58 protein-coding genes and 1 pseudogene (1 of these 59 only partly in view) are annotated in these 54,465 nt (G+C 70.9%); 29 read left to right on the forward strand and 30 right to left on the reverse strand.

Features of this window, described 5'->3' with window-relative positions:
- Positions 1–302: 302 nt before the first annotated feature.
- Complete coding sequence (locus tag L8951_RS04520) at positions 303–734, reverse strand: CBS domain-containing protein (RefSeq protein ID WP_244381812.1); 432 nt, start codon at positions 732–734, stop codon at positions 303–305.
- A gap of 150 nt (positions 735–884) precedes the next feature.
- Here L8951_RS04520 and L8951_RS04525 point away from each other — a divergent pair, with 150 nt between their 5' ends.
- The 15 genes from L8951_RS04525 to L8951_RS04595 all read left to right on the forward strand — a co-directional run bounded on the left by L8951_RS04525 (position 885) and on the right by L8951_RS04595 (position 13,286).
- Positions 885–1,172 (forward strand): hypothetical protein, encoded by a 288-nt coding sequence (locus L8951_RS04525; RefSeq protein ID WP_244381813.1) that lies wholly within the window; start codon positions 885–887, stop codon positions 1,170–1,172.
- The gene (locus L8951_RS04530) at positions 1,169–1,552 is read left to right on the forward strand and encodes an acyl-CoA thioesterase (protein WP_244381814.1); all 384 of its coding nucleotides are present in this window, start codon (positions 1,169–1,171) and stop codon (positions 1,550–1,552) included. Before L8951_RS04525 ends, L8951_RS04530 begins: the two co-directional genes overlap by 4 nt.
- Before the next feature lie 138 nt (positions 1,553–1,690).
- Positions 1,691–2,497 (forward strand): type II secretion system protein N, encoded by an 807-nt coding sequence (locus tag L8951_RS04535; RefSeq protein ID WP_244381815.1) that lies wholly within the window; start codon positions 1,691–1,693, stop codon positions 2,495–2,497.
- Between the two features lie 15 nt (positions 2,498–2,512).
- A complete protein-coding gene (gene gspD, locus L8951_RS04540; protein WP_244381816.1) occupies positions 2,513–4,660 on the forward strand; it encodes a type II secretion system secretin GspD in 2,148 nt (715 codons plus the stop codon).
- Positions 4,657–6,219: a type II secretion system ATPase GspE gene (gene gspE / locus L8951_RS04545; RefSeq protein WP_407696371.1), complete on the forward strand. Its 1,563-nt coding sequence runs from the start codon at positions 4,657–4,659 to the stop codon at positions 6,217–6,219. The genes gspD and gspE overlap by 4 nt, the downstream gene beginning before the upstream one ends.
- Positions 6,219–7,451 (forward strand): type II secretion system inner membrane protein GspF, encoded by a 1,233-nt coding sequence (gene gspF, locus L8951_RS04550; protein ID WP_244381817.1) that lies wholly within the window; start codon positions 6,219–6,221, stop codon positions 7,449–7,451. The genes gspE and gspF overlap by 1 nt, the downstream gene beginning before the upstream one ends.
- 3 nt (positions 7,452–7,454) lie before the next feature.
- Complete coding sequence (gene gspG / locus L8951_RS04555) at positions 7,455–7,892, forward strand: type II secretion system major pseudopilin GspG (protein WP_244381818.1); 438 nt, start codon at positions 7,455–7,457, stop codon at positions 7,890–7,892.
- Positions 7,870–8,334 (forward strand): GspH/FimT family protein, encoded by a 465-nt coding sequence (locus L8951_RS04560; protein ID WP_244381819.1) that lies wholly within the window; start codon positions 7,870–7,872, stop codon positions 8,332–8,334. The genes gspG and L8951_RS04560 overlap by 23 nt, the downstream gene beginning before the upstream one ends.
- A gap of 2 nt (positions 8,335–8,336) precedes the next feature.
- Positions 8,337–8,699, forward strand: a complete 363-nt coding sequence (gene gspI, locus L8951_RS04565) for a type II secretion system minor pseudopilin GspI (protein ID WP_244381820.1) — start codon at positions 8,337–8,339, stop codon at positions 8,697–8,699.
- Positions 8,696–9,307, forward strand: coding sequence for a type II secretion system minor pseudopilin GspJ (gene gspJ, locus L8951_RS04570; RefSeq protein WP_244381821.1), 612 nt, complete (start codon positions 8,696–8,698; stop codon positions 9,305–9,307). Before gspI ends, gspJ begins: the two co-directional genes overlap by 4 nt.
- A complete protein-coding gene (gspK, locus tag L8951_RS04575) occupies positions 9,304–10,266 on the forward strand; it encodes a type II secretion system minor pseudopilin GspK (protein ID WP_244381822.1) in 963 nt (320 codons plus the stop codon). The genes gspJ and gspK overlap by 4 nt, the downstream gene beginning before the upstream one ends.
- Entirely contained in the window at positions 10,263–11,357 is a 1,095-nt protein-coding gene (gene gspL, locus L8951_RS04580) for a type II secretion system protein GspL (protein WP_244381823.1), read from the forward strand. The genes gspK and gspL overlap by 4 nt, the downstream gene beginning before the upstream one ends.
- Positions 11,354–11,836 (forward strand): type II secretion system protein GspM, encoded by a 483-nt coding sequence (gspM, locus tag L8951_RS04585; protein ID WP_244381824.1) that lies wholly within the window; start codon positions 11,354–11,356, stop codon positions 11,834–11,836. The genes gspL and gspM overlap by 4 nt, the downstream gene beginning before the upstream one ends.
- Positions 11,833–12,540 carry a type II secretion system protein N gene (gspN, locus tag L8951_RS04590; RefSeq protein WP_244381825.1) on the forward strand — a complete coding sequence of 236 codons (708 nt, stop codon included), beginning with the start codon at positions 11,833–11,835 and terminating at the stop codon, positions 12,538–12,540. The genes gspM and gspN overlap by 4 nt, the downstream gene beginning before the upstream one ends.
- A gap of 2 nt (positions 12,541–12,542) precedes the next feature.
- Positions 12,543–13,286, forward strand: coding sequence for a prepilin peptidase (locus tag L8951_RS04595; RefSeq protein ID WP_244381826.1), 744 nt, complete (start codon positions 12,543–12,545; stop codon positions 13,284–13,286).
- On the opposite strand, the gene L8951_RS04600 is transcribed toward L8951_RS04595, so the two are convergent.
- From L8951_RS04600 to hisS, 4 genes are all read right to left on the reverse strand, one after another.
- Positions 13,283–13,810, reverse strand: a complete 528-nt coding sequence (locus tag L8951_RS04600) for a DUF4167 domain-containing protein (RefSeq protein ID WP_244381827.1) — start codon at positions 13,808–13,810, stop codon at positions 13,283–13,285. The two genes, L8951_RS04595 and L8951_RS04600, sit on opposite strands and share 4 nt — an antisense overlap.
- A gap of 251 nt (positions 13,811–14,061) precedes the next feature.
- Positions 14,062–14,871, reverse strand: a complete 810-nt coding sequence (gene prmC / locus L8951_RS04605; protein ID WP_244381828.1) for a peptide chain release factor N(5)-glutamine methyltransferase — start codon at positions 14,869–14,871, stop codon at positions 14,062–14,064.
- Positions 14,868–15,944 (reverse strand): peptide chain release factor 1, encoded by a 1,077-nt coding sequence (prfA, locus tag L8951_RS04610; protein WP_244381829.1) that lies wholly within the window; start codon positions 15,942–15,944, stop codon positions 14,868–14,870. The genes prmC and prfA overlap by 4 nt, the downstream gene beginning before the upstream one ends.
- Entirely contained in the window at positions 15,944–17,221 is a 1,278-nt protein-coding gene (gene hisS / locus L8951_RS04615; protein WP_244381830.1) for a histidine--tRNA ligase, read from the reverse strand. Before hisS ends, prfA begins: the two co-directional genes overlap by 1 nt.
- Before the next feature lie 105 nt (positions 17,222–17,326).
- On the opposite strand from hisS, the gene ppa reads away from it, so the two are divergent.
- A complete protein-coding gene (gene ppa, locus L8951_RS04620) occupies positions 17,327–17,857 on the forward strand; it encodes an inorganic diphosphatase (protein ID WP_244381831.1) in 531 nt (176 codons plus the stop codon).
- A gap of 3 nt (positions 17,858–17,860) precedes the next feature.
- On the opposite strand, the gene L8951_RS04625 is transcribed toward ppa, so the two are convergent.
- The 5 genes from L8951_RS04625 to ispG form a co-directional block, all read right to left on the reverse strand.
- Positions 17,861–20,509, reverse strand: a complete 2,649-nt coding sequence (locus L8951_RS04625) for a TonB-dependent receptor (protein ID WP_244381832.1) — start codon at positions 20,507–20,509, stop codon at positions 17,861–17,863.
- Positions 20,510–20,624: 115 nt separating this feature from the next.
- On the reverse strand, positions 20,625–21,530 hold the full coding sequence (locus tag L8951_RS11615) for a DMT family transporter (protein WP_244381833.1): 906 nt from the start codon (positions 21,528–21,530) through the stop codon (positions 20,625–20,627).
- A gap of 39 nt (positions 21,531–21,569) precedes the next feature.
- Complete coding sequence (locus L8951_RS04635; RefSeq protein ID WP_244381834.1) at positions 21,570–22,100, reverse strand: retropepsin-like aspartic protease family protein; 531 nt, start codon at positions 22,098–22,100, stop codon at positions 21,570–21,572.
- A 23-nt stretch (positions 22,101–22,123) separates the two neighbouring features.
- Positions 22,124–23,026 carry a histone deacetylase family protein gene (locus tag L8951_RS04640; protein ID WP_244383187.1) on the reverse strand — a complete coding sequence of 301 codons (903 nt, stop codon included), beginning with the start codon at positions 23,024–23,026 and terminating at the stop codon, positions 22,124–22,126.
- Between the two features lie 29 nt (positions 23,027–23,055).
- A complete protein-coding gene (ispG, locus tag L8951_RS04645; RefSeq protein WP_244381835.1) occupies positions 23,056–24,183 on the reverse strand; it encodes a flavodoxin-dependent (E)-4-hydroxy-3-methylbut-2-enyl-diphosphate synthase in 1,128 nt (375 codons plus the stop codon).
- Positions 24,184–24,269: 86 nt separating this feature from the next.
- On the opposite strand from ispG, the gene L8951_RS04650 reads away from it, so the two are divergent.
- From L8951_RS04650 to L8951_RS04660, 3 genes are read left to right on the forward strand one after another with little or no spacing between them, the layout of a single operon-like run.
- On the forward strand, positions 24,270–24,935 hold the full coding sequence (locus L8951_RS04650; protein WP_244381836.1) for an SDR family oxidoreductase: 666 nt from the start codon (positions 24,270–24,272) through the stop codon (positions 24,933–24,935).
- Positions 24,936–24,969: 34 nt separating this feature from the next.
- A complete protein-coding gene (locus tag L8951_RS04655) occupies positions 24,970–26,019 on the forward strand; it encodes an isoaspartyl peptidase/L-asparaginase family protein (RefSeq protein WP_244381837.1) in 1,050 nt (349 codons plus the stop codon).
- Complete coding sequence (locus L8951_RS04660; protein WP_244381838.1) at positions 26,016–26,897, forward strand: S1/P1 nuclease; 882 nt, start codon at positions 26,016–26,018, stop codon at positions 26,895–26,897. Before L8951_RS04655 ends, L8951_RS04660 begins: the two co-directional genes overlap by 4 nt.
- Here the strand turns inward: L8951_RS04660 and L8951_RS04665 are convergent.
- The 4 genes from L8951_RS04665 to L8951_RS04680 all read right to left on the reverse strand — a co-directional run bounded on the left by L8951_RS04665 (position 26,894) and on the right by L8951_RS04680 (position 29,384).
- Positions 26,894–27,871, reverse strand: a complete 978-nt coding sequence (locus L8951_RS04665) for a serine aminopeptidase domain-containing protein (RefSeq protein WP_244381839.1) — start codon at positions 27,869–27,871, stop codon at positions 26,894–26,896. The two genes, L8951_RS04660 and L8951_RS04665, sit on opposite strands and share 4 nt — an antisense overlap.
- A 12-nt stretch (positions 27,872–27,883) precedes the next feature.
- On the reverse strand, positions 27,884–28,153 hold the full coding sequence (locus L8951_RS04670; protein ID WP_244381840.1) for a hypothetical protein: 270 nt from the start codon (positions 28,151–28,153) through the stop codon (positions 27,884–27,886).
- Positions 28,154–28,262: 109 nt separating this feature from the next.
- Positions 28,263–28,463, reverse strand: a complete 201-nt coding sequence (locus L8951_RS04675; protein WP_244381841.1) for a type II toxin-antitoxin system antitoxin — start codon at positions 28,461–28,463, stop codon at positions 28,263–28,265.
- A 21-nt stretch (positions 28,464–28,484) separates the two neighbouring features.
- A complete protein-coding gene (locus L8951_RS04680) occupies positions 28,485–29,384 on the reverse strand; it encodes an SPFH domain-containing protein (RefSeq protein WP_244381842.1) in 900 nt (299 codons plus the stop codon).
- Between the two features lie 96 nt (positions 29,385–29,480).
- Here L8951_RS04680 and L8951_RS04685 point away from each other — a divergent pair, with 96 nt between their 5' ends.
- On the forward strand, positions 29,481–30,395 hold the full coding sequence (locus tag L8951_RS04685) for an isoaspartyl peptidase/L-asparaginase family protein (RefSeq protein ID WP_244381843.1): 915 nt from the start codon (positions 29,481–29,483) through the stop codon (positions 30,393–30,395).
- 3 nt (positions 30,396–30,398) lie between these two features.
- Here L8951_RS04685 and L8951_RS04690 read toward each other — a convergent pair whose 3' ends face one another.
- Genes L8951_RS04690 through L8951_RS04715 form a run of 6 tightly spaced genes read right to left on the reverse strand, consistent with a single transcriptional unit; the run spans position 30,399 to position 34,345 of the window.
- On the reverse strand, positions 30,399–31,526 hold the full coding sequence (locus L8951_RS04690) for a GNAT family N-acetyltransferase (protein WP_244381844.1): 1,128 nt from the start codon (positions 31,524–31,526) through the stop codon (positions 30,399–30,401).
- Entirely contained in the window at positions 31,507–32,229 is a 723-nt protein-coding gene (locus L8951_RS04695) for a glycerophosphodiester phosphodiesterase family protein (RefSeq protein WP_244381845.1), read from the reverse strand. The genes L8951_RS04690 and L8951_RS04695 overlap by 20 nt, the downstream gene beginning before the upstream one ends.
- Positions 32,204–32,665, reverse strand: coding sequence for a RidA family protein (locus tag L8951_RS04700; RefSeq protein ID WP_244381846.1), 462 nt, complete (start codon positions 32,663–32,665; stop codon positions 32,204–32,206). The genes L8951_RS04695 and L8951_RS04700 overlap by 26 nt, the downstream gene beginning before the upstream one ends.
- A 32-nt stretch (positions 32,666–32,697) precedes the next feature.
- Entirely contained in the window at positions 32,698–33,447 is a 750-nt protein-coding gene (locus L8951_RS04705; protein WP_244381847.1) for an SDR family NAD(P)-dependent oxidoreductase, read from the reverse strand.
- A complete protein-coding gene (locus L8951_RS04710; protein WP_244381848.1) occupies positions 33,444–34,079 on the reverse strand; it encodes an HAD family hydrolase in 636 nt (211 codons plus the stop codon). Before L8951_RS04710 ends, L8951_RS04705 begins: the two co-directional genes overlap by 4 nt.
- 2 nt (positions 34,080–34,081) lie before the next feature.
- On the reverse strand, positions 34,082–34,345 hold the full coding sequence (locus tag L8951_RS04715) for a DUF3572 family protein (protein ID WP_244381849.1): 264 nt from the start codon (positions 34,343–34,345) through the stop codon (positions 34,082–34,084).
- A 53-nt stretch (positions 34,346–34,398) separates the two neighbouring features.
- Here L8951_RS04715 and L8951_RS04720 point away from each other — a divergent pair.
- Positions 34,399–34,758 (forward strand): annotated as a pseudogene (locus tag L8951_RS04720) (response regulator); the annotation flags it as partial.
- A gap of 167 nt (positions 34,759–34,925) precedes the next feature.
- Here L8951_RS04720 and rpmG read toward each other — a convergent pair.
- Positions 34,926–35,093 (reverse strand): 50S ribosomal protein L33, encoded by a 168-nt coding sequence (gene rpmG, locus L8951_RS04725; RefSeq protein ID WP_244381850.1) that lies wholly within the window; start codon positions 35,091–35,093, stop codon positions 34,926–34,928.
- A gap of 192 nt (positions 35,094–35,285) precedes the next feature.
- Between rpmG and L8951_RS04730 the strand changes: the two genes are divergently transcribed.
- Positions 35,286–35,777 (forward strand): Dps family protein, encoded by a 492-nt coding sequence (locus L8951_RS04730; RefSeq protein ID WP_244381851.1) that lies wholly within the window; start codon positions 35,286–35,288, stop codon positions 35,775–35,777.
- A gap of 51 nt (positions 35,778–35,828) precedes the next feature.
- Positions 35,829–37,415: a cisplatin damage response ATP-dependent DNA ligase gene (locus tag L8951_RS04735; protein ID WP_244381852.1), complete on the forward strand. Its 1,587-nt coding sequence runs from the start codon at positions 35,829–35,831 to the stop codon at positions 37,413–37,415.
- A gap of 21 nt (positions 37,416–37,436) precedes the next feature.
- Here L8951_RS04735 and L8951_RS04740 read toward each other — a convergent pair whose 3' ends face one another.
- Both L8951_RS04740 and L8951_RS11510 read right to left on the reverse strand, forming a co-directional pair.
- A complete protein-coding gene (locus tag L8951_RS04740) occupies positions 37,437–37,787 on the reverse strand; it encodes a hypothetical protein (RefSeq protein ID WP_244381853.1) in 351 nt (116 codons plus the stop codon).
- Positions 37,788–37,977: 190 nt separating this feature from the next.
- Complete coding sequence (locus L8951_RS11510; protein WP_279614722.1) at positions 37,978–38,802, reverse strand: cold-shock protein; 825 nt, start codon at positions 38,800–38,802, stop codon at positions 37,978–37,980.
- Positions 38,803–39,044: 242 nt separating this feature from the next.
- Here L8951_RS11510 and L8951_RS04755 point away from each other — a divergent pair, with 242 nt between their 5' ends.
- Genes L8951_RS04755 through rpoN form a run of 5 tightly spaced genes read left to right on the forward strand, consistent with a single transcriptional unit; the run spans position 39,045 to position 43,074 of the window.
- Positions 39,045–39,665: a ribonuclease D gene (locus L8951_RS04755; protein WP_244381854.1), complete on the forward strand. Its 621-nt coding sequence runs from the start codon at positions 39,045–39,047 to the stop codon at positions 39,663–39,665.
- Between the two features lie 3 nt (positions 39,666–39,668).
- Entirely contained in the window at positions 39,669–40,307 is a 639-nt protein-coding gene (locus tag L8951_RS04760; protein ID WP_244381855.1) for an LPS export ABC transporter periplasmic protein LptC, read from the forward strand.
- On the forward strand, positions 40,304–40,834 hold the full coding sequence (locus L8951_RS04765; protein ID WP_244381856.1) for an LptA/OstA family protein: 531 nt from the start codon (positions 40,304–40,306) through the stop codon (positions 40,832–40,834). The genes L8951_RS04760 and L8951_RS04765 overlap by 4 nt, the downstream gene beginning before the upstream one ends.
- 10 nt (positions 40,835–40,844) lie before the next feature.
- On the forward strand, positions 40,845–41,627 hold the full coding sequence (lptB, locus tag L8951_RS04770) for an LPS export ABC transporter ATP-binding protein (protein ID WP_244381858.1): 783 nt from the start codon (positions 40,845–40,847) through the stop codon (positions 41,625–41,627).
- Positions 41,628–41,637: 10 nt separating this feature from the next.
- Positions 41,638–43,074, forward strand: coding sequence for an RNA polymerase factor sigma-54 (gene rpoN, locus L8951_RS04775; protein WP_244381861.1), 1,437 nt, complete (start codon positions 41,638–41,640; stop codon positions 43,072–43,074).
- Here the strand turns inward: rpoN and L8951_RS04780 are convergent.
- From L8951_RS04780 to L8951_RS04790, 3 genes are all read right to left on the reverse strand, one after another.
- Entirely contained in the window at positions 43,071–43,853 is a 783-nt protein-coding gene (locus tag L8951_RS04780) for an endonuclease/exonuclease/phosphatase family protein (RefSeq protein ID WP_244381862.1), read from the reverse strand. The two genes, rpoN and L8951_RS04780, sit on opposite strands and share 4 nt — an antisense overlap.
- Positions 43,854–43,889: 36 nt before the next feature.
- Complete coding sequence (gyrB, locus tag L8951_RS04785) at positions 43,890–46,313, reverse strand: DNA topoisomerase (ATP-hydrolyzing) subunit B (RefSeq protein ID WP_244381866.1); 2,424 nt, start codon at positions 46,311–46,313, stop codon at positions 43,890–43,892.
- A gap of 157 nt (positions 46,314–46,470) precedes the next feature.
- Complete coding sequence (locus tag L8951_RS04790) at positions 46,471–47,913, reverse strand: S41 family peptidase (protein ID WP_244381867.1); 1,443 nt, start codon at positions 47,911–47,913, stop codon at positions 46,471–46,473.
- Between the two features lie 116 nt (positions 47,914–48,029).
- Here L8951_RS04790 and L8951_RS04795 point away from each other — a divergent pair, with 116 nt between their 5' ends.
- Positions 48,030–49,331, forward strand: a complete 1,302-nt coding sequence (locus L8951_RS04795) for a DUF2254 domain-containing protein (protein WP_244381868.1) — start codon at positions 48,030–48,032, stop codon at positions 49,329–49,331.
- Here L8951_RS04795 and recF read toward each other — a convergent pair.
- The 4 genes from recF to L8951_RS04815 form a co-directional block, all read right to left on the reverse strand.
- Positions 49,328–50,389, reverse strand: a complete 1,062-nt coding sequence (gene recF, locus L8951_RS04800; protein ID WP_244381869.1) for a DNA replication/repair protein RecF — start codon at positions 50,387–50,389, stop codon at positions 49,328–49,330. The two genes, L8951_RS04795 and recF, sit on opposite strands and share 4 nt — an antisense overlap.
- Entirely contained in the window at positions 50,386–50,808 is a 423-nt protein-coding gene (locus L8951_RS04805) for a hypothetical protein (protein WP_244381871.1), read from the reverse strand. Before L8951_RS04805 ends, recF begins: the two co-directional genes overlap by 4 nt.
- A 181-nt stretch (positions 50,809–50,989) precedes the next feature.
- Positions 50,990–52,090 carry a DNA polymerase III subunit beta gene (gene dnaN / locus L8951_RS04810; protein WP_244381875.1) on the reverse strand — a complete coding sequence of 367 codons (1,101 nt, stop codon included), beginning with the start codon at positions 52,088–52,090 and terminating at the stop codon, positions 50,990–50,992.
- A gap of 236 nt (positions 52,091–52,326) precedes the next feature.
- Positions 52,327–54,465: the 3' portion of an ATP-binding protein gene (locus L8951_RS04815; protein ID WP_244381876.1), read on the reverse strand. It continues 966 nt past the right edge of the window; 2,139 of the gene's 3,105 nt are visible here — the last part of the coding sequence; its start codon lies beyond the right edge, outside the window — the gene reads right to left on this strand; it ends in the stop codon at positions 52,327–52,329.

The following is a 54,465-nucleotide window of genomic DNA, read 5'->3' on the forward strand; positions in this document are numbered from 1 at the left end:
TTGTTTACCGACAGACCCGAACCTAGTGTTCCGGATGCCGGGCCGCCGCCCGCATGTCCCTTCATTCTAACCGACAATGTCAAAGAGCCGACGCCACCTCATCCCCGTCCTGATCGTTCGGGGCGTCGTGTTACCGACAGCTGAAGAAGCGTCGCAAGCAAGCGGAACCGGTGGGCGCCGCCGCTGCTGTGAGGAGGCATATATGGACGCCTCGGCCTTGGGTCAATGGCTTTTTTCAAATCCGTGACCCAAAAGTGCCAGCGCCCGCATGCCGACGAAGACTTCCCTAGCAATTCAGCGATTTACGCTTCCTGAATATAGTCGCGCATCATCGCCGCCTCGGCCGCCAGCTGGTCGATCTGATACTTCACCAGGTCGCCGATCGAGACGATTCCCACCATCGCCCCCGATTCCACCACCGGCAAATGCCGAATCCGCCGCCGCGTCATCAACCCCAACACCACCTCCACGCGCTCGTCTCGCCCGACCGTGGTGGCGGGCGCGGTCATGATCCGTTCGACCGGCCAGCCGAGCAGCGCCTCGCCGGCCACCCCCAGGTTGGTCACCACGTCGCGCTCCGAGCAGATCCCGGCGATCTCTCCCGCCGCGTCGAGCACCACCAGCGCGCCGATCCGGCGCTCGCCGAGCAACCGCGCGGCCGCTTCCACCGGGGTATCGGCAGTGACCGTGACCACGTCGGCTCCCTTGGCCTCGAGGATGGCGGCGATCGTCATGCTCTGTCTCCCGGGCCGCAGCCGCGACCCCATAGCCCACAGCCCCCTATATAATAATGTAGGGAGCCAGGCCAGCGCGGCGGCCGCGCGCGCGGCCACGCGGCGCCGAAGGGCTTGCGTATCGGCGCGCCCCGGCCCATCTGCCGATCCATGCCGAGGATGGAACCCGAGCTCAAGGCCGCCGCGCTGGCGCGGCTGCGCGTCACCTTGCGGCGGCTGGCGCTGTTTTCGCTGGCCTGCGCGCTCGTCGCGGTGGCGGTGACCTTTCGCAACAGCGAGGCGCCGACGATCCACCTCCTCCTCGCGGTCGCGATCCTGGCGGGGGGCAGCGTGCTCGTCGCCACCTTCCTGATGGCGCTGATCTTCTACAGCGCGCGCAGCGGCCACGACGCCGAAGCCCATGATGCCCACCCCCTCAACGACGAGGATGAACAATGAATCGTGACGGTCTCCAGGCCATCCTGCGCGTGGTCCCGCGCCCCGCCGACATCAATGCCAACGGGCACATCTTCGGCGGGTGGGTGCTCAGCCAGATGGATATCGCGGGCGGGATCGTGGCGGCGCGCCGGGCGCGCGGCCAAGTCGCCACCGTGGCGATCGACCGGATGGAGTTCATCGCGCCGATCCTCCTGCACGACCTCATCAGCGTCTACGCCGATGTCGAGAAGGTCGGGCGCACCTCGATGAGCATCCGGATCGAGGTCGTCGCCACCCGCGATGGCGGCGCGCGCGAGGTCAAGGTGACCGAGGCGCTCTTCACCTTCGTGGCGATCGACGCCAACGCGCGCCCGCGCCCGGTCGACGCCGATCCCGCCTGAACCGGGCGCGGCGCGCCGGTCGAAAGCCATCGCCCCCCTTGCCCGAGGGGGCATTAGTTGTCGCAATTCGATCCGAAACATGTCTTGATAGAGTCATCGAGGCCTCCCACGCTGGGAGGGACGGTGGGTGAGACCAGCATGTTGGGTTCGATCTTGAGACTACGCCCCGGGCGCCGCGACCGGCTGGCCTTCGCCGAGCTGCACCTGCTGGCCCGCGCCGTGCTGCTCGCCATCCTCGCCGCGCTGCTCTCGCGGCTGTTCTGGGTGCTGGTCACCCCGGTCGGGCCGCTCGGGGCCTGGCAGGCGGCCGAGCCGCGGCTGCTCTCGCCCGAGGCGCAGACCGCGCTGCTGACCGGCTACGACCCCTTCCCCGCCCCCGCCGCGACGCTCGCCGCCGGGGGCGAGGGGGTCACCGACCTCGACCTTGAACTGTTCGGCACCCTCCTCAACCGCGGCGCCGGGACCGGCAGCGCGATCATCGCCGGCGACGACGGCGAGCAGCAGAGCTATGCGGTCGGCGACGAGGTGTCCCCCGGGGTCCGGCTCGCCGAGGTCGCCTTCGACCATGTCGTGCTCGACCGCGGCGGAGTGCGCGAACGGCTCTATCTCGACGGCTCGGTTCCGGCGGAGGACGCCGCGCCCGCCGCCGCCGCGGCGGGCGCGGGGAGCGAAGCCACCGCCCGCGCGAGCATCCCCGACTATCAGTTCGAACCGCGTCGCAGCGGCAGCCGCATCACCGGCATCCGCCTCCCCGTCACCACCGACCCGGCGCTGCTCTCGGTCATCGGCCTGCGCCCGGGCGACGTCATCGTCGGGGTCAATGGCGTGCCGGTGCGCAGCCAGGCCGACATCGACCAGTTCAAGGCCAGCCTCAAACCCGCCGCGCGGCTCAGCCTCGATGTCGAACGCGGCGCGACCACCGTGCCGATCGCGGTCAACCTGTAGACAAGGCTAGTTCCCATGAAGCGCATCGTCCTCCTCACCGCCGCTTGTCTCATGGCCGCCGCGCCCACGGTGGCGAGCGCGCAATATATGCTCAACTTCCGCGAGGCCGACGTGCGCGCCTTCGTCGACGATGCCGCACGGGTCACGGGGCTGACCTTCGTCGTCGACAGCCGCGTCAACCAGACGATCAGCGTCGTCACCAACCGCTCGCTCTCGCGCTCCGAATATTTCGAGGTCTTCCTCGCCACGCTGCGCGCCAACGGGCTGGTCGCCATCCCCATCCCCGGCGGCTACCGGATCCAGCCGGTGCAGGGCGCGGCGACCCAGCCGACGGGCGGGCTGCGCGGGGCAGCGCGCAACCAGTTCGTCACCGAGATCTTCCGGCTCCAGTCGATCGAGGCGGCGGGCGCGATCGAGAGCCTGCGCCCGCTCGTCAGCTCGGACGGCTCGATCACCGCCAACCGCAACGCCAATTCGATCATCGTCGCCGACTATGCCGACAATGTCGCGCGCATCCGCGGGCTGCTCGGGCGGATCGACACCGACACCAGCGCCACCGACATCGTCTACCTGCAAAATGCCGGCGCGCGCGAGGTCGCCGAGGCGCTCGCGGGGCTCGGCGAGGGGGGCGAGGGGCTCGCTCCCCCGGTCCAGGTCAGCGCGATCGACAGCGCCAACGGGCTCGCGCTGCGCGGGCCCGCCGAGAGCGTCGCGCGCTTCGCCGCGCTCGCGCGCGAACTCGACGCGCAGGCGGCCGGCGGCTCCGACATCCGCATCTACTGGCTCGAGCATGCCGATGCCGAACAGCTGCTCCCCGTGCTCCAGCAACTGCTCGGCCAGCCCGTGAGCGCGGCCGCGAGCGAGCCCGGGTTCCTGCGCGGGCAGGCGGGCGAGGGCACCGGGGCGGGGCCCGCGCAGCCGCCCGCCCCGCCGCCCCCGGTCACCACCGCGGCGACCCGCGACAACGGCATCGCCCGCTACGGCCCCGCGGTGGTCACCCGCTATTCGGGCACCAACGCGATCATCATCGCCGCCAACCCCACCGTGCAGCGGCAGATCGGCGAGATCGTGCGCCAGCTCGACACCCGCCGCGAACAGGTGCTGGTCGAGGCGATCATCGTCGAGATCGGCGACAATGCCGCGCGCCAGCTCGGGGTCCAGTTCCTGCTCGCGGGGGAGAATTCGCCCTTTCTCGCCGCCAACTATTCGAACGCCCAGCCCAACATCCTCGCGATCGGCGGCGCGGTCGCCAATTACGAGCTCGGGCGCGAGACCAGCGTCAATGCCGACGGGGTGGTCACCTCGACCTTCGACAATCCGCTCGGCGAGGCGGTCAACGAGGCCGCCGCCGCCTCGGTGCTGAGCGCCACCGGCGGCTTTGCCGGCGGGGTCGTCGACCTGGCGGGCAACGCGCTGTTCGGCGCGATCGTCAACGCGGTCGAATCGGATACCGATTCGAACATCCTCTCGACCCCCTCGATCCTCACGCTCGACAACCAGGAGGCGCGCCTCCTCGTGGGCCAGGAAGTACCGGTCACCACCGGCGAGGCGCTGTCGACCAACTTCGACAACGCCTTCCGCACCGTCGAGCGGCAGAATGTCGGCATCCAGCTCGACGTCAAGCCGCAGGTCAATTCCTCGGGCTCGATCAAGCTGTTCATCCGGCAGGAGGTCTCGTCGGTCGCGGGACCGGTCTCGCAGGGCTCGGCCGACCTCGTCATCAACAAGCGCGAGTTCAAGACCGTGCTCACCGTCGACGACGGCGAGATCCTCGCGATCGGCGGGCTGCTCGACGAGAACGAACGCAACACGATCGAGAAGATCCCGCTGCTCGGCGACATCCCGCTGCTCGGCGAGCTGTTCAAGTCGCGTTCGCGCGCGCGCGCCAAGACCAACCTCATGGTGTTCATTCGCCCGACCATCATCCGCGATGCGGGCGAGGCGCGGCGCATGACCGCGCGGCGTTACGACTATATGCGTAGCGCGCAATGGTATGCCGATCCGGGCCGCGAGCCCGCGCTCGACACGCTGGTTCGCGACTATCTCGGCGCCGCCCCGCCGCAGCCCGCCCCACTGGGCCCCGGCGACCGCTTCTATCGTCCCCCCGCCGTCGTCGACGTGCCCCCGTCCGCCTCCGCCGAGCCCGACCAGGACGCGCCGTGAGCAGCCGCCCCGGCGATCGCGGCCCGGGCGACGAGCCGGGCCTCGCGCCCCCGGGCGAGGGCGGCGACCTTGCGCCCGCCGCGCCGGCGCCCGACCTGCCCTACGCCTTCGCGCGCGAACGCGGCGTGGTAATCCGCGAGGACGCCGGCGAGCTGCGCGTCGCGCTGCGCGAGGGCGCCGATCCGGCGGCGCTAATCGAGGTCCGCCGCTTTCTCGCGCAGCCCTTCGCCGTCGAGCACGTCACCGAGCGCGACTTCGACCGCCTCCTCCACGGCCGCTATGCCGGGGGGGCCGCCGAGGGGCTCGGCGATTTCTCGGGCGGCGACGAACTCGACGCGCTGGCGAGCGGCATCCCCAGCGCGGAGGACCTGCTCGACAGCTCGGACGACGCGCCCGCGATCCGGCTGATCAACGGGATCATCGCCGAGGCGGTGCGGCTCGGCGTGTCGGATATCCATATCGAACCCTATGAGAGCGGGCTGGTCGTCCGGCTGCGCCGCGACGGCGTCCTCAAGGAGCACCTGCGCATGCCTGCGCATGCCGCCCCGGTGGTGGTCAGCCGCATCAAGGTCATGGCCCGGCTCGACATCGCCGAGCGCCGCGTGCCGCAGGACGGGCGCATCGCGCTCAAGCTCGGCGGGCGCCAGCTCGACGTGCGCGTCTCCACGCTGCCCAGCCGCGCGGGCGAGCGCGTGGTCATGCGCATCCTCGACAAGGACAATGCGGGGCTCAGCCTCGACCTGCTCGGCATCGCCGACGGCGCCGACGAGATCCTGCGCGAAGCGCTGTCCGAACCCAACGGCATCATCCTCGTCACCGGTCCCACCGGGTCGGGCAAGACGACCACCCTCTATGCCTGCCTCGCCCACCTCAACGACGGCCAGCGCAACATCCTCACCGTCGAGGACCCGGTCGAATATTCGATCGACGGCATCGGCCAGACGCAGGTCGACGCGAAGGTCGGGATGAGCTTTGCCGCGGGGCTGCGCGCCATCCTGCGGCAGGACCCCGACATCGTCATGGTCGGCGAGATCCGCGATCGCGAGACCGCCGACATCGCGGTCCAGGCCAGCCTGACCGGGCACCTCGTCCTGTCGACCGTCCACACCAACGACGCGGTCGGCGCGATCACCCGGTTGCGCGACATGCGGATCGAACCCTTCCTGATCGCCTCGACGCTGCGCGCGGTGGTCGCGCAGCGGCTCGTGCGCCGGCTCTGCCCGAGCTGCCGCGAACCGGTCGCCGCCGACCGCTCGATCGCTGCGCTGCTCGGCTTCGACGAGGGCGAGATCGTCTATCGCGCGCGGGGCTGCGAGGACTGTTCGCAGACCGGCTTCAAGGGCCGGGTCGGGGTGTTCGAGGCGGTGCGCGTCGATCCCACCATCCGCCGCCTCATCGCCGACGGCGGCGACGAGGCGGTCATCGCGCGCCACGCCTTCCTCCATGCCCCCAACCTCGGCCAGGCGGCGCGCAAGCTGGTGCGCGCCGGCGACACCACCCCCGAGGAAGCGATCCGCGTCGCGCGCGGCCACGACGAGGGGCAGGACGAGCCCGCCTGATGCCCGCGCGCTTCGCCTATCTGGCGGTCGACGCCAAGGGCCGCGAGAAGCGCGGCCGGATCGATGCCGCGAGCGAGGCCGAGGCGCGCGCCATGCTCGAGAAACGCCGCCTCCTGCCCGTTCGCCTCAGCGCCGCCGAGAAGGACGCGCCCGCACCCGGCGGGTCGCCCGCCGGGCTCGGCATCGGTCGCGGCCGCGCGTTCAACGCCAAGGCGCGCGTGCTCTTCACTCGCCAGCTCGCCACCCTGATCAAGGTCTCGCCGCTCGAGGAGGCGCTGCGGACCATCGCGCGCCAGTCCGAAAGGCCCGAGCATCGCGCGGTCGTGACCCGCGTCGCCGACCAGGTCGTCGAGGGCCGCCGCCTCGCCGACGCGCTGGGCCGGGAACCGCGGAGCTTCGACCCGCTCTACCGCGCGATGGTCGCCGCGGGCGAAAGTTCGGGCACGCTGTCCGAACAGCTCGACCGGCTCGCCGCGCTGCAGGAGCGGCAGGCGCAGATGCGCGCCAAGCTCCTCAGCGCGCTCGCCTATCCCGCGGTCCTCACCCTCGTCGCCATCGGCGTCGTCGCCGCGCTGATGATCGCGGTCGTCCCCAAGGTCGTCGAACAGTTCGAGGACGTCGGCCAGCAGCTGCCCTTCATCACCCGCGTCGTCATCGCCCTCTCCGATTTCCTCGCCGACTACTGGTGGCTGCTCGGCCTCCTGATCCTCGCCGCCGCCGCCGGGCTCGGGGCGATGCTGCGCAACGAGGCCTTCCGCCTCCGGTTCGACAGCTGGCTCCTGCGGCTGCCCTTCTTCGGGCGGCTGCTGCGCGACCTCAATGCCGCGCGGATGGCGCGCACGCTGGCGACGATGGTCGCCGCGCGCCTGCCGCTGGTCGAGGGGCTGGCGCTGACCGCGCGGACGATCGCCAACCGCCGTCTCGCGCAGGCGACCCGCGCGATGGAGGAGGAGATTCGCGGCGGCGGCAGCCTGTCGGGCGCGCTGCGCCGCACCGGGCTGTTCCCCCCGTTGCTCGTTCACCTCGCCGCCAGCGGCGAGAGCGCGGGCCAGCTCGGCCCGATGCTGGGGCAGGCCGCCGACTATCTCGAGCGCGAATTCGATACCTTCACCTCGAGCGCGCTGGCCTTGCTCGAACCGCTCATCATCATCATCATGGGCGCGGTGGTCGCCGCCATCGTGCTCGCCATCCTGATGCCCATCCTGCAATTGCAGACCCTGATCGGAAGTTAAGTCATGACCCGTGCCCCCTCCCGCCGCCGCCGCCAGCGCAAGAACGGCTTCACCCTCGTCGAACTGATGGTGGTGATCGTGATCATCGGCCTGCTCGGCACGGTGGTGATGATCAACGTGCTGCCCAGCCTCGACCAGGCCAACCGCACCAAGGCGCAGGCCGACATCGCCCAGCTGACCAATGCCGCCGAACAGTATCGCATCGACAATTTCGCCTATCCCGCGACGATCGAGGCGCTCAAGACCCCGCCCGCCGGGCTCGCGCAGCCCGACCGCTATCGTCCCGGCGGCTATGTCCGCGACATCCCCGCCGACCCGTGGGGCAATCCCTACCAGGTCCGGATCCCCGGCCGCGACGGCGGTCCGCTCGACATCTACAGCTTCGGCGCCGACGGCGCGCCGGGCGGCGAAGGCGAGAATGCCGACATCTACGCGGGCTAGGCGCGCCGCCGCCGCCGGCTTCACGCTGGTCGAGCTGATGGTGGTGCTCGTGCTGCTCGGGCTCGCCGCCACCGCGGTGGTGCTCACGCTGCGCCCCGCCGATGCCGCGCGCGCCGAGGCGGTGATGCTCGCGGGGCGGATCGCGGCGCTGCGCGACGAGGCCATCCTGCGCGGGCGGCCCACCGGGCTGTCGCTGTCCCCCACCGGCTTCGCCTTCGAACAGTATCGCGCTGGGCAATGGGCGCCGCTGTCGTCGCGCCGGTTCGACGGGCGCACGCGCTTTGCCGACGGCGTCACCGCGCGCATCGCGGGCGAACGGCAGGGGGTGCGGTTCGACAATCTCGGCATGCCCTCGGCGCCGACCGTCTTCGTCCTCGACGATCCCGGCGGGCGGACCGCCACCGTCAGCATCGCCGCCAACGGCGCGGTCGAGGCGAGGTGACGATGGCGGGACAGCGCGGCTTCACGCTGATCGAGATGCTCGTCGCCTTGAGCGTCTTCTCGATCGCCGCGCTCGCGCTGCTGCGCATCGACGCTTATGCCGTCTCCACCGCCGCCAACCTGCAAGAGAACGGGCTCGCCCGGCTCGTCGCCGCCAACGAGGCCGCGCTCATCGCCTCCGATCCCGCCGCGCCCGTGCGCGGGCAGTCCGCCCGGCAGGTCGTCAACGGCGGCCAGTCCTTCGCCGTCGTCACCGACGTCGCCCCCACCCCCGACCCGCGCTTTCGCGCCGTGACCATCACCGTGCGCCCGCTCGCCGGCGGCCCCTCGCGCCGCCTCGTCACCGTCAAGCGGGTCGACCGATGACCCGGCGCGACGGCTTCACGCTGGTCGAGATGCTCGTCGGCCTCACCATCTTCGCGCTGGTCGCGAGCGCGGGGGTGGGGCTGCTGCGCGCCAGCGCCGACACGCAGGGGGCGGTCGATACCGCGCTGGCCGAGCAGGCGCGGGTCGAACGCATCGCGCTGCTGCTCGAAGCCGACCTCGGGCAGGCCGTCCTGCGCCCCACGCGCCGCCCCGACGGGACCAGTCGCCCCCCCTTCAGCGGCAGCCCACGCGCGATGCAGTTCGTCCGCGGCGGGGTCGTCGCGCTCGGCGCCGAGCCCTCGAGCGACCTGCGGCGGACCGGCTGGGTCGCCGAGGACAATGCGCTCAAGCGGCTGACCTTCGCCGCGCTCGACGGGGGCGAGGCGCGGTTGCCCGAGGCGGTGCTGCTCGATCCGCTCGGGCAGTTGAGCTTCGCCTATCGCGACGCCGCCGGCGGTTGGGTCGACGCCTGGCCCGACGGGTCGGGGGCGCCGCTGCCGCGCGCGGTCCGGCTGACGCTGTCGGCGCCGCGGCTGCCCGCGACCGAGTTCGTCGTCGCGCTGCCGGCGGTGGCCCCCGCAAGCGAGAACAGGGGAGCGGGTCGATGAGCGCCCCCGCGCGCGAGCGGGGAACCGCGCTCCTCTCGGTGCTGCTGATCGTCGCGGTGATGGCCGCGATCGCCGCCACCGCGCTCGACCGGCTCGGGCTCGCGACCCGGCTCGCGGGCAATGCGCAGGTCGCCACCCAGGGCCGCCACTGGCTCGCCATGGCCGAGGAGCTTGCCGCCGCCCGGCTGGTCGACATCGCGCAGCTTTCGGGCGGGCAGCAGGCCGCGCTGCTCGGGGTCGAACGCGAGATCGTCCTGCCCGACGGGCAGGTCGTCGCGGCCCGGATCGAGGACGGGACGAACTGTTTCAACGTCAACGCGCTGGTCCGCCCGCGCCGCGACGGCACGCTCCAGGCCACCGCGCGGCGGGTCTTCCTGTTCCGCGATTTCCTGGTGCTGGTGGGGCTGCCCGAAGCGCGCGCGCAACAGCTGGCGGACGCCGCGGGCGACGCAATCGACAGCGACCGGCTGTCGCGCCCGTTCGGCAGCGAGCAGCTGGGCAATGGCGATCCGGTCCCCGACCGCGCGCTCGCCAGCGCCGACGAACTGGCGGGGATCGAGGGGATGGATGCGGCGACCTGGGCGCAGCTGCGCCCGTGGCTGTGCGCGCTGCCCACCCACGACCCCATCGCGGTCAACGTGGAGACCCTCGCGCCCGAGCGCGCCGCGCTGCTGGCCATGCTCGACCCCGCCGCCATCAGCCTGTCCGCCGCACGTGCGCAGTTGCTCGCCCGCCCCCGGGGCGGCTACGGGTCGGTGGTCGACTTCTGGCAGACCGGGCCCCTGCGCGGGATCCAGCCGGCCCGGGGACGCGATGCACAGGTGGCGGTCGAGACGCGCTATTTCCGGCTCGTCTCGCGGGTCGGCGAAGGGGATGGCGAATTGCAGCAGGAAGCGTTGTTTTCGGTCGAGGGCGAGACCGCACGGCTCCACGCCCGGCGCTGGACCACCGACTGGTGAGCCGCACCCTCCTCCTCTGGCTGCCCGCCGACGCGGAGGCGCCCGCCGAGACCGCCTGGTGGGAGGTCGCCGACGGCCGCCTCGTCGCGCAGGGGCACGACAGCGGCTGGCTGCCGCGCAGCCCCGACCGCGCCGCCGAGCCGGTCACCATCATCGGGCTGGTCGGCGCCGACGCGGTGCGCACCGAGCGGCGCGACCCGGCCAGCCTCGCCACCGCGCAGGCCCGCACCGCCGCGCGGCTCGAGGCCGAGGGCGGCGCGCTCGGCAGCGATCCGCATGCCGCGACGAGCGCCGCCGGCTGGATCGCCGTCACCGATGCCGCACGGATGCAGGCATGGCTCGCCTGGGCCGAGGTGCAGGGAATCGGTCTCGACCACATCGTTCCCGCCGCCTGCCTCCTGCCGCGCGACGGCGGCTGGCACGCGGCGCGGTTCGGATCGCACGCGCTACTCGCGCGCGACGGGGTCGCGCTCCCCGACGACGAGGCGCTCGTCGCCGCGCTTGTGGGCGACGCCCCGTTCGGCCGCGTGGCGCCCGACGCACTCGACAACGCGATCGCCGGGCTCGCCAGCGCCCTGCCGGTCGACCTGCGCCAGGGCCGGTTCGCCCGCGCGCGTCGCTGGGCGCCCGACCCGCGGCGCCTGCGCGAATTCGCGCTGCTCCTGCTCTTCATCATGCTCGCCGCGCTCGCCATCCCGATTGCGAAGGCGGTCAAGTGGGAGGCGCAGGCGCGGGCGCTCGACCGCGACACCGCCGCGCTGGCCACCGCCGCGCTCGGCCGACCGGTCGAGGCGACCGCGGCGGAAACCGAATTGCGCGCCGCGCTCGGCAGCGGCGCCGCGGGCACCAACGCCGCGCAGATGGTCGCCAGCCTGTTCGCCGCGATGCAGTCGGCTCCCTCGGTCGAGGCGACCATGATCGACTGGGGCGCGGGGGGGCGGCTCGACGCGCGGCTCGTCGCCGGCGACGCGGGCGCGCTCAACGCGGTCCTGCTCATGCTCCAGCAACGCGGCTGGAGTGTCACCGCCACCCCGGTCGCAGGCGGCGACGGGCGTGCCGCGATCGACCTGTCGATGCGAGGCGCGTCATGACCCCGCTGCTCGACTGGTACCGCGCGCGCAGTCGGCGCGAACAGGTGATGCTCGGGGCGATGATGCTGCTCGCCGTGCCGATCCTCGGCTGGTTCCTCGTCGTCGCGCCGGCGATGCACTGGCACGACGAGGCGCGCGACGCCTATCTCGAAGCGAGCGAACGCTACGGGCGCACCGTCGTCCTCGCCGAGGCGGTGGAGGCCGGGGGCGAGCGCGCCGCCGCGCGCCGGATCGCCCAGCCGCTCAGCGATTTCGTGGCGGCCTCGGCGGCGCAGGCGGGGTTCGCGCTGACGCGCAACGTCGCCACCGGGGGCGATCGCACCGAGGTCGGAATCGCGCAGGCGCGCCCCGATGCGGCGCTTGCGTGGCTGACGCAACTGCGCGCCGCCGGGGTGGCGATCGAGGGCATGCGCCTCACCGACAATGGCGAAGGCGGGGTCGAGGTCGATCTCCGCCTCGCCAAGGCGGCCGAACAATGAGCCGGCGCTGGATCGCCTATGCGCTCGCGGTCTTCGCCGTCGCGCTGGTCACGCTGTTCCCGCTCCGCCTCGCGATGGACCTCGCGCTCGGGCGCGAGGCGCTGCTCAGCGCACGGCAGGTCGCGGGGACGGTCTGGGCGGGGCGGGTCGGCGACGCGATGCTCGGGCGCGAACGGCTCGGCAGCTTCGACGTCGGGCTCAGACCGCTCTCGCTCCTGCTCGGGCGCACCGAGGTCGAGGTCGAGCGGCTGGGCGATCCCGACGGGCCGTTGAGCGGCCGCTTCTTCCTCGCCGGGACCAGCGAGGGCGTCGCCGATCTCGACGGGCGGGTCGCGGTCGCCGACCTCGTCGCCCCGCTGCCGATCGAGGCGCTGCGGTTCGAGGCGGTCGACGCGCTATTCGACGGCGAGGGCTGCGTGCGCGCGCAAGGCCGTATCACCGCGCTGCCCGCCACCGCGATCGCCCCGCTCTCGGGCGAATTGTCCGGCCCGCTGTCCTGCGCGCCCGACGGACGCGTCGAGGCGCTCCTGACCGGGGCGCGGGGGGCCGAGACGGTGGCGCTGCACCTCGGCGCCGACGGCGAGATCGTGGCGGCGATCACCATCACCGGCGCCCCGCCCATGCTCGGCGAGGCGCTGGAGGCGGCGGGGTTCGAGCGGACCGACACGGGCTGGACGCTGGCCACCCGCGGCCGGCTCGATTGAGCGTGTCGCCGCTTCTTGGCGGCCTTGCGGGCGGGGTCCTCGGCGCGCTGGTGGGCAGCCATCTCGCCACCATCGCGCGGCGCTGGCCCGAGGGACGCTCGGCGCTGACCGGGCGCTCGCGCTGCGACCAATGCGGCACCGCGCTCGGCGCGCACGAGCTCGTCCCCGTCCTCTCCTACCTCGTCCAGCGCGGGGCCTGCCGTCATTGCGGCGCCGCGATCGCGCGCGTGCACCTGGCGGTCGAACTGGCCGCCGCCGCGATCGGCGCGGCGTGCTTCGCGCTCCTCCCGCTGCCCGTGGCCGGGGCGCTGGCGGTGATGGGATGGCTGCTGCTCGCGCTCGGCTGGATCGACGCGCGCCACCTGTGGCTGCCCGATGCGCTGGTGATCATGCTGGCGCTCGGCGGGCTGGCGCTCGGCGCGCTGGCCAGCGGGGCGCCGCTGCTCGACCGGCTGGTCGGCGGGGCAAGCGGCTTCGTCGTCCTCGCCGCGCTGCGGTGGGCCTATCTGCGACTGCGGGGGGTCGAGGGCATGGGGGCAGGCGACCCCAAGCTGCTCGGGGCGATCGGGCTATGGACCGGCTGGTGGCTGCTGGCGCCGATCCTGCTGCTGGCGAGCGCCGGGCTGCTGGTGGCGGCCCTGGTGACCGGCGCGCATCGCGACCGGGCACGCGAATATCCGCTGGGAACCGCGCTGGCGGCGTCGGCCTTCGCCGTCACGCTCGCCGGCGCGGTCCTCCGGCTCTAGGCCGCGTCGGCCTCGTCGTCGGCGCTGATCGCGGGGGGCAGCGCGTCGGCCGAGATGCTGGGCGCGTCCTCGTCGCCGGCATCCTTCTTGCGACGCTGGCGCGGCTTGCGCTGCGGCTTGTCCTCGCCGCCCTCGTCGGGCTGCTCGGCCTTGGGCTTGCGGCGCGGCTTGCGTTCGGGCTTGCCGTCCTCCCGCGCGGCCTCGTCGTCGCCGTCCTCGTCCCGCGCGTCATCGTGATCGCGGTCGTGGTCGTCGCGCTGGCGGCCCTTCTTGCCCTGCTGCTTTTCCTGCCGCTTTTCCTGCTCGAGGCGGATTTCCTCGAGCACGCGGAAATAATGGTCCGCGAACTGGAGGTAATATTCGGCCTGCACGCGGTCGCCCGACATCTGCGCGTCGCGCGCGAGCCCCTTGTACTTCTCGAGGAGCTGGGACGCGTTGCCCCGGTTGCGATTGTCGCTGCGTCCGCCCTGCGGTCCACGCTGTCCACCGCGGCCGCGCCGCCGGTTTTGACGATTACTGATCAAAATTCGTCCCTTGTCGTCTAGGGAGCACGCCCTGCAGGGCGGCGCCAGGAGCCGGCCGGGGCAAGGGGCCGTCGGCCGCACGGATCCCATGTCTTGTGCCGCGCGCACATGCCGGAAGGGGCAAGGCGGGCAGGTGATTCGATGGGAGTGTCGCGGATCGGAGACCGACAAACTGTCGTACGACAAAGATGGCGGAGCCCCGGTCCACCGATGGGTTTACCGCTTATTCCTTCCGAATCCAAGCTTTTTCATCAGATCGCGATCGAGAGCACCCGCGGCCGCCCCGCGAGGTCGCGGCGAAGACCGCTTGACAGGCCGTGCCCGGCGAGGATCGCGGCGACCGATTCGGCCTGGGTCGCGCCGATCTCGAGCACCGCCAGCCCGCCCGGGGCGAGCAGCCGCGCGATCTGGGGCGCGAGCCGCCGATAGTCGTCGAGCCCCGCAGCGCCCGCGAACAGCGCCTCGGCGGGCTCGTGCGCGCGCACCTCGACCGCCACTTCGGGATCGTTCGTCGCGATATAGGGCGGGTTGCACAAAAGCAGGTCGAACCGCTGCTCGATCCCCGCGCCCCAGTCGCCGCGGCGAAAGGCGGCGCGCTCGTCCATGCCCAGCCGGATGGCGTTGCGCCGCGCATAGCCCAGCGCGGTGTCCGAGGCATCGACCCCGAGCCCGCGCGCAGCCGGCCACTGGTCGAGCGCGGCGAGCAGCAGGCTGCCCGGACCGGTCCCGAGATCGAGGATATGCCGGGGCCCGGGGGTGCCCTTGAAGTGCGCCACCGCGGCATCGAGCAGCGTCTCGCTGTCGGGACGCGGGATCAGCACCCCCGGGCCGACCTCGAGCTCGATCGTCCAGAACGCCCGGCGGCCGGTGATATAGGCGAGCGGTTCGCCGGCGGCGCGCCGCTCGACCAGCGCGGCAAACTCCGCCCCTCCCTCGCGCATCCCCTCGAGCAGCAGCCGGTCGCGCTCGACCCCGAGCGCATGCGCGAGCAGCAATTCGGCATCGAGCCGCGGCGTGTCGCTGACGCCCTCGAGCCGCGCCGCCGCCTCGCGCAGCCTCACGCTTCCTCGTTCAGCCCGGCGAGCCGCTGCGCCTCGTCCTCGGCGATGAGCGCCTCGACCAGTTCGCCCAGCCCCGGCCCCTCGAGGATCGCGTCGAGCTTGTGGAGCGTGAGGTTGATGCGGTGATCGGTCACGCGCCCCTGCGGAAAGTTGTAGGTGCGGATGCGCTCGGAGCGGTCGCCCGAGCCCACCATCGACCGCCTCGCCCCCGAACGTTCGGCATCGGCAATCGCGCGCTCATGTTCGTAGAGCCGCGTGCGCAGCACCTTCATCGCCTTGGCCTTGTTCTTGTGCTGCGACTTCTCGTCCTGCTGGCTGACCACGATCCCGGTCGGGAGATGGGTGATGCGCACCGCGCTGTCGGTGGTGTTGACCGACTGGCCCCCGGGACCGCTCGCGCGGAACACGTCGATGCGCAGGTCCTTCTCGTCGATCTGGACGTCGACTTCCTCGGCCTCGGGCAGCACCGCCACGGTGGCCGCCGAGGTATGGATGCGCCCGCCGCTCTCGGTCGCGGGCACGCGCTGGACGCGGTGCACCCCGCTCTCGAACTTGAGCTTTGCGAACACCCCCGTGCCCTTCACCGATGCGACCGCTTCCTTGTAGCCGCCGACATCGCTCGCATTGGCGCTGATCAGCTCGACCTTCCAGCCCTGCTCCTCGGCATAGCGCTGGTACATGCGCAGCAGGTCGCCCGCGAACAGCGCGGCCTCGTCGCCCCCCGTCCCGGCGCGCACCTCGAGCATCGCCGGCTTGTCGTCGGCCGCGTCCTTGGGGAGCATCAGCAGCGCGAGCCGCCGCTCGACCTTGGGCAGCTGCGCGTCGATCGCAGCGGCCTCTTCCTCGGCCATCGCCCTCATCTCGGGATCCTCGAGCATGTCGGCGAGATCGGCCTTCTCGCTGCGCAGCCGCTTCAATTCGGCCGCCACCTCGGCGACCGGTTCGACCTCGGCATATTCCTTCGACAGCGCGACGAATTCTGCCGGGTCGAGATCGCCCGCCGCCATCGCCGCCGACAACTGCGCCTTCTTGGCGAGCAGCTGGTCGATCCGCTCGTCCGATACGCTCGCCATTACGCCTGCTCCTCCTGCGACCATTCGGCCAGCATCGCCTCGGCGGCGATGTCGGTGATCGGCTCGACCGTTTCCTCGACCGTCAGCTGGCGCTGCTCGCCCGTCTTGAGGTCCTTGTACTGCACCGTGCCCGCCGCGATTTCCTCCTCGCCGATGATCAGCGCCGCGCCCGCGCCCGCCGCGTCGGCGCGGCTCATCCGCTTGGCCATCTTGCCCGACCAGAAGATCTCGGTCGCGATCCCCGCCCCGCGCAGCAGCTGCGCCGCGCGGATCGCGTGGGGGCGCGCTTCCTCGCCCATCGGCAGGACCGCCGCCTCGATCCCGGCGCGCACCTCGTCGTCGACCAGCATCGCCAGCCGCTCGATCCCGGCGGCCCAGCCGACCGCCGGCGTGGGCGGTCCGCCCAATTGCTCGATCAGCCCGTCATAGCGCCCGCCTGCGAGCACGGTCCCCTGTGCGCCCAGCTGGTCGGTGACGAATTCGAACGCGGTGTGGCGATAATAATCGAGCCCGCGCACGAGGTGCGGGTCGAGCTCGTAGGCCACCCCGGCGGCATCGAGCCCCGCCTTCACCTGCCCGAAGAAATCCTCCGCCTCGGCGGAAAGCACCATCTTGGGCGCGCTGTCGGCGAAGGGCCGGTCGCGCGGATCCTTGGAATCGAGGATGCGCAGCGGGTTCTTCTCGAGCCGCGCCTGCGAATCCTCCGACAATTCGTCGTGGTGCGCCGCGAAATGCTCGATCAGCGCGGCACGCCATCGGTCGCGGCTCTGCGCATCGCCCAGCGTGTTGAGCTTCAACCGCACCCCTTCGATCCCGAGCTCGTCGAGCAGCTGCGCGCCGAAGCAGAGCAGCTCGACATCAGCCATCGGGTCGGCGCTGCCCAGCACCTCGGCATCGAGCTGGTGGAACTGGCGATAGCGCCCTTTCTGCGGGCGTTCGTAGCGGAAGGCGGCGCCGTGCGTCGCGACCTTCATCGGCGCATATTGCTTCCAGCCCTCCGACAGATAGGCGCGCGCGATCCCGGCGGTGAATTCGGGGCGCAGCGTCACCGAGCCCTCGGAGCGCGATTCGAAGCTCCACATCTCCTTGGAGACGACATCGCTGGTCTCGCCCATGGTGCGCGCGAACACGCCGGTCTGCTCGAACATCGGCACCTCGACGCGCGCGAAGCCGTAGAGACGGCGCACCTCCTCGAAGGTGGCGACGACATGGGCGAAGCGGTCGGCGGCTTCGCCGTAAAGGCTCTGGGTGCCCTTGATCGGACGCAATTTTTCCATGGCGCTGGCGATTAGCCGCTCCCCGCCCGGCTTTCCACCCGTTTTCGCCGCGCCGGAACCGAACCCCCTTGCGCCGCGCTTTCAAAGCCTTAAGGGAGCGCCACCATGAATATCGACCTCATTCCCGTGGGCGACGACGCCCCCCACAGTCTCAACGTGTTCATCGAAGTCCCGATCGGCGGCGAGCCGGTCAAATATGAGTTCGACAAGAAATCGGGGGCGATGTTCGTCGACCGCATCCTGCACACCCCGATGCGCTACCCGACCAATTACGGCTTCGTGCCGCAGACGCTGTGCGACGACGGCGATCCCCTCGACTGCCTCGTCATGACCCGCTGGTCGCTGCTGCCCGGCACGGTGATCAAGGCGCGCCCGGTCGGCGTCCTCCATCTCGAGGACGAGGCGGGTGGCGATGAAAAGCTGCTCGCGGTGCCGGTGACCAAGGTCTCGCCCTATTACAAGGACGTCGAGGACTATACCGACCTGCCCCCGATCGTGGTGCAGCAGATCGAGCATTTCTTCACCCACTATAAGGATCTCGAGAGCGAGAAATGGGTGCGGATCGGGCGCTGGGGCGACCGCGACGACGCGCTCCAGGTGGTGCGCGACGCGGTCGCGCGCTGCCAGGCGAGGTAGGCGTCAGGCGCCGCCCCCGCGGCGGCGCTCGCTTTCCTCGCGGATGAAGCGGCGCGGGACGAACAATTTCCTGATCTGGAACGCGATCGTCCGCCCCTTCGGAACGAGCAGCGCGGGCTGGTAGGCGAACGGCGTGTTGCCGAATTCGTCGGTCACCCGCGGGCGCTGGTCGAGCACGTTGTCGATACCGATCCGCACCGAGGTGCCGCGCAGCCACGGTGCCTTGCTCATGAGGTCGAGCCGCTCGGTCAAGTTGGCGTAGAGCCGCAGGTCGACCGTGCCGTAATCCTCGAACCGCAGCCGCCCGATCCCGCTGTCGACCCGGGTGGTCCCGTACCAGTCGACGTTCACGCGCGCCCCGAAGCCGTTGTTGAAGATCCCGAAGCGCGCCTCGACCCGGTGCCGGGGGCGCCCGCCGGTGCGCCCGAGCGAGGCGCCGTCAAGGAAATCAAGCAGCGGCCCCTCCTCCCCGATCAGCTGCTCGTCGGTGAAATTCACTTCATGCGTGATCGCGCCGTAGAGCCGCCCGCCGCGCGGGCCGCGCGCGGAGGAAAAACGCCCGAAGCCCCCGCCACCGCCGCCGCCGCGCCGCGCCTGCCGCTCGGGCGGAGGCGGCCCCTCGGCCTGCGGCGCGCCTGCCGCTTGCCGCGGCTGGGGCGGGGCGGACGGGCCCTGCTGGGCCGGGGGCGCCCGACGCTCGCCGCGCATGCTCGCAAGGCGGTCGCGGAACCGCTCGCGGGTCGCCGCCGACGGCGGGCGCGGCGCCAGCCGCTTGCTGAAGTTCAGCCCCCAGCGCAGCGTGTCGCGCCGCTCCCGCGCCGAATTGATCGGGGTGATGTCGAGCGCCACCAGCCGTCCCTCGGAATCGCGCGTCACCCGCTCGGGGAAGGCCGCCTCGACCTGCGGCGTGAGTTCGGGAAAGCCCCCGATCGGGTCGTCGATCCGGGTCGAGGTGAAATCGCCGCGCAGGCTCACCGTCCACTCCTCATCGTCGATCGGCAGCGCGTAATTGGCGCCCAGCTTCCACACCGTGCGCCGGTCTGCGAGCAGCCCCGCATTGCCCCCCCTGGTCACCGCCGCCACCACCGTCTCGCCGGTGACGAGGTCGAGCACGCGCGCGGCCGGATCGGTCACCACCGGGTCACCCAGCTGCGACAGGCTCGGCGCGCCTTCCTCGACGGTGAAGCTGGCGAGAAGGTGGAGACCCTTCAGCGGTTCGACATTCACGCCCGCGCCATAGACCGCGAGCAGGCCAAAATCCGACAGCGCCTCCACCTCGCCATTCGCATTGACCGACAGCCCCTCGAGCAGCGGCACGTCGAAGCTCGCCGCCCCGAACAATCGCCGGCGGTCGAGGAAGAGCGCCTCGTCGGCGCCGTCCAGCACGCTCGCCGAATCGATCGACAAATAGGTCGCCCCGAGGCGCAGGCTGCTGGTCATCGGTCCCGCGGGCAACCGCGCCAGCTCGCCCGACAACAGCCCGTCGACCCCGCTCGACAGCACCGTCGATCGCGCCCGGTCGCGCGGCACCAGCGGGGCAAAGCGCAACGCGCCCGCCGGATCGATCCGCGGGTCGAGCGCGTCGAGCCCGGCCTGCACCGCGCGCGTGTCGGGGCCCCGGTCGGTGCAAGTGCGCGTCTCGGTCACCTCGAGTTTGCCCGTGGTCGACCAGCGCCAGTCGCCCGGCGCCGAATTGACGACAAAGGCCAGCGCGCCCTCGCGCGTCCGGCGATCGCGCTCCAACGGTCCCAGCCCGCTATCGCGCAACAGGCTGTAGGCGGCACCGTCGGCAAAAGTGCTGGCGGCGGGAACGTCGAGCGAGGCGGTCGCCGGCCCCAGCCAGCTCGTCGCATCGACCTCGGACAATTCCACATTGATCGTGCCAGTCGCCTCGCCGATCGGGCGCTTGATGACGGTCGAAAGCTGCAGCCCTTCCTGCGAGGCCACCAGGCTGCGCGACGGGCGCGGATCGATATCGCCGTCGGCCGTCTCGACAGGGTCGAGCGCGATGTCGCGTTCGTCCTCGGTGAGCATGCCGTCGGATTCATAATCGACGTTGAATGTCGTGCGCTTGCCGGGGCTGAGCATGAGGCGATCGGCTTCGATCTCGCCTCCGAAGCGGCCGCCGGCGGTGGGGAAGCGCGCTTCGGTCTCGATGGTCGTCGAGAAGAAATTCTCGCGCAGCACGAAATTCACCACCCGCTGGTCGGCGCGATAGCCGTAGCGCAGCGCGACCTCCTCGGGCAGCACCTCGACCCGCTCGATCGCCTCCGCCGGCAGGTCGCGCAACTCGCGAAACCCCGAGATTCGCCGCCCGTCGACGAGCAGGATCGGGCGCCCCCCGCCGCGCCCGCGGGTCGACCCGAGTTCGGGGGCCAGTGCCTCGAGCAGCTCGCTCACGCTGGTGGCGCCGGTGGCGCGGATGTCGCGCGCGTCGAGCGTGAGGAGCGGATCGATATCGCCGACGACCGCGCCGCGCGGTCGCGACCCGGTGACGATGATGGGGTCGCCCTCAGCCTCGATCGCGTCAAGCGCGCGTTCGGCCTCGGGTGTCGTGGGGGGCGTCGTGGGGGACGTCGAGGGGGGCGGCGAGGACGGCTCCTGCTGCGGGGCGAGCGTGGCCATCGCCCATGCCGGAGAAAGTGTGATCATCGCCGCGCCCTTCGCTTGCGCCGACCGTGCCGCGTTGTCCGCATGGGCCGACCCCCCTCCCTAACCATCGAGGCGGGCAAAGGGACCCCGGGCAAGAGGTCGCGCGTCCGCGCGGTCAGGGGCTCGCCTCGAGCGAGGGTCCGGGTTCGACCCGGCGCCGCGCGGCGATCCAGCTGCCCGCAACGATGAAGCCGGCGCCGACCAGCGTCCAGCCGCTCGGCACCTCGCCGAAGACGAGGAAGCCGAACAATGCGCCCCATACGAACCCCGAATATTCGGTGGTCGACAGATAGCTCGCCTCGGCGCGGGCATAGGCCCAGGCCAGCCCCATCATCCCGACGACCGCGAGCAGCGTGGCGAGGAGCATGGCGACGGGTTCGCCGCGCGGCAGCGGCGGTGCGCCGACGAACAGCGCGACCAGCCAGAAGCCCAGCCCCGAGACCGCGAAATAGTAGAAGGCGACCTCGACCGGGCCCGCGGTTCGGCTCTGTTCGCGCATCAGCACGATATTGACCGAATAGAGCAGCGCCGAGCCGAGGATCGCGAAACTGCCGACCAGCGCGTCGCGGCCAAGGTCGGCCTGCGCCTGCCCGAAGAAGATCACGAGGACTCCCCCGAAAGCGAGCAGCGAGCCGGTCACGATGGCCCGCCCGACGCGTTCGCCGAGGAACAGTCCGGCGAGCAGCAGCGCGAGCAGCGGGGCGATGAAGGCGAGCGCGATCGCCTGCGCCATCGGCACATAGGTCAGCCCGTAGAAGAAGGCGAAGCTCATCGGCACCATCATCAGCCCGCGCACGAGGTGGAATCGCATCGCGCGGCGCGAGGGCGGCGCCTTGCGCCAGAGGAAATAGGGCAGCGCCAGCAGCGGTGTGGCGATGACCGTGCGCCACGCGAGCGCGGCGAAGGCGCCGTAGGCGAGGCTGACCGTCTTCATCGCCGCGTCCATCGCCGACAGGAAGCCGATCGCGAGGACCGCGCCGAGAAAGGCGATGAGCGGATGGCGGGCGGGCGGCGTCGTCACGCCCCGGGCTTGCCCCGTCGCGGCGCCGCTGTCGAGCGGCTAGCGCAGCAGCATGCGCCCGCCCTCCATCTCGATCCGGCCCGCGCGCGTGAGGAACGACTGGCCGAGGAGCGATTCGCGCGCGCCCTCGACCACGATCCCGGCCACGTCGGTCACCCGCTTGTCGCCGACCCGCACCGAGGGCAGCGTGACGAACTGGCCGCGCACCTCGCCCGACACCTGCCGCCCGACGACGCGATAGCGCTGCGGGTCGAGCACGATCCCCGCGCGCCGGGCGTCGGCCTCGGTCAGCACCACCCCGGTCGCGCCGGTATCGACGAGGAAGCGGACCGAGGTGCCGCCGACATCGGCGAGGGTCCAGAAATGCCCGCCCGGCCCGCGCTCGAACGCCACCGCGCCATGAATGTTGGCGGGGGCTGCGGGCGGTGCGCTCGCGGGGGCGGCGGGCGCCGCGACATGGTTCACCTCGACGCCCCCGGCCTCGCCCGCCGCCGCTTCGGACGGCAGGTCGGGCATCGCGAGCGCGACGATCAGCGCGAAGAGACAGATGATGAGGGCGAAGCCGCGCATGACGGGAGCATAGCGCGGGCGGCTTAACGAAGCGCTTCCATGTCGCGCGCCGCGCCAACGCGCGCATTCTCGTCGGCCATGGCGAGCATCGAGGCGGCGTGGCGGCGCGCGACCTCGTGCTGGTCGTCGCCATAGCCCCCGCCCAGCGCGCTCGCGACCGGCACGCCGCGCTGGCGCGCCGCGCGCACGACCAGCCGGTCGCGCGCCGCCAGTCCCGCGCGGCTGAGCGCAAGCCGACCGAGCTTGTCGCCGACGTGCGGATCGACCCCCGCCTGATAGAGCAGAAGGTCGGGACCGACCGCGTCGATCAACCGGGGCAGTTCGGCCTCGAGCCGCGCGAGATAGGCCGCATCGCCGGTGCCGTCGGGCAGCCCGATATCGAGGTCCGAGGCCGCCTTGCGCACGGGGAAATTCTTCTCGGCGTGGATCGAGAAGGTAAAGATCTCGGGGCGCCCCGCCGTCAGGCTCGCGGTGCCGTCGCCCTGGTGGACGTCGAGATCGACGATCAGCACCTGCCGCACCTGCCCCTCGGCGAGCAGCCGGTGCGCGGCGACCGCGAGGTCGTTGAACACGCAATAGCCCGCGCCCGTGTCGTAGCGCGCGTGGTGGCTCCCCGCCGCCGAATTGGCGGCATAGCCATGCTCCATCGCCAGCCGGGCGGCGAGCCAGGTCCCGCCGCTGGTGTGACGAACGCGATCGCGAATGTGCGCCGTCACCGGAAAGCCGATGCGGCGCCCCTTCTCGGTCGGCACCCGCGTCTCGAAGACCTCGGCGACATAGTCGGGATCGTGCACCGCCTCGAGCCACTTGCGCGGCATGGGCGGCGGCGCATGTTCGGTCATCGAAGCCCCGCTTGCCCGCAGCGCGGCCATCACCAGCTGGTATTTGTCGAACCGGAAGGACCCGCGCTCGGGGCGCGGCGCCATATAGTCGGGGTGGTGGACGACGTGGAGCACTAGTGCCCCGGCAAGAAGGCCTCGGCCTCTCCCGCCTCGATCTTCGCCGCCTTCTCCTCGACGAGGCGGACGATGTGATCGACCATGTTTTCGTCCTGGATATGATGGTCCTTCACGCCCGAGAGATAGACCATGTGGCTGCCGTTGCCGCCGCCGGTCACCCCGATATCGGTCTCGCGCGCCTCGCCCGGCCCGTTGACCACGCAGCCGAGCACCGAGAGGCTCATCGGCGTCTTGATGTGCTGCAAGCGTTCCTCGAGCGTCTGCACGGTGCGGATGACGTCGAACCCCTGCCGCGCGCACGACGGGCAGGACACCACCCGCACCCCGCGCGCACGCAGCCCGAGCGACTTCAAGATCTCGTAGCCGACACGAACCTCGTCCTCGGGCTCGGCCGAGAGCGAGACGCGGATGGTATCGCCGATCCCCGCCCACAAGAGCGAGCCGATGCCGAGCGCCGACTTCACCGTGCCGCCGATCAGCCCGCCCGCCTCGGTGATACCGAGGTGGAGCGGGCAGTCGAGCTGGTCGGCAAGGTCGGTATAGGCGGCGACCGCGAGCATCAGGTCCGAGGCCTTCACCGCGACCTTATACTGGTCGAAGTCGTGATCCTGCAGGATCCTGACATGGTCCATCGCGCTCTCGACCAGCGCCTCGGGGCAGGGCTCGCCATATTTCTCGAGCAGGTGCTTCTCGAGGCTGCCCGCATTGACCCCGATGCGGATCGCGCAGCCGTTGGCCTTGGCGGCGCGGATGACTTCCTTGACCCGCTCGTCCGAGCCGATGTTGCCGGGGTTGATGCGCAGGCACGCCGCCCCCGCATCGGCTGCCTCGAGCGCGCGCTTGTAGTGAAAATGGATGTCGGCGACGATCGGCACGCTGGCGGCGCGGACGATCTCGCGCATCGCCGCGGTCGAATCGGTATCGGGGCAGGACACGCGGATGATGTCGACCCCCGCTTCCTCGCAGCGACGGATCTGGTCGATCGTCGCCCCGGCATCGGCGGTCGGGGTGTTGGTCATCGTCTGCACGCTGATCGGGGCGCCGCCCCCGACGGGGACGTCGCCGACCATGATCTGGCGGGACGGACGGCGCTCGATCGTGCGCCACGGACGGATCTGGGACATGGGGACGATATAGAAGCTCTCGATGACGAACCCAAGGCGGTCCTTCGATCATTGGGCAGATAAGCGAAATTCGATGGAGAAGCCCCATGCCCACCGTCCTCATCACCGGCGCCAATCGCGGCATCGGGCGCGCGCTGACCGAGCAATATGCGGGCGCGGGCTGGGACGTCATCGCCACCGCCCGCGCCGATGACGACATCGCCGAGCTGGACCGGATCGAAGGCGTGCGCGCGCATCGGCTCGACGTGAAGGAGGCGGGCGGGATCGACCGGCTCGTCGGCGAGCTCGGCGACGCGGCGATCGACGTGTTCATCAACAATGCGGGCATCTACGGGCCGCGCGAACCCGAGCGCGAGGGCTGGCTCGAGCTGATGGAGGTCAATGTCATCGCCCCCACGCTGCTCGCGCTCGCGCTGCGCTCGAACGTCGCGCGCTCGGACCACAGGAAGATGGTCGTGCTCACCTCGAAGATGGGGTCGATCGCGGACAATGGCTCGGGAGGATCGATCCCCTACCGCTCCTCCAAGGCGGCGGTGAACGCGGCGTGGAAGAGCCTCGCGCACGATCTGCGCGACGAGGGGATCGCGGTCGCCATGCTCCACCCGGGCTGGGTCGAGACCGATATGGGGGGCCCCAACGCGCTCATCGACACCGCCACCAGCGCGGCCGGGTTGCGCCAGCGCATCGAGGAAACCGGCCTCGACAACACGGGGCGCTTCGTGGCCTATGACGGGCAGGAGATTCCCTGGTAGCCGCGCGGCTGCCGTCCGCTTAAGGAGCCCTTGCATGTCGGTCCTCATCGCCCTTGGCCTCGCCCTCGCGCATCCCGCGAGCGCGCCCGAAAACGCGGACGCGCCGTCCGTGCCGCAGTGGTCGCTCGTCGTGCACGGCGGCGCCGGGACGATCCTGCGCGAGAAGATGAGCCCCCAGACCGAGGCCGAGATCCGCGCCGCGCTCGATGCCGCGCTCGCGCTCGGCGCGGCGCATCTGGCGGCGGGGGGATCCTCGCTCGAGGCGGTCGAGATGGTGATCCGCGCGCTCGAGGACGATGCGCATTTCAACGCCGGGCGCGGCGCCGTCTTCACCTGGGAGGGTACCAACAGCCTCGATGCCTCGATCATGCGCGGCGACACGCTGGAGGCGGGCGCGGTTGCCGGCCTGTCCGAAAGCCGCCACCCGATCAGCGTCGCGCGCGCGGTGATGGAGCAGAGCCCCCACGTCCTGCTGTCGGGCGACGATGCCGAACGCTTCGCCCGCGCCAAGGGGCTGGAGCGGGTCGACCCCTCCTTCTTCTTCACGCAGTGGCGCTACGACGCGCTTGTTCGCTACAAGGCGCAGGTCGAGGCCGAGGCCGCGGACGCGGTCACGCAACGCGCGCCCGACGCCAAGTTCGGCACCGTCGGCGCGGTCGCGCGCGATAGTGCGGGGGTCATCAGCGCGGGGACCTCGACGGGCGGGATGACCGGCAAGCGCTGGGGGCGGATCGGCGATTCGCCGATCATCGGCGCCGGCACCTATGCCACCGCCCGCTGCGGGGTCTCGGCGACCGGGCACGGCGAATATTTCATCCGGCTCGGAGTGGCGCAGCGGATCTGCACCCATTTCGACGCCGATCTCCCGCCCCCGCCCGCGTCCGACCTCGTCGCCGGCCCGGTGACGCCGCAGCAATGGGTCGACGGGGTGATGAAGCGGGTCGGCCAACTCGGCGGGTCGGGCGGGGTCGTGTTCATCGACCCCGACGGCCGCCCGGGCTGGAGTTTCGACACGCCCGGCATGTATCGCGGCTATGCCACCCCCGAGGCGCGCCGCGTCGCCATTTTCAAGGACGAAGAATGATCCGTTTCCTCGCCGCTACGCTCGCGGCCTGCAGCCTCTTCATCGCCAGCCCCGCCGCCGCCTATTGGGAATATGGCCACGGGCTGGTCGCGCGCATCGCGATGAACGAGGTGCGCCCCGAAACCCGCGCCGCGATCCGCGCGCTCCTCGCACAGGGCCACCTCCTCGAGACCCCCGGATGCTCGGTCGCCACGGTGGAGGATGCGAGCTACTGGGCCGACTGCATCAAGCCGATGGGCGACCGCTATGCCTATGCCTTCCCGTGGCACTACCAGAACGTCAACATCTGCAAGCCATTCGACCTCGGCCCCGCCTGCGAGGGGGGCAATTGCGTCGCCGCGCAGGTCGAACGCAACGCGCGGCTGCTGGCCGATCACGACCTGCCGACCAGCGTTCGGGTCGAGGCGCTCGCCTTCCTGCTGCACTTCGTCGGCGACCTCCACCAGCCGATGCACGCGGGCGACATGGGCGATCGCGGCGGCAATGACGTCGAGGCGCTTTATGGCGTGATCGACGAAACCAACCTCCACGCGATCTGGGACGGCTATCTCGCAGAGCGCGCCTTCACCACCCCGCCGGGGGGCCCCGAAGGACTGGTCGCCGGGTACGACCGCGCCGACCTCGACGCCTTCAAGCAGGGCGATGTCGTCGACTGGAGCCGCGACATGTGGGAGGTGTCGAAAACCTACGCCTATCCGCTGCTCCTCGACGCCGACCCCTGCGATGCCGAGGTCGAGCGCCCGGTGCTGAGCCAGACCGACATCGAGACGCTCGTCCCCGTGATGCGGCAGAGCGCGGTCAAGGGCGGCATGCGGCTCGCGCGGCTGCTCGACGAGGCGCTGCTCGGGGGCAAGGCCCCCCGCTTTCGCCGCTTCTAGCGCTCGGCGAGGATGAAGTCGGCGATCACCGCGGCGATGCGCGGGTCGATCGCCCGCGCCCCGTCGAGATAGGCGGCGCGGTTGTCGGCGACGTCGCCCGCGATCACCGGCTTGAGCACATGGTTGACCCCGTCGAGGTCGACCCGCCGTGCATCGGGCCGCGCGGCCGCGAGCGTGGCGGCGTCGGCGTCGGCCACCTGCAGGTCCTCGCCCAGCTGGACGATGAGCAGCGGCAGCGCGCTTTGCCCCGCCAGCTGCGCGGGATCGGCGCGGATGAGGTCCGAGAGGAAGCCGATCACGGCGGGGGTGAACAGCGCCGCCAGCGGGGGCGGGAGCGGCGCGGGGTCGGGGGTGCCGCCCGCCTCGATGGTCGCGATCACGCGGTCGAATTCGGCCAGCGTCTCGGCGGGCAGCTGGCGGCCGAGCTGTTCGCGCAGCAGCACCCCGACCGAGCGTCCCGGCCCCGCCAGGCTGATGACCCCGCACCAGCGATCGGGGGCCTGCGCGGCGAGCAGCGCGACGATCGCACCCTCGCTATGCCCGAGCAGCCAGGCGCAGGGCTTGCCCCGGTCGATCAACAGGTCGGCGAACGCCGCCGCGTCGGCAGCATAATCGGCGAGCCGCACGGCATTGGGGTCGGTGATCGCGGCCGCCGAGGCGAACATCCCTCGCTTGTCGGCGCGTAGCGTGGCGATGCCGCGCTCGGCCAGCCCGACCGCGAGCTGTTCGTAGATCTTGCCCCCGCCCGGCAGCATCGGGCTCGTGCCGTCGCGACTGGTCGGTCCCGACCCCGGGATCAGGATCACGACCGGCGCCGCCGGGGCGGGGTCGTGATAGAGCGCCGACAGCGCCCCCTCGGGCCCGGCAACGCGTACCTCCTCGAAGACGATCGCGGACGGGTTTGCGGGGGAAGGCGTGGGTGAAGAGGCGGGCGCGGCCGCGAGCAGCGCTGCCATGGCGAACATCGGGGTCATCGGTTCGATCTCCTACCAGGTGCCGCCGTCACGATCCTTGCCGAAACGCCATTGCCACCCCCCCGTGGTCGTGCGCCGCGCGACCAGCACGTACAACCCGGTGAGCAGGATCATGACGCCGACGAAGGCGAGCGCGCTGCGCTCGAGCAGGAGCGTGGCTGCCGCCATCACCCCCGCGAGATAGAGCAGCAGCACGAGCCAGCCCTGCCAGCTGCGCGGCAGTCCGGCACCATAGCCGTAGCGCTTGGCGTAGAACCAGCCGTTGGAGCCGTCCTCGATCATGCGCCCGCCCCGACCAGCAGCGCGATGCCACCGCTCAGTAGCAGCACCGCGATGGCCCAGGCGGCCAGCCGCACCCCGAGCGGGGCGGTCCCGAGCATCAATCCCAACATCATGGATTCTCCTTCTTGGGGGGACGGCCGCGCTTGACCGGCTGGGGCGGATCGAGATCGACCCCGCGGCGCTTGAGCGCCTCGCGCAGCAGGATCTCGATCTCCGCATTGGTCGAGCGCAACTCGATCGCGGCGAGCATCTCGATCCGTTCGTAAAGCGCGGGATCGAGCCGCAGGGGGAAGGCCTTTCGCTTTGCCATCGGACCGGGTCCGTCGTGCCCCTAGTAGAGGCTGCCGGCATTGACGACCGGCTGGGTGTCGCGTTCGCCGCACAGCACCACCATCAGGTTCGAAACCATCGCCGCGCGGCGCTCGTCGTCGAGTTCGACCACGTCGCGCTTGGACAGGTCGGCGAGCGCCTGCTCGACCATCCCGACCGCGCCCTCGACCAGCGTCTGGCGCGCCGCGACCACCGCCTGCGCCTGCTGGCGCCGCAGCATCGCGCTGGCGATCTCTTGCGCATAGGCAAGGTGGGTGAAGCCGCATTCGTCGACGGTGATCCCGGCGACCTTGAGCCGCTCGCGCACCTCGCGAAGCAGTTCGACCCCGACCTCGTCGAGATGCCCGCGCAGCGTGATGTCATCGCTGTCGAAATCGTCATAGGGATGGCGCGAGGCCACGGTGCGGATGGCGACCTCGACCTGGACGCGGACGAATTCCTTGTAATCGTCGACGTCGAACACCGCCTGCGCGGTATCGACCACGCGCCACACCACCTGCGCCGCCATCTCGATCGGGTTGCCGCGCTGGTCGTTGACCTTGATGCGGTCGGAGATGAAGTTGTTCGCGCGCACCGAGATCTTGTGCTTGGCGAGCCACGGCCAGACCCAGCGCAGCCCGTCGGTGCGATCGGTCCCCTTGTAGGTCCCGAACAGCGTGATCACCGCCGCCTGGTTGGGCTGCAGCATGTAGAAACCGATCGAGAAGAACAGGAAGGCGGGCGGCCAGAAGATCACCCCCGCGACGACATACCAGGGATGGTGGTCGGCGATGAGGTTGGAAATGGTCCATGCCAGCCCGGCCGCCGTGAACAGGAGGACGACCAGCATCGGGTAGCCCGAATGGGTGGTCGCCGGACGCTCGTCGCTCGCGCGCAGCCGGCCTTCGTCGATGACGGTCATATGCAATCTCCCGAATATGATATCACTTTTATATCATCGTGGTTCGATTCGCAAGCGAAACTGGCCAGCGCGCGCGCCAGCCGCTAGGGCGGCCTCATGTGGAAGCTGATGATCCATGGCGGGGCCGGCTCGATGCGCCCCGGCCAGCTCGACCCCCAACAGGAAGCGGCGGCGCGCGCCGGGCTGGCGCGCGCGCTCGACGCCGGCGCGGCCATTCTCGACGAAGGCGGCGGCGCGGTCGACGCGGTCGAGGCCGCCGCCCGCGTGCTCGAGGAGGATCCCGCCTTCAACGCCGGGCATGGCAGCGTGCTCGCCGCCGACGGCCATGTCGAATGCGACGCCGCGATCATGGATGGCAACGGGCGCCACGCCGGCGCGGTCGCCGGGCTGCGCTCGACCCGCGCCCCCATCTCGGCGGCGCGCAAGGTGATGGAGGACAGTCCGCACGTCCTCATCTCCAAGGGCGGGGCCGACGAGTTCGCGCGCGAGGCCGGGCTCGAGCAGGTCGCCAACAGCTGGTTCGTCACCCCCGAGCGGCGGCGCCAGCTCGACGAACTGCTCGCCAAGGGACACGACGCCTTCGATGCCGAGATCAAATATGGCACCATCGGCGCGGTCGCGGTCGACCGCGACGGCCATGTCGCCGCCGCCACCTCGACGGGCGGGCTGACCGCCAAGCGCTGGGGCCGGATCGGCGATTCGCCGTTGATCGGGGCGGGCACCTATGCCGACGATCGCGCCGCGGCGGTCTCGGCGACCGGACTGGGCGAGATCTTCATCCGCACGGCCGCCGCGCATGAAATCTGCGCACGGATGCGCTATTGCGGGCACGACCTGCAAGCCGCGCTCGACCATGTGCTGGACGAGATCGGCGCGATGGGCGGGACCGGGGGGGTGATCGCGGTCTCCCCTGCGGGCGACGCGGCCTGGAGCTTCACCACCCCCGGCATGTATCGAGGCCTCGCCGCCGAGGACGGCACCCGCGAGGTCGCCGTGTTCGGCAGCGACTGACGCTCAGCCCCGCCGGTAGGGCAGCGCGGCCTCGCCCCATGCCATTTCCTGCGCCACCGCCTCGCGCTCGCGCGCGAGGAAGTCGGCGACCGCGGCGCGAAACCCGGGGTCGGGCAGGAAATGCGCCGAGTAGGTACGCACCGGCTCGTAGCCGCGCAGCAGCTTGTGCTCGCCCTGCGCTCCCGCCTGCACCACGCCGATCGCGTGCGTGATCGCCCATTCGATCGCGCGATAGTAGGACAGCTCGAAGTGGAGCCCGGGCCGGTCGATCGCGGTGCCCCAGTAGCGCCCGTAGAGCACGTCGCCGCCAACGAGGTTGAGCGCGCCCGCGACCGGCACCCCCTCCTCGCGCGCGAGGAACAGCAACAGCGCATCGCCCAGCGCGTCGACCATGCCGTCGAAGAAGCCGCGCGTGAGATAGGGATAGCCCCACTTGCGGCGCCCCGTGTCCTGGTAGAAGCGCCACATCGCCTCGACCGCCTCGGGCGTGATCTGCGTCCCGCGCAGCGTCTCCACCTCGAGCCGTTCGAGGCTGCGCGCGCGCTCCTTGCGGATGTTCTTGCGCCGCCCGCTGCTCAGCGCGGCGAGAAAGTCGTCGAAGACGGCATAGCCGCGGTTGTGCCAGTGATATTGCACCCCTTCGCGCACCAGCCAGCCGCGCGCCTCGAAGGCGGTACGGTCGGCCTCCTCGAGGAAGGTCGCATGCGCGCCGGACAGCCCGTTCTGCACCACCGCCGCCTCGAGCCCTGCGATGAGCGCGGCGCGATCCCCGAGCAGCCGCGGCCCCGGGCACGGTGTGAAGGGCACGCTCAGCTGCAGCTTGGGATAATAGTCGCCGCCCGCCCGGGCGAAGGCTTCGGCCCACCCTTGGTCGAACACATATTCGCCCTGGCTGTGCGCCTTGAGATAGGCGGGCGCGGCGCCGATGAGCTTGCCACCGCTTTCGACGAGCAAGTGCAGCGGCGACCAGCCGGTGCCCGCGCCCACGCTCCCCGAGCGTTCGAGCAGCGCGAGGAAGGCATGCGCAACGAACGGGTCGTCGGTGCCCGCCAGCCGGTCCCACGCCGCGGCGTCGACCGCGGCGATCGACGGCACCAGCTGCGCGCTCAGCTCAGGATCGGGGGTCGCCATCGCCCTCCCAGATGGGGGCATCGGCGAAGCGTGCAAGCTTGGCCGCGTCGGCGCGCGTTCGCGCGGTCCAGCTGTAGACCGGCATGACGCCGCGCGCCGCCTGCACCCAGCCCCGGTCGGCGATGCTCACCTTGACCGCGAGGAATTGCGGCTGCGCCCGCTGGCGCTTGTCCCAGCGCCGCATCGCCACGTCGCGGCCCGACAGCACCAGCCCGCGGCGCACGTCGGGCGCGGTCAGCCGGACGAAGCGCATCGCCCGCGCCGAGAAGCTCATCACCCCGACCGGCCCGTCATAGCCCTGCAGCGCGCGCAACGCCGCCGCCGCGATCCGTTCGCCGTTGCGATGCTCTTCCTTGAGCTCGAGCAGCAGCGGCACCCGCCCGGCGACGAGCTCGAGCAGCTGGGTGAGGGTCGGGACCCGCTCGGGGGAGGTGCCGATCGACCAGCCGCCGATGGTCTCGGCGTCATGGTCGGCAAGGCGCCCGTCGTGCCCGCACAGCCGCCGCCCGTCGCGGTCGTGGAAGACGATCGCGCTGTTGCAGCCCGACAGCTGGAGGTCGCATTCGATCCCGCAGCCGGCCTCGATCGCGGCGCGAAACGCGGCGAGCGAATTCTCGGGACGGGACTCGTCGTGCAGGCCGCGGTGGGCGAACCCGCCCGGGCCGGGGTGGAGCGGGTCAGTCGCTGATCTTGACGATTGCATCGACCTCGACCGCGACGCCGAGGGGCAGGGTGTTGACACCGACCGCCGAGCGGGCGTGGCGCCCGGCCTCGCCGAACACCTCCTGCATCAGGTTGGAGGCACCGTTGATGACCTTGGGCTGATCGGTGAAATCGGGGGCGGAATTGACGAACCCGCCGAGCTTGACGATGCGTTCGACCCGGTCGAGCGAGCCGAGCGCGGCCTTCATCTGCGCCAGCAGCATGATGCCGCAGCGGCGCGCCGCTGCGATCCCCGCCTCGAGGTCATAGTCCTCGCCCAGCGTCCCGACGATCAGCGACCCGTCCTCGCGCATCGAGATCTGGCCCGAGACGTGGAGGACCCCCCCCGCCTCGACGGCGGGCAGGTAGGAGGCCACCGGGGCGGCAGGTTCGGGCAGCTTGATGCCCAGCTCTTCGAGTTTGGCTTCGATCGACATGCCCGTCGCCCTGCCCGCTGGCTCGGGCAGCGTCAAGATGCGCGATGGACGCTGAAGCCGGCGAAGCTCTGGTTGGTGGGCATCACCTCGAGGCGGTTGATATTGACGTGAGGCGGCAGCAGCGCGCACCAGCGCACCGCCTCGGCGATGTCCTCGGCGGTGAGCGGCGCCATGTCGGCATAGAGCGCGTCCGAGGCGGCGCGGTCGCCCCCGGTACGCACCAGCGTGAACTCGGTCTCCACCATTCCCGGCTCGATCGCAGTGACCCGCACGCCCGTGCCGGCAAGGTCCGAGCGCAGCGACAGCCCGAACTGGGTGAGGAATGCCTTGGTCGCGCCATAGACCGCGCCGCCGCGATAGGGATAGCTGCCTGCCACGCTCGACAGATTGATGATCGCGCCCTTGCGCTCGATGAGGCGCGGCAGCAGCGCGCGGGTCAGCGCGACGAGCCCATCCATGTTGGTGTGCATGGCATTGAGCTGCGCCTCGAGGTCGGCGTCCTGAAAATCGTCCATCGGCGGGGCGAGCCCGGCGTTGTTGAGGAGGAGGTCGACCTCGCGCCACGGCGCGGGCAGCTGGCGCACGATTCGTTCGAGGTCGGGCAGGTCGCGCATGTCCCCGGTGATCGGCAGGAAATCCTCGCCCAGTTCATCCGCGAGCTCGGTCAGCCGCGGCTTGCGGCGGCCCAGCCCGATGATGCGCCAGCCCTCCCCCGCGAGCGCGCGCGCCGCGGCGGCGCCGATCCCCGAGGTCGCGCCGGTGATGAACGCGGTTCGTGTCATGCCTTGCCCCATTGCTCGAGGATCCATTGCGTGGCCGCGCCCCAGTCATCGATTCGAGCATGTGCATGCCGCGAGGGCGGGACCGCCGGGGCGAGCCGCGGCTCGGCCACCATGTGCAGCCGGCGCACGCCGGGCGCGTGCTTCTTGACCGAACGATGGTGCCCCGACAGGTCGTCGACGAAGACCGCGGCAGTGGGATGATGGCGGTGCAGCAACTGCACGACGGGCCGCCCCTTCCCCCCGCGGTTGGTCACCACTTCATGGTCGAGCCCGAAGCCGCGCAACTGCTCGACCCGGAAGCCGTGCGCCTCCTGCCCGATGTTGGTGAGGATCACGATATCGCCATGCTCGCCCAGCACCTCGAGCGCTTCGGCCGCGCCCGGGACCAGCGTCTGGCGATGCATCTCGGCGCGAAAGAAGCGGTCGAGCAGCGCCCACACGTCGTCCTCGTGGACCGGCCGCCCGTCGTCGACATAGGTCAGCGCTTCGGCGAACCGGCCGGTCTCGAAATCGAAGTGGACCCCCTCGGCCTCGCCCAGCCATTGCTGGAAATGGGTCACCATGTGCAGCAGCACTTCGTCGCAATCGCAGATCAGCAGCGGGCGCGCCTGGCGCCTGAGGGTTCGGGCCATCGTCATCGTTCGAGAAACGCTCGGCTGCGGACAAGTTCCTCGGGCGCCACCTCGAGCTCGGCGGCGACCTCGAGGAGGTCGGGCTCGTGCGCCTCGAGGAAGGCGAGCGTCGCCGCCAGCATCGCCGGGTCGGTCGCCCCCGCGCGCAGCGCCGCCGCGCTCAGTCCGGTGGTGGCGAGCAGCCGGTCGGCGCGACGCTGGTCGCCCAGCGTCGCCGCCAGCGCTCGGAGCCCGAGGATGTGCGGGTCGTTTGGTTTTTCGGGCATGATCGCCTATTGCCGCCAGAGAATGAAGTCGCAATGTCGCGTGAACGGGGTGCATGATGGCACGGATCATGATTGTCGAGGACAATGCCCTCAACATCAAGCTTTTCTGCGACCTGCTCGATGCGCATGGCCACGAGACCCGCGGGGTCACCGACAGCCGCGGGGCGATGGCGACCGCGCACGAGTTCGCGCCCGACCTCGTGATCACCGACATCCAGCTCCCGCATATCGACGGGATGGAGTTGATGCGCCGCCTGCGCGCCGATCCCGAGCTGTGCCGGGTCCCGATCATGGCAGTGACCGCCTATGCCGGCGAAGGCGACGACGAGCGGATCCGCGAGGCGGGCGCGCAGGCCTATGTCTCGAAACCGATCTCCGTCGCCAGGTTCGCCGCCGCGGTCGATGCGCTGCTCGAGGAGGGCCCTCTGCCTGCCCCGGACGAGGATGCCGAGGGCACGGATGACGCCGCCCCGCCGCAGGCACGAGAAAACGGGGCCGCAAGCGACCCCGTTCCTCCCGCGACCGGCAAGGCCGGCGCGTAAGCCGATTCGCGCGCCCCGGGTTGGAGCGCGATCCTCGCCTACTTGATCTTGGCTTCCTTGAACTCGACGTGCTTGCGCGCGACCGGGTCATATTTGCGGAAGCTCATCTTCTCGGTGATATTCCGCGGATTCTTCTTGGTGACGTAGAAGAAGCCCGTGTCGGCGGTGCTGACGAGCTTGATCTTGACGGTTGCCGGCTTGGCCATGGTCTATCCCGCTAGAAAACAGTGAAAAAAAGAAGGCGGCGCACACGGCCGCCCCGGATCGAGCGGGTCTTTGTCGCACGCCGCCGCTTTTGTCAAGTGAGCGGCTCGATCCCACTTAGTGCCAAACTCGCTCGAACCGGCGGGGCGGCCGTTCGTTGGACCGGTGAACCCGCGAATCGAACGGAGACCGACATGACCACCGCCAAACTCGCCACCCCGACCGACCTCAAGTCGAACGACATCAAGGACGTCGCGACGGGACTCAACCGCGTGCTCGCCGACAGCTATGCGCTCTACCTAAAGACCAAGAATTTCCACTGGCACGTCTCGGGCCCGCACTTTCGCGACTATCACCTGATGTTCGACGAGCAGGCGGCCGCGATCCTCGGCACCACCGACGCGATTGCCGAGCGGGTGCGCAAGACCGGCAACACCACCTTGCGCTCGATCGGCGATATCGCGCGGCACCAGACGATCGAGGACAATGACGCCGAATTCGTCGCCGCCGCCGACATGCTCAAGATCCTGCGCGACGACAATCTCGCGCTGGTCGAGACGCTGCGCGGGCTCAAGGACGTGGCCGACGACGCCAAGGACCACGCGACCAGCGCGCTGGTCGACGAATGGATCGATGCCGCCGAGGAGCGCGCCTGGTTCCTGTTCGAGACCGCGCAGAAGGGGTGAGCCCGGCGCGCGACGAGGAGCCATTGCCCGGGGCCGCGGGTTGGTCGTGACATGCGTGCCTTTTCGCAACTGCTCGACGACCTCACCTATACGCGCAGCCGCAATGCCAAGCTGCGCCGGATCGGCGAGTATCTCCAGCGCCAGCCCGACCCCGACCGCGGGCTGGCGCTCGCCGCGCTGACCGACACGCTCGACATCCCGCACGTCAAACCCGCCGCGATCCGCGCGCTGGCGGAGGAACGCATCGACCCCGTGCTCTACAAGATGAGCCGCGACTATGTCGGCGATTCGGCGGAAACGATCTCGCTCCTCTGGGACGAGGCGGCCGATGGCCGGCCGACGATCGACGACGGCACGATCCGCCTCGCGGAGGCGGTCGAGCGGCTGACGCGCACGAACCGGGCCGAAGCGCCCCGCGAGCTCGCCGCGATGCTCGACCATCTCGACCCCTCGGGGCGCTACGCGCTGATCAAGCTGGCCAGCGGCGGCCTGCGGGTCGGGGTCTCGGCCCGGCTCGCCAAGGTCGCCTTCGCGCAGGCATTCGACCTCGACGTCGAGCAGGTCGAGGAGGTGTGGCACGCCTACGCCCCGCCCTTCACCGCGCTGTTCGACTGGGCCGAGGGACGCAGCGCCGCGCCCGATGTCAGCGACCTGCCCGTGTTCCGCCCCTTCATGCTTGCGCACCCGCTCGAGGACGAGGCGGCGATCGACCTTGCCGATTACGCCGCCGAGTGGAAATGGGACGGGATCCGCGTGCAGCTGGTTCGCGCCGGCGGCGAGACCCGTCTCTACAGCCGGACCGGTGATGATATCGGCGCGAGCTTTCCCGATGTCTGCGCGGCCTTCGCGCACGACGGCGTGGTCGATGGCGAACTGCTCGTGCGCGGCGCCGAGCAGGGCGGCGAGGCGGGCAGCTTCAACGCTCTCCAGCAGCGCCTCGGGCGCAAGACGGTCAGCCCCAAGATGCTGCGCGAGGCCCCCGCCTTCGTGCGGCTCTACGATATCCTGATCGACGGGCGCGAGGACGTCCGACCGCTCGGCTGGAGCGAGCGGCGCGACCGGCTCGAGCGGTTCGCGCCGCGGCTCGACCCCGACCGCTTCGACCTGAGCGAGCTGGTCACGGCGCGCGATCTCGACCATCTCGCCGCGTTGCGCGAGGAGGCGCGCGATGCCGGGGTCGAGGGACTGATGCTCAAGCGCCGCGATGCGCCCTATGTGGCGGGCCGCAAGGTCGGGCTGTGGTACAAGTGGAAGCGCGACCCGCTCACCGCCGACTGCGTCATGATGTACGCGCAGCGCGGCTCGGGCAAACGCTCCTCCTTCTTCTCCGACTTTACCTTCGGCTGCTGGACCGACGATGGCCGGCTGCTGCCCGTCGGCAAGGCCTATTTCGGCTTTACCGACGAGGAGTTGAAATGGCTCGACCGCTTCGTGCGCAACAACACGGTCAATCGCTTCGGCCCGGTCCGCGAGGTGGAGAAGAGCCTCGTGCTCGAGGTCGCCTTCGACTCGATCCACGCCTCGAGCCGGCACAAGTCTGGGCTCGCCATGCGCTTCCCGCGCATCGCCCGGATCCGCGACGACAAGCCCGCGCACGAGGCCGACACCATCGCCGGGCTCGAACGCCTCGCGACCTGATCCGCGCGCGCGGCCCCGCGGCTAGCGGCCCGCGGGCGCCTCGCCCGAGGTCGCCTGCGCCGCGCCGATGCCGTTGAGCCGCCGCCCCATGTCGCCGAGCCGCCGCTGGCAGGCCGACAGGATGGCGCCGAGCGGGGCGCCGTCGATCCGCGCGCTGGCCGCACGAGCCGCCGCCATGATTGCCGCATCGTCGACCCCGCGCGCGTCGATGCGCCCGAGATAGTAGGTCGACAGCGGCGCGATCACCGCGTTGGGCGCCTCCTCGCGCTGCGCCGCCACGGTGGTGGCGGTGATGCACTGGAGGTCGAACTCGAGGCTGGTGGCGTCGCTGATCGGCGCGCCTTGCAGCGCGAGCGCGAGGATGGACAACATGTTGGCTCCAATCGTCGATGGAAGGATGTGCGAGTGACCCGGGACATCGGGGCGAGATCGGCGCGCGGCAAGCGGGCGACGCCGCCCCTGCGATGCGCCGTGGCTCGGTCGCGGTGGCGCGTGCCGCCGCGCCATCGAAAAAGGGCCGCGCTCCCGGGGGAGCACGGCCCTTGTTTCGGTCGGCCCCCGCCTAGCTGGCGGGCTTGAGGTTCACCGCGGCATATTTGCCGCGACGGTCGACCTCGAGGTCGAATTCGAACCGGTCGCCCTCGTTGATCGAGGGCAGCCCGGCGCGTTCGACCGCCGAGATGTGCACGAAGGCATCGGGCTGGCCGTCATCGCGCTGGATGAAACCGAAGCCCTTCATGGCGTTGAAGAACTTGACCGTGCCGGTCGCGCTCTCGCCGGTCAGCTCGCGCGTGTTGCCACCCGCGCCGCCGCGCTCGTGGGCGCCACCGCCCCGCTCGACCGCCATCGGTTCGCCCTCGATGACGAGGTTGGTCGCGCTGATGCGCCCGCCGCGATCGACGAGCGTGAACTCGAGCGGCTGGCCGTCGGCGAGGTCGGTCAGCCCGGCCTGTTCGACCGCGCTGATGTGCACGAACACGTCCTCGCCGCCATCGTCGCGAACGATGAAGCCGAAGCCCTTCTGGGGGTTGAAGAATTTGACGACGCCCTTGCCTTCGCCGACGACCTGGGGGGGCATGCCGCCGCCGCCGCCGCGATAGCCGCCGCCACCGCCGCCGCCGCGGTAGCCACCGCCACCGCCACCGCCGCTGCCGCCATAGCCACCGCCACGGTCGCCGCCATAGCCGCCGCCGCCGCCGTAGCCGCCACGGTCGCCGCCGCCACGGTAGCCACCGCCACCGCCGCGATACCCGCCGGCGTGACCACCGCCGCTACGGTCGTCGAACCCGCCGCGTTCCTGGTAAGTGTCCTCGCCGAAGAAACCGCCTTCACGCTTGTCACGACCACGTCCACCGCGATCGCCCTTACGCCCTCTATCGTAACCCATGCCCGTCCAGACTTTATATTCCGTCCCGGATAATCAATTCGGAAAATAGGGGCCTGCCGGGACCATTCCCCCCACTTCCGGGAATCCGGGATTCGGCCCGCATTCATCGTCATCCTTACACGATAAACCATGGCGCTCCTACCGTTTCGTCGCAATTTGGCTGCGGCGCGGCTCTGGCCCTTCGCCGATGGGGCGGCTATGAGCGCCGTCGAGCGTAGCATTGCGAGAGGAACAGACCTGAAATGGCGGTATATTTTCACGAGGAGGACCTACCCGGGGACCTTGCCTTCGCCGACGGCCCGATCGCGGTCGATACCGAGGCGATGGGGCTGATGCCGGGGCGCGACCGCCTCTGCCTCGTGCAGCTGTCCGACGGCCATGGCGACGAGCACCTCGTCCGATTCTCGCCCGACAGCGACTATGCCGCGCCCAACCTCAAGGCGCTGCTGGGCGACGAGGATCGCCTCAAGCTCTACCATTTCGCGCGGTTCGATATCGGCATCATGGCCGCCTATCTCGGGATCATGGCAGCGCCGCTCTACTGTACCCGCACCGCGAGCCGCCTCGTGCGCACTTACACCGACCGTCACGGGCTCAAGGAGCTGGTCAAGGAGCTGCTCGGCGAGGACATCTCCAAGCAGCAGCAGACGTCCGACTGGGGCGGCCCCGAGCTGAGCGAGGCGCAGCGCGACTATGCCGCGAGCGACGTGCGCTTCCTCCACCGCCTCAAGGACGAGCTCGACCGCCGCCTCCTGCGCGAGGACCGGATGGAGCTGGCGCAGGGCATCTTCGACTTCCTCCCGACCCGCGCGCTGCTCGACCTCGAGGGCTGGGACGAGGTCGACCTCCTGGCGCACAGCTAGGCGATGAGCCGGCTCGCCCGAGAGGAACGCGCGCAGAAGCGTCGCTGGGCCGAGCCGGGGAGCCGGCACGACACCCTCGTGCGGGTCGCCAAGTGGGTGCTGCCCGCCGCCTTCGTGGCGATGCTCCTCATCCTCGCCTTCGCGCCCTTCTCCAAGCGCGAGGAGAATACCTTCATCCTCGACAAGACCGAGGTCGCGCAGGCCGAGGAACGGATGCGGGTCGAGAAGGCGCGCTATCGCGGCGAGGACGGCGAGGGGCGCAAGTTCCTGATCGTCGCCAACGAGGCGGTGCAGGAGACCAGCCGCGTCCCGATCGTCAACATCCGCGGCATGGCGGCGCGGCTCGAGACCCGGCGCGGGCCGCTCATCGTGCTGGCGCCGCGCTCGCGCTATGACATCGAGGACAAGCGCGTCGCCGTGCCCGGCCCGCTCCGGATCAGCGGCCCCGACGGCTACCGGCTCGACACCGCCGACGTCGAGCTCGACCTCGACGCCAAGACGCTGCGCTCGAACGGCGCGGTGACGGGGGCGACCCGGCTCGGCACCTTCGAGGCGGGGGGGCTGTCCGCCGACCTCGACGCCCGGACCGTCAGCCTGACGGGTCGTGCACGCTTGAAAATCGCGCAAGGGGCGGTCAGATGAACATTATGCATGTCAGATCGCTCCTTGCCGCGCTGCTTCTCGCCGGCCTCGCCGCCGGCGCCAGCGCCCGGCAGGACGCCTCGTCGGCGCTGCGCGGGCACGATATCGCCGCGCCCGTCGAGGTCGCCGCCGACCGGATCGAGGTGCAGGACCGCGACGACCGCGCGCTGTTCGTCGGCAATGTCGTCGTCCGCCAGGCCGGGCTGACGCTGGTGACCGAGCGGTTGCGCATCGCCTATGCCGCCGACGGCGGCATCGACATCAAGCGGCTCGACGCCTCGGGCGGGGTGACCCTGACCTCCGGGACCGAGACCGCGCGCGGCGGTTATGCGGTCTACGACCTCGACGGCGGGATCATCACGCTGGTCGGCGACGTCGAGCTGCGACAGGGCCGCAACGAACTGTTCGGCTCGCGGCTGACGATCGACCTCGACTCGGGGCGCGCGGTGATCGACGGCGGACCGCGCGGGGTCGACCAGTCGGGCGGACGCGTCACCGGGCGGTTCACCGTCCCGCGGCGCGACTAGGATGCACGAGATGAACGAGGCCCCCGAACTGCACCGCACCGACCTGTCGGCCGTGCCCGAGGAGGTCGCGTACCGCGGGCTGCAGGTCAATTCGATCGCCAAGAGCTACGGCAAGAATGTCGTGCTCAAGGACGTCTCGATGGCGGTCGCGCGCGGCGAGGTCGTCGGCCTCCTCGGTCCCAATGGCGCGGGCAAGACGACGAGCTTCTATTCGGTGATGGGGCTGGTCAAACCCGATTCGGGCCGGATCATCCTCGATGGCCGCGACATCACCGGGCTGCCGATGTATCGCCGCGCCATCCTCGGGCTCGGCTACCTGCCGCAGGAGACCTCGATCTTCCGCGGGCTGACGGTCGAGCAGAACATCCTCTCGGTGCTCGAGATCGCCGAGCCCGATCGCGCCGCGCGCGAGGCCCGGCTCGAGCAATTGCTCGACGAATTCGGGCTCCAGCGGCTGCGCGAGAGCCCGGCGATGGCGCTGTCGGGGGGCGAGCGCCGCCGCTGCGAGATCGCCCGCGCGCTCGCCGCCAGCCCCTCGATCATGCTCCTCGACGAACCCTTCGCGGGAATCGACCCGCTGTCGATCGGCGACATCCGCGACCTCATCAAGGAACTCAAGCAGCGCGACATCGGGGTGCTGATCACCGATCACAATGTTCGCGAGATGCTCGATATCGTCGATCGTGCCTGCATCATCTACGACGGGCAGGTCCTGTTCCAGGGGACCCCGCAGGCGCTTGTCGCCGACGCCGAGGTGCGGCGGCTCTACCTTGGCGAAAGCTTCGCGCTCTAGGGCGTCCTGAATGGCGCTCGGTCCAACCCTCGATCTTCGGCAGACGCAGTCGCTGGTGATGACCCAGCAGCTGCAGCAGGCGATCCGGCTGCTCGCGCTGTCGAGCCTCGAGGTCGAGGCGGTGGTGGCCGAGGAATTGGCGAAGAACCCGCTGCTCGAGGAGGAGCGTGACGACCGCGCCGAGACGCGCGAGGACCCCGTCGAGGGCGACGGGTTCGACGACCCGGAACCGACCGGCGCCGACGCCTTCGACGCCGAGGGCAGCGCGCTCGACTATGATGCCGGCGCGGCCGCGCGCGAGACCGACAGTCTGCCCGACCTGCCGATGAGCGAGGCGGGCGAGGCGTTCGATTTCGACCGATTGGAAGCGCGCCCGCACAGCCTCAAGGAGCATCTGCTCGACCAGCTCGCGGGGCTGTCGGGCACGCATGGCGCGCTCGCCGAGGCGATCGTCCACAGCCTCGCCGAGACGGGCTATCTGGAACGGCCGCTCGGTGACCTCGCCGAGAGCCTCGGGGTCACCGAGCCCGAGATCGAGGCCGCGCTCGCCACCGTTCAGGATCTCGATCCCCCCGGTATCGGCGCACGCTCGCTGCGCGAGTGTCTTTTGCTCCAGGCCAAGGCCGCCGACCGCTACGACCCCGCGATGGCGCGGCTGATCGACAATCTCGACCTGCTCGCCAAGGGGCGGATGAAGGACCTCCAGCGCATTTGCCGGGTCGACGAGGAGGATCTAGCCGACATGGTGCGCGAGCTGCGCGCCTTCGATCCCAAGCCCGGCTGCCGGTTCAGCTCGACCCCCGCCACCGAGATCGTCCCCGACGTCCTCGTCCGTGCCGGCGAGGAGGGGTGGGAGGTCGAGCTCAACCCCGAGGCGCTGCCGCGCGTGCTGGTCAACCGCGCCTACCATGCCGAATTGAAGGCGAGCGCCTCGGACAAGGCGGCCAAGACCTGGCTCGCCGACCACCTCCAGAGCGCCAACTGGCTGGTCAGGGCGCTCGACCAGCGCGCGCAGACGATCCTCAAGACCGCGATCGAGATCGTGCGCGTGCAGGAGGGGTTCTTCAAGGAAGGCGTGTCGGCATTGAAACCGCTCACGCTCGCTGCGGTCGCCGACAAGATCGACGTCCATGAATCGACCGTCAGCCGGGTGACCTCGAACAAGTATCTGTTCTGCGAGCGCGGGCTCTACGAGCTCAAATATTTCTTCGGCTCGGGGGTCGGCGCCGAAGGCAGCGAGGAGGGCGCTAGCGCGCTCGCGGTCAAGGCGGCGATCAAGAAGCTGATCGACGAGGAGGACAAGGTCCTGTCCGACGATGCGCTGGTGAAGGCGTTGCGCGACCAGGGGTTCGACCTCGCGCGCCGCACCGTCGCCAAATATCGCGAGGCGATGGGGATCGGGTCGAGCATCCAGCGCCGTCGCCAGCGCAAGATGGAGGGGCGCTAGTCGGCTTTCGTCGGCGCGGCGAAGCCGATCTTCGCCCACACCGGCAGGTGATCGCTCGCGCGCCGCGCCGCCGCGCTGCGGTGCACCCCGCTCTCGACCACGGTCAGCCGCTTGTCGACGAAGATGCGGTCGAGCGTCGCGATCGGTTTGCGCGTGTGGTAGCTCGGCCCGCAGGCGGCGCAGGCGAAGCGCTCCTCGAGCGCATCGAGGCTGTTGCTCCCGGTGCGCCATTCGTTGGTGTCGCCGGCGATGATCGTCGGCCGGTCGTGACCCAGCGCATCGATCGTGGCGAGCAGGTGCGTCACCTGCCGCCGGCGGTAGAGCCCCGACAGGTCGAGGTGCGCGCCGACGACGCGCAGCGGCTGCGCGTCGACCGTGAGCTGCGCGAGCAGCGCCCCGCGCGGCTCGAGGCTGGGCAGGTCGAGGCACATGGCGTCCTCGACCTCATGGTCCTCGCGCACGAGGATCGCATTGCCGTGCCAGCCGATATTGCGCGTATCCAACCTGTCGAGCAACGGGCGGGTGAGCGGATGCTCGGGCACGAGGTCGAGCAGCTTGTCGTGGCTGCGCGCCGCCGGCACCGGCTGCCAGTGGCCATGCGCGGCGACCAGTTCGTGTGGCAAGGCCGCCCCACGCGTGCCGACGCGCTTGTCGGCCTCCTGCAGCACGACGATGTCGGGGTTCACCTCCTCCAGCACGCGCAGGATGCGCGACGGATCGCGCTTGCGATCGGTCCCGATCGCTTTGCGGATGTTGAAGGAGGCGATGGTCAGGGTCATGCCCGCTAGAACCGCCCCGCCGCCGCCGCCGTTCCGCTAGACGTCGAGGTTCGCGACGTTCAGCGCATTGTCCTGGATGAATTCGCGGCGCGGTTCGACGACATCGCCCATCAGCCGGGTGAAAATCTCGTCGGCCACGTCGGCCTGGTCGATCTCGACCTTGAGGAGCGAGCGGTTCTCGGGGTCGAGCGTGGTTTCCCACAACTGGTCGGCGTTCATCTCGCCAAGCCCCTTGTAGCGCTGGATCGACAGCCCCTTGCGACCCGCCGCGAGGACCGCGTCGAGCAGCCCCGTTGGGCGCGTCACCGCGGTGGTCTTGCCGTCCTCGGCATCGCCCTTGCGCAGCACCGCGGGGGTGAGATAGCTGTCGGCCTCCTCGCGCGCGAGCCCGGCGAGCTTGCGCGCCTCGGCCGAGGCGAGGAAGGTCTTGCCGAAGCGCATGGCATCGGTCACCCCGCGCCACTCGCGCTTGAGGACGAGGTCCTCTCCGTCCATCTGCGCGCTCCACGTCGCCTCGAGATCGCCCGCCTGCAGGCGGGCCACCGCGCGGTCGACCGCGCGGTCGATGTCGGCCGCCGACTGCCCCGGCTCGAACACCCCTGCGAGCGCCAGCGTCTCGACGATCGCAGGGTCGTACTTGCGCGGCGCATAGCCGAGCAACGTGCGCATCCGCCGGGCATGATCGACCAGCGCGCGCAGGTCGGCGCCGGAGCGCTGCCCCTGGTCGGTCTCGAGCACCAGCCCCTCGATCCCGGCATCGACGAGATAGTCGTCGAGCGCGGCATTGTCCTTGAGGTAGACCTCGCTCTTACCGCGCGCGACCTTGTAGAGCGGGGGCTGGGCGATGAAGAGGTGCCCCGCCTCGATCAGTTCGGGCATCTGCCGGTAGAAGAAGGTGAGCAGCAGCGTGCGGATGTGCGCGCCGTCGACGTCGGCGTCGGTCATGATCACGATCTTGTGATAGCGCAGCTTCTCGAGGTTGAAGTCCTCGCGCCCGATGCCGGTGCCCAGGGCCTGGATCAGCGTTCCGATCTCCTTCGACCCGAGCATCCGGTCGAAACGCGCGCGCTCGACGTTGAGGATCTTGCCCTTCAAGGGCAGGATCGCCTGCGTCTTGCGATCGCGGCCCTGCTTGGCCGAGCCGCCAGCCGAGTCACCCTCGACGAGGAACAGTTCGGACTTGGCCGGATCCTTTTCCTGGCAGTCGGCGAGCTTGCCCGGCAGGCTAGCGACGGTCATCGCCCCCTTGCGGGTCATCTCGCGCGCGCGGCGCGCGGCCTCGCGCGCGGCGGCGGCGTCGATCACCTTCTGGATCACGTCCTTGGCGTGCTGCGGGTTTTCCTCGAGCCACTCGCGCATCTTGTCGGCCATCAGGCTCTCGAGCGGCTGGCGCACCTCGGAGGACACCAGCTTGTCCTTGGTCTGCGAGGAGAATTTGGGATCGGGCAGCTTGACGCTGACGATCGCGGTCAGCCCCTCGCGCATGTCGTCGCCGGTCAGGCTGACCTTCTGCTTCTTGAGCAGCCCGCTCTGGTCGGCATAGGCGTTGAGGGTGCGCGTCAGCGCGGCGCGGAAGGCGGCGAGGTGGGTGCCGCCGTCACGCTGCGGGATGTTGTTGGTGAAGCACAGGACATTCTCGTAATAGCTGTCGTTCCACTCGAGCGCGACCTCGATGCCGATGTCGTCGCGCTGCCCGGTGATGGCGATCGGCTCGGGCAGCAGCGCGGTCTTGGCGCGGTCGAGATACTGGACGAAGGCGGCGATCCCGCCCTCGTAGTACATCTCGACTTCCTTGCGTTCGTCGTGCCGCTCGTCGGCGAGCACGATGCGCACCCCCGAGTTGAGGAAGGCCAGTTCGCGGAAGCGATGCTCGAGCCGTTCGAAGTCGAACTCGACCGTCTTGAAGGTCGCGGGGCTGGGCAGGAAGGTGACCTTGGTCCCCTTGCGCCCCTGCGCCTCGCCGACCACCCGCAGGCTCTCGACCGCATTGCCGTGCTCGAAGCGCATCCAATGCTCCTTGCCGTCGCGCCACACGGTGAGCTCGAGCCACTCGGACAACGCGTTGACGACCGACACCCCCACCCCGTGGAGCCCGCCCGAGACCTTGTAGGCATTCTCGTCCGAGGTATTCTCGAACTTCCCGCCCGCGTGCAGCTGGGTCATGATGACCTCGGCCGCGCTCACGCCCTCTTCCTTGTGGATGTCGACGGGAATACCGCGGCCATTGTCCTCGACGCTCACCGAGCCGTCGGCGTTGAGCGTGACCAGCACCCGATCGCAATGCCCCGCCAACGCCTCGTCGATGGCATTGTCCGACACTTCGAAAACCATGTGGTGGAGACCCGATCCGTCGTCGGTATCGCCGATATACATGCCGGGGCGCTTGCGCACCGCGTCGAGCCCCTTGAGCACCTTGATGCTGTCGGCGCCATATTGCGATTTGTTCTGTTCTTCAGCCATAGGTTTTCTGTCGATTTTTCAATGATTTGAGAAAGGTCGCTCGGGTCATCGACGGCGCGGGTCGCCGGTCGCTCCAGAGGGTGGATGGAAGGGCCCGTCCTGCATCCTCGATTTATGGCAGAAACGGACTTTGAAACCAAGCCTTTCAGCCCGCTTGTCAGCGCCGCTGGCCGAGGCTCGCGAGGGCCGCCTCGAGCATCACGTCGAGCCCCTCGCCGTGGCGGATCGCGCCCGGCGGAACGGGCACGTCGGGCAGGGTGCCACGGTCGGGGTGGAAGCCCGCGCGATGCCATGCGACCAGCGGGATGTCGAAGGCCAGGTCGGCGCCGGGGAGCCGGGCGATGAAGAAGGCATCGCCATTGCTGCCGCGCCGGTTGAGCCCGGTCTCCTGCCCGACCAGCAGCCCCAGCCCGGCCGCCTTCACCACCTCGGCGAAGATCCCCGTGGCCGACGCGTTGTCGGGGCCCACCACGACCGCCACCGGCCCGGTGAAGCGACGCCCGCGCGGCCGGATGACGCGCTCGCCCGGCGCCTCGGGAACGCGGCGCAACCCGCCCCCGACGCGCGGGAAGTCGCGGCCGATGTCGTAGAGGCTGTCGTCCCAGCTCGACAAGTACGGGCGGTCCTCCTCGGCCACCGCGCCGAGCCGCGTCAGCCGGTCGCCCGCGGGCATCGGGGTCGGCGCTGCGACCAGCCGCTCGAGGAGCGCGCGGCCGCAATCGAAATAGCCGCCCTCGTTGCCGCGCAGGTCGACGACCAGCCCGCGCGTCGCGTCGGTAGTGATCTCGTCGAGCGCCGCCTCGAGCCAGCCGCGCCAGTCCCACCGCGTGTTGAAGGTCGCCCAGCTTGGCATCGTCAGGATCGCAACCCCGTCGCGGCGCTCGAGCCGCCACCACGGCTGGTCGGCGTCGCGCGCGAGCGCGGGCGGCGCGGCGGCGCGGCGCTCGGCCAGCGTGATCGTCGGCACCCGCCGGTGCACGAGGCGGTGCCCCCGGCCGCCGAGCCCCAGCCGGACGCTCGGGCCGTAGCGGGCGAGCGGTGCGGCGAGCCAGTCGAAGGTCTCGAAGCGGCGCGCGCGCCCGACCCCGAGCAGCGCGCGGCGGCGGTGATCAAGGTCGCCGTCGGCGCGCGTGAGCGGGAGGAGCGCCGACTGGATCGCCGCCACGCCCGCGCCCTCGATCGTCGCCACCTCCTGCCCCGGCGCCAGCCCGACCCCGTGCGGGTCGGCGGTGACGAGCATCCGCCCGCCGCGCCATTCGAAATCGAATGGCAGCAGCCGCGCCCCTTGCGCGAAATGCCGCTCGATCATCGCCGCGCTCTGGTTGTGCGGGTTGACGTGCGTGTGCCCGCAGCGGATCGCGCCGAGCAATCGCGCCAGCGCGAGGAAGCGCGCCCCCGGCCCGCTCGCGCGGTCGAAGCGGGCACGGAACGCCGCGGCCTCCCGCGCCCATGCCCCCGCCGCCTGGTAGCGCAGCAGGCCCGGATGGTAGCGCTCGAGCAGCCGCACCGCGACCACGCCTTCGGACGCGGCGCGCGCGGCGCCGCGCGCGGGGCGGGGCCAGAGCGCCAGCGCGCCCGCGGCGCCCCCGCTTACCAGCATCGCCCGTCGATCCAGCCGCACCGCCTTCTCCCGCTTCGACCCGAGGCTAGACCAAAGCCCGATGCGGCGAAAGCCGGGCTCCATCGTTAGAGCCGAAAGCAGGAGGTTACGAAGCAATGCCGCGTTGGCGCTGGCTCATCGGCCAATTGACCCGTCGGATCTGGTTTCGCGCGACGCTGATCGCGCTCTTCTCGGTGGTGCTCGCGCTGGCCGCCGAGCGGCTGGCGCCGCTGATCCCCTACGAGTTCGGCCGGATCGGCTCGAGCGCGGTCGACAACGTCCTCACCGTGCTTGCCTCCTCGATGCTCGCGGTGACCACCTTCTCGCTCACCGCGATGGTCACCGCCTTCTCGGGCGCGAGCCAGAACGGCACGCCGCGCGCGACCGAATTGCTGGTCAAGGATGCCGCCGCGCAAAACGCGCTGTCGACCTTCCTCGGCGCCTTCCTGTTCGCGATCGTCGGCATCATCGCGCTCAAAGCCGGCTATTACGGCGTCCAGGGACGCGCCGTCCTGCTTGTCGGCACGGTCGGGGTGATCGGCTGGATCTCGATCGTCCTGCTGCAATGGATCGGACAGCTGACGCATTTCGGCCGCGTCTCCGACACGATCGCCCGGGTCGAGCGCAAGGCGATCGACGCGGTCGAGGCCTATGACGGGCCGCTCGTGCTGTCCGGGCGCGACCCGCGCCACCCCGACGGCCGCACCGCGCTCGCCGCCTTCGCCGCGTCGAGTGGCTATGTCGCGCATATCGCGCGCGCCGAACTGGCCGAACTGGCCGCCAAGAACGAGGTCGTCATCCATGTCGGCGCCCCGGCGGGCACCTTCGTCGCGCGCAGCCGCCCGCTGGCGTGGACCAAGCTTGACCCCGCCACGCCCGACCCCGACGGCGCCGACGACACCGCCTTTCGCGACCGGCTCGCCGATGCCTTCACCATCACCGACAGTCGCGACTTCGACCAGGACCCGCGCTTCGGGATCACCGTGCTCGGCGAGATCGCCAGCCGCGCGCTATCGCCCGCGGTCAACGACCCCGGCACCGCGATCGCGGCGCTCGCCGCGGCGATGCGCGTCTTCGACCGCTTCATCGACTGTTGCCGCGAGGAGCGCGACCGGTCGCTCGACGGCGTGATCGAGCCCGCGCTCAGCCTCGAGGAGATGGTGCGCGACATCGTCGAGCCGATCGCCCGCGACGGCGCCGGGTTGGTCGAGGTGCAGATGCGCTTGCAGGACGTGCTCGGCGCGATCGCCGCGCGCGCCGAGGCGGAATGCGACTGCTTCGCGACGATCGCCCGCGAGGCGCGCGACCGCTCGCTGGCGCGGCTCGACGATGCGCGCGATCGCGAACGCCTGTGCGCGACGTGGGAGGCCACCTTCGGCGATCGCGACGTCGAACCCGCGCGGCATCGGGCGCGCTAGGCCGGGGACGCGCGCTCGATCGCGCCCGCGTGCACGTCGAACCGCGCCGCCTCGCCCACCGCCGCGAACAGCGCCGGCTCGGTACCCGTCATGAACACCTGCCCCCGCCCCCCGAGCCGGCGATAGAGCGCCTCGCGGCGCGCGGGATCGAGATGCGCCGCGACCTCGTCGAGCAGCAGCACGGGGTCGAGCCCGCGCGCCGCGCGCACGGTATCGGCATGCGCCAGCACGATCCCGAGCAGGAGCGCCTTCTGCTCGCCGGTCGAACAGTCGGCGGCGGGCTGCCCCTTGGCGGCGTAGGTCACCGCGAGATCGACGCGGTGCGGTCCCGCCAGGGTCCGGCCCGCGGCCATGTCGCGCCGCCGCCCGCGCGCAAGCGCAGCGGCCAGGTCGCCCCCCTCGAACCGCTCGAGTGCCAGCCGGGCGGCGGGAAAGTCGTCGTCGCCCGCGCCCGCCCCGTCGAGCGCCGCGACCGTGCGCATCCGCGCGTCGTGGAGCGCGTGCCCCGCCTCGGCCATGCGCAGTTCGAGCCCCTCGAGCCAGGCCGGATCGGGATGGAGTTCCTCGGCCAACAGGCGGTTGCGCTCGCGCATCGCCTGCTCGTAGAGGCTCGCGTTGCGCGCATGATCGGGCTCGAGCGCGAGCGTCAGCCGATCGAGAAAGGCGCGCCGTCCCGCCGCGCCTTCGAGGAACAAGCGGTCCATCGCCGGGGTCAGCCAGAGGATCGCGAGCCGCTCCGCCAGCGCGCTCGCCGCGGCATTGGCACCGTTGATCCGCACCATCCGCCGGTCGGGCGCGTTCGGCTGCGTGCCCACCCCGACCTCGCTGCCGTCGCCCAGCCGCGCGGCGATCGCAAACCCGCCGGCCCCGCCGCCGCGCGCCATCGTCCGCAGCGCCGCGCGCCGCAGCCCGCGCCCGGGGCTGAGCAGGCTGATCGCCTCGAGCACATTGGTCTTGCCCGCCCCGTTGGGCCCGGTCAGCAGGTTGAACCCGGGCCCGGGCGCGAGGAGCGTGTCGCGATGGTTGCGAAAATCGGAAAGGGCGAGGCGGGTGATCACTCCCCCTGCTTGGCGCGCCACAGGCGGCGGATCAAGCGCGACAGCCGCGGCGTACGCGGCGACAACCCCTGCCGTGCGAGGCGGGCCTCGATGCCGCGCGCGGTGCGCCCGAGCAGCAGCGCCATCGCCTCGATCGGCAGGCCGTCGCGATAGTAGCCCGCGAGGCGGGCGCTGTCGTGCGCGCTCCAGCGCCGCCCGCGATACGAGAGCCGGCCGCGCCGCCCCACGCGCGGTTGGTGCCGACCGCTCGCGGCCTTCGATCCGGCCGCGGCCGTACCCGCTCCCACGCCGTGGAGCGCCACTTCCTGCCATTGCCCGGGACTGAGCACGACCGTGCCCTGGTCGTGCACGGTGATCCGGACGCCGTCCTCGTCCCGCGCCACCACGACGCGCCGATCGGTGCTCTGCCACGTGGTCATGCCCGGGCCCCCCTTGCAACGATTCGGCGGGCCGACCTTCGCGCGATCGCGCGCGAATGCCAGCGCTGCGCTCGCCGCTCGGCGCGGCCCGCGCGGACAGCGCCCAAGGGCGTCAAGCCGGGGCGCCGCGCGGCCGGTCATGGGCGGGAGAAGATGCGGGGGCGGGCCGCGTCGTGGCGGCTCAGACCCGCATCGGCATGAGGACGTAGAGCGCGGGGCTGTCGTCCTTTTCGCGCAGCAGCGTGGGCGCGGCCGCGTCGGCGAGGTGCACCTCGACCGTGTCGCCCTCGATCTCGTGGAGGATGTCCATGAGGTAGCGCGCGTTGAACCCGATCTCGAGCCCGTCGCTCTTGTAGTCGGCGGGGATTTCCTCGACCGCGACGCCGTTTTCGGGGCTGGTCACCGACAGCGTCACCGTGTCGTTCGACACCGCCATCTTCACCGCGCGAGTCTTCTCGCTGGCGATGGTCGCGACGCGGTCGACGCCGGCCATGAAGCTCTTGGGATCGAGCTTGAGGAGCTTGTCGTTGGCGGTCGGGATGACGCGGTTGTAATCGGGGAACTTGCCGTCGATCAGCTTGGAGGTGAGCACCGCCGCGCCAAGCCCGAAGCGGATCTTCGAATCCGACAGCGATACCTCGACCGTGCCCTCGACCTCGTCGAGCAGCTTGCGCAGTTCGCCCACGCACTTCTTGGGGACGATGATGTCGGGCATGCCGTCCGAGCCCTCGGGCTTCTCGACCGTCACGCGGGCGAGGCGGTGGCCGTCGGTCGCGGCGGCCTTCATCGCATCCTCGGTGACGTGGAAGAAGATGCCCATCAGGTAATAGCGCGTCTCCTCGTTGGAGATGGCAAAGCGCGTCTTGTCGATGATCTGCCGCAGCGTCGCGGCGGGCAGTTCGAAGCGGGTCGGCAGCTCGCCCTCGGCGATCACCGGGAAATCGTCGCGCGGCAGCGTCTGGAGGTTGAAGCGCGCGCGCCCGGCGACGACCTGCATCTTGCCGTCGGCGGCGGTCAGCTCGACCTGCGCGCCCTCGGGCAGCTTGCGCACGATGTCGAAGAAGGTGTGCGCGGGTACGGTCGTCGCCCCTTCCTGGCTGACGTCGGCGGCCACGGTTTCGTCGACCTGCAGGTCGAGGTCGGTGGCCATCAGGCGCAGCCCGTTCGCCCCCGCCTCGAGGAGGACATTGGAGAGAATGGGAATGGTGTTGCGGCGCTCCACCACCGATTGAACATGGCCGAGGCTCTTCAGGAGAACCGCCCGTTCCAACGTCGCTTTCATCTGTTGCAAGCCCCCGCAAAATCTCGTGGTCGCGGCCGGGATCGGCCGGGTCAGGCCTCGTTATACCGCACGCGAGGGCTTGCGCCAGCCCCTTTGCACGGCGGGGCGGGAGCGTTGCCGATGCCCCTGCCGGGCAGCCCGCGATCGCCCGCCAGTGGCGGTGCCGCGGCGGGCTGCGACGGCGCCGATCGTGCGCGGCCCGGGTCAGGTGCGGCGTTGGTCGGGTGCCGCGCGGCTCAGGCGATCCGCGCGGTGTCCGCCGAGCCCGCCGCACGCCGGGTGGCGATCGCCTCGAGCGTGGCGCTCGCGGCGCGGTTGAGCCGCTCGAGCACACGCTGGCCCGCGGCGACGTCGCCGGCCTCCTCGAGCGCGGTCGCCAGCGCAGCGATGCGGCGCGCGCCCGCGCTGCCTGCGGCGCCCTTGAGCGCGTGTGCCTCCTTCGCGACCCTCGCCAGATCGGCGTCGGCCAGCGCGCCGGCGATCTGGTCGGGGCGCAGTTCGAGCTCGACCGCCATCAGCCCGAGCAAATTGTCGAACCGCTTGGCCCCCGACGCCCGTTCGAGCTCGGCCAGCCGTTCCTCGTCGAGCAGCGGCTCCTGCCCCGCCTCGGGTGCCTGCGGCGGCCCGCCCCCCTCCGGCGCGGTCACCGCAGCGCGCGTCGCCGGCCCCGACGAGGCGCCGTCGGGCGGCGCGGACGACGCGCTGGCGGAGTCCCCCGGCCCCGGCGACCCGGCGGCGGGATCCCCCGGTGCGGACGCGTGCGCCAGCATCGGTGCCGCCTCGCGCCCGCCACCCGCCGCGACGACATCGTCGCGCTCGCGGCCCGCGCGCTGGTCGGCGAGCTGCTCGAGCGTGCGGTAGAGCGCGTCGCGGTCGATCGGCTTGGTCAGGAAGGCGTCGAGCCCGACATTGTCATAGAAGCGCCGCCGCTCGGGCGCGGCATCGGCCGACAGCGCGATCACCGGAGCGCGGCCCCGCCGTCCCCCGAGCGCGCGGATCTGGCGGGTCGCCGCGATCCCGTCCATCTCGGGCATCTGCATGTCCATGACTACCGCGTCGAAGCGCCCGCGCCGCATCGCCTCGACCGCCGCGCGGCCGTTGGCGACGCAGCTCACCTCGTGTCCGCGCGCGGTCAGCATCGAGCGGATCAGCATCTGGTTGACCGCATTGTCCTCCGCGACCAGCACGCGCAGCGGGCGCGCGGCGATGCGCGCGGGCGCCGCCCCCTCGCTCGCCTGCTCCGGCTCCTCGCCGACCGGGAGCGCGAGTTGCAACGTGAAGGTGCTGCCCTCCCCGGGCTCGCTGTCGACCGCGATCTCGCCCCCCATGGCTTGCGCCAGCCGCTGCGCGATCGACAGCCCGAGCCCCGTCCCCGCCCGTTCGCGCCACCGGCTCGCATCGGCCTGCGCGAAGGGTTCGAACAGCTGCTCCTGCAGCTCGGGCGCGATCCCGATGCCGCTATCGCGCACCGCCACCGTCCATTGCTGTTCGTCGATCCGCGAGCGCCGCGTCAGGGTGACCACCACTTCGCCCTCGTCGGTGAACTTGATCGCGTTGGAAAGGAGGTTGGCGATGATCTGGCGGAACCGCTGCGCATCGCCGCGGGCCGGGAGCGGGCGCCCGATATCGGCTTCGAGCCGGAGCCCGATGCCCTTGGCCCGCGCGCCCGGAGCGAACAGCTCGATCGCCTGGCCCTGCGCGTCGCGCTCGGCCTGCAACGCCAGCCGCGCATGCCGACGCTCGTCGCCGACGCGATAGTCGATCGCACACTCGAAGCTCGACTTGCGCCGGCGCGCCTCGCGCACCGCGTTGATGAGGATGTGCCGCGCCGTCGGGCCGAGCTGCCGCACGAGCGTGCGCGCCTCGATCATCCGCCCGGGCGCCTTGTGGAGCAGGCGATAGAGCTGGTGGCTGTGGTCGAACCCTCCGTCGGCGAAAGCGTAGCGCCAGTGCGCCACCCCCGACAGTTCCTCGGCGAGCACCAGCAGCCGGTGGCTGTCGCGCAACTTGGCCGCGCTCTCGGCCATGAGGTCCTCGGTCAGCTGGCGGCGGTGGATGTCGCGCACGGTGGCGATCATCTCGCGCGGCTGGCCCGAGCGGTGGTAGACGAGCTTGAACATCGCCTCGACCCAGCGCCATTGCCCGTCGGCGCGGCGAAGCCGGAAGCGCAATTCGGGGGGTTCGGCCCCGACGACGATGTCGGACAAGAGGCGCGTGAAGACCGGCCAGTCCTGCCCGTGGACGAGCGGGCGGATCGAGGTGTCGCGCAGCGCCTCGGGCGGATGCCCCAGCACGCGCTCGGCCGCCGAGGAGGCGAACAGCACCCGCCCCTCGAGGTCGAGCCGCAGGATTATGTCGCGGCTGTTCTCGGCGAC

The organism is Sphingomicrobium astaxanthinifaciens (genome assembly GCF_022865105.1).
GTDB classification, from domain to species: Bacteria; Pseudomonadota; Alphaproteobacteria; order Sphingomonadales; family Sphingomonadaceae; genus Sphingomicrobium; species Sphingomicrobium astaxanthinifaciens.

Coding starts and splice junctions, on each gene's coding strand:
- L8951_RS04520 (WP_244381812.1), bottom strand. CDS start 734: ATGACGATCGCCGCCATCCTCGAGGCCAAGGGAGCCGACGTGGTCACG.
- L8951_RS04525 (WP_244381813.1), top strand. CDS start 885: ATGCCGAGGATGGAACCCGAGCTCAAGGCCGCCGCGCTGGCGCGGCTG.
- L8951_RS04530 (WP_244381814.1), top strand. CDS start 1,169: ATGAATCGTGACGGTCTCCAGGCCATCCTGCGCGTGGTCCCGCGCCCC.
- L8951_RS04535 (WP_244381815.1), top strand. CDS start 1,691: ATGTTGGGTTCGATCTTGAGACTACGCCCCGGGCGCCGCGACCGGCTG.
- gspD (WP_244381816.1), top strand. CDS start 2,513: ATGAAGCGCATCGTCCTCCTCACCGCCGCTTGTCTCATGGCCGCCGCG.
- gspF (WP_244381817.1), top strand. CDS start 6,219: ATGCCCGCGCGCTTCGCCTATCTGGCGGTCGACGCCAAGGGCCGCGAG.
- gspG (WP_244381818.1), top strand. CDS start 7,455: ATGACCCGTGCCCCCTCCCGCCGCCGCCGCCAGCGCAAGAACGGCTTC.
- L8951_RS04560 (WP_244381819.1), top strand. CDS start 7,870: ATGCCGACATCTACGCGGGCTAGGCGCGCCGCCGCCGCCGGCTTCACG.
- gspI (WP_244381820.1), top strand. CDS start 8,337: ATGGCGGGACAGCGCGGCTTCACGCTGATCGAGATGCTCGTCGCCTTG.
- gspJ (WP_244381821.1), top strand. CDS start 8,696: ATGACCCGGCGCGACGGCTTCACGCTGGTCGAGATGCTCGTCGGCCTC.
- gspK (WP_244381822.1), top strand. CDS start 9,304: ATGAGCGCCCCCGCGCGCGAGCGGGGAACCGCGCTCCTCTCGGTGCTG.
- gspM (WP_244381824.1), top strand. CDS start 11,354: ATGACCCCGCTGCTCGACTGGTACCGCGCGCGCAGTCGGCGCGAACAG.
- gspN (WP_244381825.1), top strand. CDS start 11,833: ATGAGCCGGCGCTGGATCGCCTATGCGCTCGCGGTCTTCGCCGTCGCG.
- prfA (WP_244381829.1), bottom strand. CDS start 15,944: ATGGCGAGCGTATCGGACGAGCGGATCGACCAGCTGCTCGCCAAGAAG.
- hisS (WP_244381830.1), bottom strand. CDS start 17,221: ATGGAAAAATTGCGTCCGATCAAGGGCACCCAGAGCCTTTACGGCGAA.
- ppa (WP_244381831.1), top strand. CDS start 17,327: ATGAATATCGACCTCATTCCCGTGGGCGACGACGCCCCCCACAGTCTC.
- L8951_RS04625 (WP_244381832.1), bottom strand. CDS start 20,509: ATGATCACACTTTCTCCGGCATGGGCGATGGCCACGCTCGCCCCGCAG.
- L8951_RS04635 (WP_244381834.1), bottom strand. CDS start 22,100: ATGCGCGGCTTCGCCCTCATCATCTGTCTCTTCGCGCTGATCGTCGCG.
- L8951_RS04640 (WP_244383187.1), bottom strand. CDS start 23,026: ATGGCGCCGCGCCCCGAGCGCGGGTCCTTCCGGTTCGACAAATACCAG.
- ispG (WP_244381835.1), bottom strand. CDS start 24,183: ATGTCCCAGATCCGTCCGTGGCGCACGATCGAGCGCCGTCCGTCCCGC.
- L8951_RS04650 (WP_244381836.1), top strand. CDS start 24,270: ATGCCCACCGTCCTCATCACCGGCGCCAATCGCGGCATCGGGCGCGCG.
- L8951_RS04655 (WP_244381837.1), top strand. CDS start 24,970: ATGTCGGTCCTCATCGCCCTTGGCCTCGCCCTCGCGCATCCCGCGAGC.
- L8951_RS04660 (WP_244381838.1), top strand. CDS start 26,016: ATGATCCGTTTCCTCGCCGCTACGCTCGCGGCCTGCAGCCTCTTCATC.
- L8951_RS04665 (WP_244381839.1), bottom strand. CDS start 27,871: ATGACCCCGATGTTCGCCATGGCAGCGCTGCTCGCGGCCGCGCCCGCC.
- L8951_RS04670 (WP_244381840.1), bottom strand. CDS start 28,153: ATGATCGAGGACGGCTCCAACGGCTGGTTCTACGCCAAGCGCTACGGC.
- L8951_RS04675 (WP_244381841.1), bottom strand. CDS start 28,463: ATGGCAAAGCGAAAGGCCTTCCCCCTGCGGCTCGATCCCGCGCTTTAC.
- L8951_RS04680 (WP_244381842.1), bottom strand. CDS start 29,384: ATGACCGTCATCGACGAAGGCCGGCTGCGCGCGAGCGACGAGCGTCCG.
- L8951_RS04685 (WP_244381843.1), top strand. CDS start 29,481: ATGTGGAAGCTGATGATCCATGGCGGGGCCGGCTCGATGCGCCCCGGC.
- L8951_RS04690 (WP_244381844.1), bottom strand. CDS start 31,526: ATGGCGACCCCCGATCCTGAGCTGAGCGCGCAGCTGGTGCCGTCGATC.
- L8951_RS04695 (WP_244381845.1), bottom strand. CDS start 32,229: ATGCAATCGTCAAGATCAGCGACTGACCCGCTCCACCCCGGCCCGGGC.
- L8951_RS04700 (WP_244381846.1), bottom strand. CDS start 32,665: ATGTCGATCGAAGCCAAACTCGAAGAGCTGGGCATCAAGCTGCCCGAA.
- L8951_RS04705 (WP_244381847.1), bottom strand. CDS start 33,447: ATGACACGAACCGCGTTCATCACCGGCGCGACCTCGGGGATCGGCGCC.
- L8951_RS04710 (WP_244381848.1), bottom strand. CDS start 34,079: ATGGCCCGAACCCTCAGGCGCCAGGCGCGCCCGCTGCTGATCTGCGAT.
- L8951_RS04715 (WP_244381849.1), bottom strand. CDS start 34,345: ATGCCCGAAAAACCAAACGACCCGCACATCCTCGGGCTCCGAGCGCTG.
- rpmG (WP_244381850.1), bottom strand. CDS start 35,093: ATGGCCAAGCCGGCAACCGTCAAGATCAAGCTCGTCAGCACCGCCGAC.
- L8951_RS04730 (WP_244381851.1), top strand. CDS start 35,286: ATGACCACCGCCAAACTCGCCACCCCGACCGACCTCAAGTCGAACGAC.
- L8951_RS04735 (WP_244381852.1), top strand. CDS start 35,829: ATGCGTGCCTTTTCGCAACTGCTCGACGACCTCACCTATACGCGCAGC.
- L8951_RS04740 (WP_244381853.1), bottom strand. CDS start 37,787: ATGTTGTCCATCCTCGCGCTCGCGCTGCAAGGCGCGCCGATCAGCGAC.
- L8951_RS11510 (WP_279614722.1), bottom strand. CDS start 38,802: ATGGGTTACGATAGAGGGCGTAAGGGCGATCGCGGTGGACGTGGTCGT.
- L8951_RS04755 (WP_244381854.1), top strand. CDS start 39,045: ATGGCGGTATATTTTCACGAGGAGGACCTACCCGGGGACCTTGCCTTC.
- L8951_RS04760 (WP_244381855.1), top strand. CDS start 39,669: ATGAGCCGGCTCGCCCGAGAGGAACGCGCGCAGAAGCGTCGCTGGGCC.
- L8951_RS04765 (WP_244381856.1), top strand. CDS start 40,304: ATGAACATTATGCATGTCAGATCGCTCCTTGCCGCGCTGCTTCTCGCC.
- lptB (WP_244381858.1), top strand. CDS start 40,845: ATGAACGAGGCCCCCGAACTGCACCGCACCGACCTGTCGGCCGTGCCC.
- rpoN (WP_244381861.1), top strand. CDS start 41,638: ATGGCGCTCGGTCCAACCCTCGATCTTCGGCAGACGCAGTCGCTGGTG.
- L8951_RS04780 (WP_244381862.1), bottom strand. CDS start 43,853: ATGACCCTGACCATCGCCTCCTTCAACATCCGCAAAGCGATCGGGACC.
- gyrB (WP_244381866.1), bottom strand. CDS start 46,313: ATGGCTGAAGAACAGAACAAATCGCAATATGGCGCCGACAGCATCAAG.
- L8951_RS04790 (WP_244381867.1), bottom strand. CDS start 47,913: ATGCTGGTAAGCGGGGGCGCCGCGGGCGCGCTGGCGCTCTGGCCCCGC.
- L8951_RS04795 (WP_244381868.1), top strand. CDS start 48,030: ATGCCGCGTTGGCGCTGGCTCATCGGCCAATTGACCCGTCGGATCTGG.
- L8951_RS04805 (WP_244381871.1), bottom strand. CDS start 50,808: ATGACCACGTGGCAGAGCACCGATCGGCGCGTCGTGGTGGCGCGGGAC.
- dnaN (WP_244381875.1), bottom strand. CDS start 52,090: ATGAAAGCGACGTTGGAACGGGCGGTTCTCCTGAAGAGCCTCGGCCAT.